Source organism: Desulfitobacterium metallireducens DSM 15288, from assembly GCF_000231405.2.
Lineage (GTDB): Bacteria > Bacillota > Desulfitobacteriia > Desulfitobacteriales > Desulfitobacteriaceae > Desulfitobacterium_A > Desulfitobacterium_A metallireducens.
On sequence record NZ_CP007032.1, the window covers coordinates 3,054,025 to 3,111,695 of the forward strand.

65 protein-coding genes (2 of these 65 only partly in view) are annotated in these 57,671 nt (G+C 43.6%); 3 read left to right on the forward strand and 62 right to left on the reverse strand.

Translation table 11 applies throughout. The features are described 5' to 3' along the window. On the reverse strand, positions 1–1,327 hold the 5' portion of the coding sequence (gene uvrB / locus DESME_RS14625; RefSeq protein WP_006716883.1) for an excinuclease ABC subunit UvrB. The gene continues 752 nt to the left of window position 1, outside the view; the window shows 1,327 of its 2,079 coding nt (coding positions 1–1,327); the start codon lies at positions 1,325–1,327; its stop codon lies beyond the left edge, outside the window. A gap of 133 nt (positions 1,328–1,460) precedes the next feature. Continuing rightward, positions 1,461–2,882 (reverse strand): sugar ABC transporter substrate-binding protein, encoded by a 1,422-nt coding sequence (locus tag DESME_RS14630; protein ID WP_006716882.1) that lies wholly within the window; start codon positions 2,880–2,882, stop codon positions 1,461–1,463. An 82-nt stretch (positions 2,883–2,964) separates the two neighbouring features. Between DESME_RS14630 and DESME_RS14635 the strand changes: the two genes are divergently transcribed. Continuing rightward, on the forward strand, positions 2,965–3,303 hold the full coding sequence (locus DESME_RS14635) for a phage holin family protein (RefSeq protein ID WP_006716880.1): 339 nt from the start codon (positions 2,965–2,967) through the stop codon (positions 3,301–3,303). Positions 3,304–3,354: 51 nt separating this feature from the next. Here DESME_RS14635 and DESME_RS14640 read toward each other — a convergent pair whose 3' ends face one another. The 25 genes from DESME_RS14640 to DESME_RS14755 form a co-directional block, all read right to left on the reverse strand. Continuing rightward, on the reverse strand, positions 3,355–4,278 hold the full coding sequence (locus DESME_RS14640; protein WP_006716878.1) for a diacylglycerol/lipid kinase family protein: 924 nt from the start codon (positions 4,276–4,278) through the stop codon (positions 3,355–3,357). A 97-nt stretch (positions 4,279–4,375) separates the two neighbouring features. Beyond that, positions 4,376–5,407, reverse strand: coding sequence for a hypothetical protein (locus DESME_RS14645; protein WP_006716875.1), 1,032 nt, complete (start codon positions 5,405–5,407; stop codon positions 4,376–4,378). 111 nt (positions 5,408–5,518) lie between these two features. Continuing rightward, on the reverse strand, positions 5,519–6,706 hold the full coding sequence (locus DESME_RS14650; protein WP_025248844.1) for a S41 family peptidase: 1,188 nt from the start codon (positions 6,704–6,706) through the stop codon (positions 5,519–5,521). 105 nt (positions 6,707–6,811) lie between these two features. After that, entirely contained in the window at positions 6,812–7,945 is a 1,134-nt protein-coding gene (locus tag DESME_RS14655; RefSeq protein WP_006716872.1) for a murein hydrolase activator EnvC family protein, read from the reverse strand. A 32-nt stretch (positions 7,946–7,977) separates the two neighbouring features. Next, a complete protein-coding gene (ftsX, locus tag DESME_RS14660) occupies positions 7,978–8,862 on the reverse strand; it encodes a permease-like cell division protein FtsX (protein WP_006716870.1) in 885 nt (294 codons plus the stop codon). Further along, entirely contained in the window at positions 8,852–9,538 is a 687-nt protein-coding gene (gene ftsE / locus DESME_RS14665; RefSeq protein ID WP_006716868.1) for a cell division ATP-binding protein FtsE, read from the reverse strand. Before ftsE ends, ftsX begins: the two co-directional genes overlap by 11 nt. A gap of 225 nt (positions 9,539–9,763) precedes the next feature. Further along, entirely contained in the window at positions 9,764–10,699 is a 936-nt protein-coding gene (locus DESME_RS14670) for a transketolase family protein (RefSeq protein WP_006716866.1), read from the reverse strand. Beyond that, positions 10,692–11,522 carry a transketolase gene (locus DESME_RS14675; protein WP_006716864.1) on the reverse strand — a complete coding sequence of 277 codons (831 nt, stop codon included), beginning with the start codon at positions 11,520–11,522 and terminating at the stop codon, positions 10,692–10,694. The genes DESME_RS14670 and DESME_RS14675 overlap by 8 nt, the downstream gene beginning before the upstream one ends. A gap of 110 nt (positions 11,523–11,632) precedes the next feature. After that, a protein-coding gene (gene prfB / locus DESME_RS14680; protein WP_156922820.1) for a peptide chain release factor 2 occupies positions 11,633–12,701 on the reverse strand; the annotation gives its coding sequence in 2 pieces (ribosomal slippage) (positions 11,633–12,670 and positions 12,672–12,701; 1,068 coding nt in all). Positions 12,702–12,895: 194 nt separating this feature from the next. Then, on the reverse strand, positions 12,896–15,397 hold the full coding sequence (secA, locus tag DESME_RS14685) for a preprotein translocase subunit SecA (protein ID WP_006716859.1): 2,502 nt from the start codon (positions 15,395–15,397) through the stop codon (positions 12,896–12,898). 186 nt (positions 15,398–15,583) lie between these two features. Beyond that, entirely contained in the window at positions 15,584–16,111 is a 528-nt protein-coding gene (gene hpf / locus DESME_RS14690; RefSeq protein ID WP_006716857.1) for a ribosome hibernation-promoting factor, HPF/YfiA family, read from the reverse strand. A 201-nt stretch (positions 16,112–16,312) separates the two neighbouring features. Continuing rightward, complete coding sequence (locus DESME_RS14695) at positions 16,313–16,519, reverse strand: cold-shock protein (protein WP_006716856.1); 207 nt, start codon at positions 16,517–16,519, stop codon at positions 16,313–16,315. Between the two features lie 186 nt (positions 16,520–16,705). Continuing rightward, on the reverse strand, positions 16,706–17,425 hold the full coding sequence (locus DESME_RS14700; RefSeq protein WP_006716855.1) for an amino acid ABC transporter ATP-binding protein: 720 nt from the start codon (positions 17,423–17,425) through the stop codon (positions 16,706–16,708). Further along, complete coding sequence (locus DESME_RS14705; RefSeq protein ID WP_041484315.1) at positions 17,412–18,065, reverse strand: amino acid ABC transporter permease; 654 nt, start codon at positions 18,063–18,065, stop codon at positions 17,412–17,414. The genes DESME_RS14700 and DESME_RS14705 overlap by 14 nt, the downstream gene beginning before the upstream one ends. Before the next feature lie 197 nt (positions 18,066–18,262). Beyond that, positions 18,263–18,400: a hypothetical protein gene (locus tag DESME_RS16145; RefSeq protein WP_167998851.1), complete on the reverse strand. Its 138-nt coding sequence runs from the start codon at positions 18,398–18,400 to the stop codon at positions 18,263–18,265. A 214-nt stretch (positions 18,401–18,614) separates the two neighbouring features. Beyond that, complete coding sequence (locus DESME_RS14710; RefSeq protein ID WP_006716852.1) at positions 18,615–19,418, reverse strand: basic amino acid ABC transporter substrate-binding protein; 804 nt, start codon at positions 19,416–19,418, stop codon at positions 18,615–18,617. 143 nt (positions 19,419–19,561) lie between these two features. Then, the gene (locus tag DESME_RS14715) at positions 19,562–20,365 is read right to left on the reverse strand and encodes a basic amino acid ABC transporter substrate-binding protein (RefSeq protein WP_006716850.1); all 804 of its coding nucleotides are present in this window, start codon (positions 20,363–20,365) and stop codon (positions 19,562–19,564) included. Positions 20,366–20,563: 198 nt separating this feature from the next. Beyond that, positions 20,564–20,857, reverse strand: a complete 294-nt coding sequence (locus tag DESME_RS14720) for a zinc-ribbon domain containing protein (protein ID WP_006716848.1) — start codon at positions 20,855–20,857, stop codon at positions 20,564–20,566. A 100-nt stretch (positions 20,858–20,957) separates the two neighbouring features. After that, entirely contained in the window at positions 20,958–21,707 is a 750-nt protein-coding gene (locus DESME_RS14725; RefSeq protein WP_006716846.1) for a ComFC family protein, read from the reverse strand. A gap of 15 nt (positions 21,708–21,722) precedes the next feature. Next, positions 21,723–23,399 (reverse strand): helicase-related protein, encoded by a 1,677-nt coding sequence (locus tag DESME_RS14730; RefSeq protein WP_006716843.1) that lies wholly within the window; start codon positions 23,397–23,399, stop codon positions 21,723–21,725. A gap of 12 nt (positions 23,400–23,411) precedes the next feature. Further along, positions 23,412–24,257 carry a VanW family protein gene (locus DESME_RS14735; RefSeq protein WP_006716842.1) on the reverse strand — a complete coding sequence of 282 codons (846 nt, stop codon included), beginning with the start codon at positions 24,255–24,257 and terminating at the stop codon, positions 23,412–23,414. A gap of 171 nt (positions 24,258–24,428) precedes the next feature. Further along, on the reverse strand, positions 24,429–25,478 hold the full coding sequence (locus DESME_RS14740) for a glycoside hydrolase family 113 (RefSeq protein WP_051414037.1): 1,050 nt from the start codon (positions 25,476–25,478) through the stop codon (positions 24,429–24,431). Positions 25,479–25,571: 93 nt separating this feature from the next. Continuing rightward, the gene (locus DESME_RS14745; RefSeq protein WP_006716838.1) at positions 25,572–26,534 is read right to left on the reverse strand and encodes an anti-sigma factor; all 963 of its coding nucleotides are present in this window, start codon (positions 26,532–26,534) and stop codon (positions 25,572–25,574) included. A 184-nt stretch (positions 26,535–26,718) separates the two neighbouring features. Then, positions 26,719–27,408, reverse strand: a complete 690-nt coding sequence (locus DESME_RS14750; RefSeq protein ID WP_006716835.1) for a DUF1287 domain-containing protein — start codon at positions 27,406–27,408, stop codon at positions 26,719–26,721. A 38-nt stretch (positions 27,409–27,446) separates the two neighbouring features. Continuing rightward, positions 27,447–27,734, reverse strand: a complete 288-nt coding sequence (locus tag DESME_RS14755) for a DUF5316 family protein (RefSeq protein ID WP_006716832.1) — start codon at positions 27,732–27,734, stop codon at positions 27,447–27,449. Positions 27,735–27,877: 143 nt separating this feature from the next. Here DESME_RS14755 and DESME_RS14760 point away from each other — a divergent pair, with 143 nt between their 5' ends. Beyond that, positions 27,878–28,234 (forward strand): DUF2680 domain-containing protein, encoded by a 357-nt coding sequence (locus tag DESME_RS14760; RefSeq protein WP_006716830.1) that lies wholly within the window; start codon positions 27,878–27,880, stop codon positions 28,232–28,234. 74 nt (positions 28,235–28,308) lie between these two features. Here the strand turns inward: DESME_RS14760 and DESME_RS15500 are convergent, their stop codons facing one another. From DESME_RS15500 to fabZ, 3 genes are read right to left on the reverse strand one after another with little or no spacing between them, the layout of a single operon-like run. Then, the gene (locus DESME_RS15500; protein WP_006716829.1) at positions 28,309–28,719 is read right to left on the reverse strand and encodes a hypothetical protein; all 411 of its coding nucleotides are present in this window, start codon (positions 28,717–28,719) and stop codon (positions 28,309–28,311) included. Between the two features lie 35 nt (positions 28,720–28,754). Further along, complete coding sequence (locus DESME_RS14770) at positions 28,755–30,581, reverse strand: O-antigen ligase family protein (RefSeq protein ID WP_006716827.1); 1,827 nt, start codon at positions 30,579–30,581, stop codon at positions 28,755–28,757. Then, entirely contained in the window at positions 30,578–31,018 is a 441-nt protein-coding gene (gene fabZ / locus DESME_RS14775; RefSeq protein WP_006716825.1) for a 3-hydroxyacyl-ACP dehydratase FabZ, read from the reverse strand. Before fabZ ends, DESME_RS14770 begins: the two co-directional genes overlap by 4 nt. Positions 31,019–31,162: 144 nt before the next feature. Between fabZ and DESME_RS14780 the strand changes: the two genes are divergently transcribed. Further along, complete coding sequence (locus DESME_RS14780) at positions 31,163–32,281, forward strand: glycosyltransferase (protein WP_006716823.1); 1,119 nt, start codon at positions 31,163–31,165, stop codon at positions 32,279–32,281. Positions 32,282–32,300: 19 nt separating this feature from the next. Here DESME_RS14780 and DESME_RS14785 read toward each other — a convergent pair whose 3' ends face one another. From DESME_RS14785 to DESME_RS14940, 32 genes are all read right to left on the reverse strand, one after another. Next, positions 32,301–33,479, reverse strand: a complete 1,179-nt coding sequence (locus DESME_RS14785) for an anti-sigma factor domain-containing protein (RefSeq protein ID WP_006716822.1) — start codon at positions 33,477–33,479, stop codon at positions 32,301–32,303. Between the two features lie 4 nt (positions 33,480–33,483). Further along, on the reverse strand, positions 33,484–34,188 hold the full coding sequence (gene sigI / locus DESME_RS14790) for an RNA polymerase sigma-I factor (protein ID WP_006716821.1): 705 nt from the start codon (positions 34,186–34,188) through the stop codon (positions 33,484–33,486). A gap of 110 nt (positions 34,189–34,298) precedes the next feature. Beyond that, complete coding sequence (locus DESME_RS14795) at positions 34,299–35,042, reverse strand: WecB/TagA/CpsF family glycosyltransferase (RefSeq protein WP_006716820.1); 744 nt, start codon at positions 35,040–35,042, stop codon at positions 34,299–34,301. 127 nt (positions 35,043–35,169) lie between these two features. Beyond that, positions 35,170–36,156, reverse strand: coding sequence for a rod shape-determining protein (gene mreB / locus DESME_RS14800; RefSeq protein WP_006716819.1), 987 nt, complete (start codon positions 36,154–36,156; stop codon positions 35,170–35,172). Between the two features lie 157 nt (positions 36,157–36,313). Next, the gene (gene spoIIID, locus DESME_RS14805; RefSeq protein ID WP_006716818.1) at positions 36,314–36,562 is read right to left on the reverse strand and encodes a sporulation transcriptional regulator SpoIIID; all 249 of its coding nucleotides are present in this window, start codon (positions 36,560–36,562) and stop codon (positions 36,314–36,316) included. A 114-nt stretch (positions 36,563–36,676) separates the two neighbouring features. Next, complete coding sequence (locus tag DESME_RS15505; RefSeq protein ID WP_006716816.1) at positions 36,677–37,291, reverse strand: murein hydrolase activator EnvC family protein; 615 nt, start codon at positions 37,289–37,291, stop codon at positions 36,677–36,679. Positions 37,292–37,393: 102 nt separating this feature from the next. Then, positions 37,394–38,344, reverse strand: coding sequence for a stage II sporulation protein D (gene spoIID / locus DESME_RS14815; protein ID WP_006716815.1), 951 nt, complete (start codon positions 38,342–38,344; stop codon positions 37,394–37,396). Positions 38,345–38,491: 147 nt separating this feature from the next. Further along, positions 38,492–39,742, reverse strand: coding sequence for a UDP-N-acetylglucosamine 1-carboxyvinyltransferase (gene murA / locus DESME_RS14820; protein WP_006716814.1), 1,251 nt, complete (start codon positions 39,740–39,742; stop codon positions 38,492–38,494). A 97-nt stretch (positions 39,743–39,839) separates the two neighbouring features. Continuing rightward, positions 39,840–40,508, reverse strand: a complete 669-nt coding sequence (locus DESME_RS14825) for a hypothetical protein (RefSeq protein WP_006716813.1) — start codon at positions 40,506–40,508, stop codon at positions 39,840–39,842. A gap of 204 nt (positions 40,509–40,712) precedes the next feature. Continuing rightward, entirely contained in the window at positions 40,713–41,123 is a 411-nt protein-coding gene (locus tag DESME_RS14830) for a F0F1 ATP synthase subunit epsilon (protein WP_006716812.1), read from the reverse strand. Positions 41,124–41,125: 2 nt separating this feature from the next. Beyond that, positions 41,126–42,523: a F0F1 ATP synthase subunit beta gene (atpD, locus tag DESME_RS14835; protein WP_006716811.1), complete on the reverse strand. Its 1,398-nt coding sequence runs from the start codon at positions 42,521–42,523 to the stop codon at positions 41,126–41,128. A gap of 35 nt (positions 42,524–42,558) precedes the next feature. Further along, complete coding sequence (atpG, locus tag DESME_RS14840) at positions 42,559–43,404, reverse strand: ATP synthase F1 subunit gamma (protein WP_006716810.1); 846 nt, start codon at positions 43,402–43,404, stop codon at positions 42,559–42,561. A 20-nt stretch (positions 43,405–43,424) separates the two neighbouring features. Continuing rightward, a complete protein-coding gene (gene atpA / locus DESME_RS14845) occupies positions 43,425–44,933 on the reverse strand; it encodes a F0F1 ATP synthase subunit alpha (protein WP_006716809.1) in 1,509 nt (502 codons plus the stop codon). Positions 44,934–44,979: 46 nt separating this feature from the next. Next, positions 44,980–45,516, reverse strand: a complete 537-nt coding sequence (locus DESME_RS14850) for a F0F1 ATP synthase subunit delta (RefSeq protein WP_006716808.1) — start codon at positions 45,514–45,516, stop codon at positions 44,980–44,982. Further along, positions 45,510–46,004 (reverse strand): F0F1 ATP synthase subunit B, encoded by a 495-nt coding sequence (atpF, locus tag DESME_RS14855; protein WP_006716807.1) that lies wholly within the window; start codon positions 46,002–46,004, stop codon positions 45,510–45,512. The genes DESME_RS14850 and atpF overlap by 7 nt, the downstream gene beginning before the upstream one ends. A gap of 118 nt (positions 46,005–46,122) precedes the next feature. Next, the gene (atpE, locus tag DESME_RS14860; RefSeq protein ID WP_006716806.1) at positions 46,123–46,353 is read right to left on the reverse strand and encodes a F0F1 ATP synthase subunit C; all 231 of its coding nucleotides are present in this window, start codon (positions 46,351–46,353) and stop codon (positions 46,123–46,125) included. A gap of 109 nt (positions 46,354–46,462) precedes the next feature. Further along, the gene (atpB, locus tag DESME_RS14865; protein WP_006716805.1) at positions 46,463–47,203 is read right to left on the reverse strand and encodes a F0F1 ATP synthase subunit A; all 741 of its coding nucleotides are present in this window, start codon (positions 47,201–47,203) and stop codon (positions 46,463–46,465) included. Between the two features lie 4 nt (positions 47,204–47,207). Further along, entirely contained in the window at positions 47,208–47,570 is a 363-nt protein-coding gene (locus DESME_RS14870; protein WP_006716804.1) for a hypothetical protein, read from the reverse strand. Then, positions 47,557–47,787 (reverse strand): AtpZ/AtpI family protein, encoded by a 231-nt coding sequence (locus DESME_RS14875; RefSeq protein ID WP_006716803.1) that lies wholly within the window; start codon positions 47,785–47,787, stop codon positions 47,557–47,559. The genes DESME_RS14870 and DESME_RS14875 overlap by 14 nt, the downstream gene beginning before the upstream one ends. A gap of 140 nt (positions 47,788–47,927) precedes the next feature. Next, positions 47,928–49,034: a non-hydrolyzing UDP-N-acetylglucosamine 2-epimerase gene (gene wecB / locus DESME_RS14880; RefSeq protein ID WP_041484320.1), complete on the reverse strand. Its 1,107-nt coding sequence runs from the start codon at positions 49,032–49,034 to the stop codon at positions 47,928–47,930. A 51-nt stretch (positions 49,035–49,085) separates the two neighbouring features. Then, positions 49,086–49,562, reverse strand: coding sequence for a deoxycytidylate deaminase (locus tag DESME_RS14885; protein ID WP_006716801.1), 477 nt, complete (start codon positions 49,560–49,562; stop codon positions 49,086–49,088). Beyond that, positions 49,562–50,191 carry a uracil phosphoribosyltransferase gene (upp, locus tag DESME_RS14890; protein WP_006716800.1) on the reverse strand — a complete coding sequence of 210 codons (630 nt, stop codon included), beginning with the start codon at positions 50,189–50,191 and terminating at the stop codon, positions 49,562–49,564. The genes DESME_RS14885 and upp overlap by 1 nt, the downstream gene beginning before the upstream one ends. A 15-nt stretch (positions 50,192–50,206) precedes the next feature. Beyond that, positions 50,207–51,460 (reverse strand): serine hydroxymethyltransferase, encoded by a 1,254-nt coding sequence (locus DESME_RS14895; RefSeq protein WP_006716799.1) that lies wholly within the window; start codon positions 51,458–51,460, stop codon positions 50,207–50,209. Between the two features lie 133 nt (positions 51,461–51,593). Beyond that, positions 51,594–52,145 (reverse strand): TIGR01440 family protein, encoded by a 552-nt coding sequence (locus DESME_RS14900; protein WP_006716798.1) that lies wholly within the window; start codon positions 52,143–52,145, stop codon positions 51,594–51,596. A 16-nt stretch (positions 52,146–52,161) separates the two neighbouring features. Further along, a complete protein-coding gene (gene rpiB / locus DESME_RS14905; protein WP_006716797.1) occupies positions 52,162–52,611 on the reverse strand; it encodes a ribose 5-phosphate isomerase B in 450 nt (149 codons plus the stop codon). Between the two features lie 149 nt (positions 52,612–52,760). Then, positions 52,761–53,216, reverse strand: a complete 456-nt coding sequence (locus tag DESME_RS14910) for a low molecular weight protein arginine phosphatase (RefSeq protein WP_006716796.1) — start codon at positions 53,214–53,216, stop codon at positions 52,761–52,763. A gap of 42 nt (positions 53,217–53,258) precedes the next feature. Then, complete coding sequence (locus tag DESME_RS14915) at positions 53,259–53,843, reverse strand: manganese efflux pump MntP (protein WP_006716795.1); 585 nt, start codon at positions 53,841–53,843, stop codon at positions 53,259–53,261. 118 nt (positions 53,844–53,961) lie between these two features. Further along, entirely contained in the window at positions 53,962–55,008 is a 1,047-nt protein-coding gene (locus DESME_RS15950) for an L-threonylcarbamoyladenylate synthase (protein ID WP_006716794.1), read from the reverse strand. Positions 55,009–55,017: 9 nt separating this feature from the next. Further along, a complete protein-coding gene (gene prmC, locus DESME_RS15955) occupies positions 55,018–55,863 on the reverse strand; it encodes a peptide chain release factor N(5)-glutamine methyltransferase (protein WP_006716793.1) in 846 nt (281 codons plus the stop codon). Continuing rightward, positions 55,860–56,930: a peptide chain release factor 1 gene (gene prfA / locus DESME_RS14930; RefSeq protein ID WP_006716792.1), complete on the reverse strand. Its 1,071-nt coding sequence runs from the start codon at positions 56,928–56,930 to the stop codon at positions 55,860–55,862. The genes prmC and prfA overlap by 4 nt, the downstream gene beginning before the upstream one ends. A 212-nt stretch (positions 56,931–57,142) precedes the next feature. Then, positions 57,143–57,340: a 50S ribosomal protein L31 gene (gene rpmE, locus DESME_RS14935; protein ID WP_006716791.1), complete on the reverse strand. Its 198-nt coding sequence runs from the start codon at positions 57,338–57,340 to the stop codon at positions 57,143–57,145. Between the two features lie 142 nt (positions 57,341–57,482). Further along, on the reverse strand, positions 57,483–57,671 hold the final stretch of the coding sequence (locus tag DESME_RS14940; protein ID WP_006716789.1) for a M23 family metallopeptidase. 540 nt of this gene lie beyond the right edge of the window; only the last 189 of its 729 coding nucleotides appear in the window; its start codon lies beyond the right edge, outside the window; the stop codon is at positions 57,483–57,485.

Here is a 57,671-nt window from a genome sequence, read left to right on the forward strand (position 1 = left end):
CACGGTCGATGCGCTGCTGAATCTCATTTAACAAATCATCGATCTGACCTTTCGAGGGGCGAACCGAGATTTCTGGATCAAGAAGTCCTGTCGGCCGAATGATCTGCTCGACAACTTCAGGACAATGCTCCTGTTCATAAGGTCCAGGAGTTGCACTGATATACAACCGTTGGGGAACCAAGTGTTCAAACTCATTAAACTTAAGCGGCCGGTTATCTAAGGCTGAAGGTAACCGAAAACCATAATCAATCAACGTTGTCTTACGAGAGCGGTCTCCTTCATACATACCTCGCACCTGAGGTAAGGTCACATGAGACTCGTCGATCATAAATAAAAAGTCCTTCGGGAAATAATGAATTAAAGTAAAAGGAGTTTCCCCTGGTTCTCGGAACGTAATATGGCGTGAGTAGTTCTCAATCCCGTTGCAGAAACCCATTTCACGGAGCATCTCAAGGTCATACCGAGTCCGTTGCTCCAAGCGTTGCGCTTCCAATAACTTATTTTCAGATTTTAAGAATTTAAGTCTTTCCTCAAGTTCTGCCTCAATATTTTCACAGGCCACCATCAATTTATCCCGCTCGGTAACATAGTGAGAATTCGGGAAAATGGAAACATGCTGACGTTCCCCGAGGATTTCTCCAGTTAAAACATTCACTTCATAAATATGCTCAATTTCATCGCCGAACATCTCCACACGAATCGCGCTTTCTGTGGACGCGGCAGGATAAATTTCGACGATATCGCCTCGCACTCGGAAGGTTCCGCGCTGAAATGCAATATCATTACGGTCATATTGGATAGAGATCAGTTTACGGAGTATATCATTACGATCGATTTCCTGTCCTTGCCGCAGTGACAAGATCAAATCATAATACTCATCCGGCGAGCCTAAGCCATAAATACAGGACACACTGGCGACTACGATAACATCCCGCCGTTCAAACAATGCAGCCGTCGCCGAGTGACGTAACTTTTCGATCTCATCATTAATCGAAGCGTCTTTTTCAATAAACGTATCACTCGAAGGAACATAGGCTTCAGGTTGATAATAATCGTAATAACTGACAAAATACTCAACGGCATTTTCCGGGAAAAATTCTTTAAACTCACTATAGAGTTGCGCGGCTAGCGTTTTATTATGAGCCAAAATAAGGGTTGGTCTCTGAACTTTTTCAATAATATTCGCCATCGTAAACGTCTTCCCGGAACCGGTTACCCCGAGTAGAGTTTGATGACGCTTTCCTTCTAATACCCCGGCGACCAGGGCTTCTATCGCCTGTGGCTGATCTCCGGCAGGTTGATAGGGAGCATGTAAGCGAAACTCCATGAACCTCTGATCTCCTTTCATTGGATTCATTCTAAATTAGATTATAACACTAATTCAAGGAAAACTTAAACGTACTTAAGAAACCTCGCATCATTTTCTTTTGGACAATGACACGAGGTTTACTTTTTGTAACTTAACTCTTTTTATCCTTAGAGCTATCTTTACTTTGCTGTCCCTGTTGTTCTTGCTTTCCTTGATCTTGTTGGCTCTTCTGTTGAGTTTCCTGTTGGATCATTTGGGGAGGAACGGTTCGATTCTGTTCACTTGAACTTTTTTCAGTCCCCAAAACCTTCCCTTGATCATCAAGGTACTCCCGCGTAATAGTTGTCTGCACCTTTTCCGTCACTTTAGTCGCACCTTGGGGAATATTCCCGCCTGTTCCAGTTCCCCCGCTTTGATTTTGTCCCTGCCCCGAGCTTCCCTTTTGGCCTTGACTGCTTGCTTGACTTCCTGAGTCTTTCTTGTCTTGACTCCCACTACTACTCGTAGAACCCTGCTTTTGTTGGTTCTGGCTTGATGTTTGCGCAGCCGTCTCAACCGCTTTGGCATAACTCTTCTGCACAACGGCTAAGTTCTCCGACGTGACTGATTTTACAGGGACGACTTTAGCCGGGACTTCTCCTTGCTCTCCTGTCACAGACTCACTGATATCCAACGTTTCTTTATTGACGATTCTTTGCGCCCACTGAAAAGCATTAACCCCTTGGATATATGGAGAGGTATCAACATCAGCCACTTGAGTACCGCCGGCCATTCGTTGTAAGGATTGTTGATTTGCCTGCCCCCCAACCAAGAGAACTTTTTTCTCCAACTGTTGGCTTTTTAACACCTCTGCTGCTTGAGCTGCCAGCTTTTCAGTTTGGGCAATCACCGCTGGAACCTTGTCCGGATTTTTTTGAAGTAAGTCCAGCAATCCCTGACGAGCTACAGCTTCTGACCCTGCTGGGCTCGCAATGACATGAACCGTTAATTTGGGATTCTTACTTAAGCTTTGCTTAATTACAGCTACGATTTCCTGAGAGGTACTATCGCTCGGATCCCCCTGCAACACAACAACCTGGCCCTCTGTTGCTTTGGTTAAAACGGGTTCTGCCATTAACTCTCCCGCTTTTTGGGGGTCAGGTAAAATGATTCCTGCAGGCTTAACACCAGCCGGTAATTCATTTAAAGCGACGACTGGGATTTTCTCTTCTTGAATGCTTTGCAGAAGTTCTGGGTTTCCGCCTTGATAAATGAGAACTTTTGCTCCTTTAAGTTGAGAAGCAGCGTCCTGGTTACTGCTCCCACCTGAGCTCTGTCCCTGACTGCTTTGACTCTTAGAGGAGGATATTACTTTGACCTCTATATTTTCCTTCTGAGCCATATCCTCAATGCCACGTTGAATTAAAGCTTTATTGGGATCCTGTTCATTTAAGGCTACTGCCATGACCATCTTCTGCTGACTTTGAGAAGTGCTTTGCGATTTTTGCTTTTTTCCAAGCAGGTCTTGTAGACTGCATCCCGTTATGGTTAAACTAAGACATAAAGGAAAAATAATCAGGAGTATTCTTTTCATGGGACACGCTCCTTCCCAGGCTCGAATCCTAACTTAGTTTTCCCCTGATTCTATGAAAAATGCGTATGAAAGGATGTCTTTAATGACTGGATTTTTAACAAGATTGTTGATCAACGCCCTAGCCTTTCTTATCACCCCATTTTTTATACCTGGTTTTTATCTTGAAGGTGTCTCAGCCGCAATCTTTGCCGCCTTGGTTTGGGGAATGATCAACACACTCATCCGACCCCTTTTCTCATTTTTTACATTTCCCTTGCAGATTTTATCGCTTGGCATTTTTACGTTAGTTATCAATGCTCTCATGCTCGTCCTAACCGCTACACTTGTGCCCGGATTTAGTATTCTCAGCTTTTCTTCGGCATTCTTTGGGGCCATCATTTTGAGTTTTGTAAGTATGGTTTTAACCCATTTATTTAAGTAAACTTTTAATATTTTTCCCTTTATTCTTTTTAATATCTATTCGCTATGAAATTTATGTCCAAATCCGGATTCCTCGGGGTATAAGCGAAAAATGCGCCGGGGTACATCCAGGCTGTTCTCCATCAACCTCAAGGAGCCCATCAGGATCTGACATAATCGTAATATTTCTCCCTCGATAAACAGAGACGCCAGGGACCTCAAGATGTTTACCTTGATAAATTTTGGGTAAATGTTGCAGAAGTTCTAGAGTGGTAAAGTCCCCCAGAGTGATGACATCAAAAAGTCCATCCGTAAAATCAGCGTTTGGAGCAATCATCATACCGCCGCCGAAAAAATGTCCATTGGCTATCATAATACTGTTGATCTGGTCGTTTACTACGTCTTTTCCATCAATAATACATTTCATGCGTTTGTTTTTATACGTTAAAATGCTCACTAGACTGCCTGCCATAAAGGATAACTTTCCACCGAAAAATTTGCTATGCCGGTTAACTCTCGCTACAGTCTCCCCACCTAAACCCACATCCGCGACATTGAGAAAATATCGGTGATGTTGAACCCCGAAAGAATCTTGATATTGAACGAGACCACAATCGATTGGGATAATTCGTTCGCGACGAAGGACATCAAGAAATGCTGCAAGTCCTCGTTCTTGATTTAGAGAACGAAGAAAGTCTCCTCCCGTTCCATGTGATAAAATTCCGAGACTTGCTTCTGCATTAATGGTTCGATTGTTTTCAAAGAAACCATTTACAACTTCGTTAAGTGTACCATCCCCACCGACAGATAGGATTTGAGAATAATCCTGTAAAGCTTGTCTCGTCAGTAAAGTGGCTTCTCCTGGATAAGTGGTTACGGCATAGTCTACGTTGATATTATTTTCTACTAGGGATTTATGGATTCTAGGCCACTCTTTCCTTGTTCGCCAGTTGGCAGATGCGGGATTTACGATAGCAAACCATGTCTTGTATTTCATGTTAATCTCCTTTATCTTTTCCAGTATAAAGGAAATTCTTAGAAAAATGAACAAGCACTGAGTGCTTAATCGCGCCCTGTGCTTGTTATATTCTTTGTTACTTAAGTCCTTCGAGATCTCTTAAGATCTGATTCAGCATTTCATCCCTTAGCTGATCCACTCGAGAGAAATCAATTTCATTCATATAAATGGATTTTAAACGTTCCCTTGCATTTTGAAACTGAACTAGGGCATTTTTGAGAGCACTACTAAAAGGACGATCAAGCCCTTGATCTTTTAATTCTTCGGGTCCACCCTGCCAAATCGCAAGATTTCTTTGGGGAAAAACAATACCGATGACCTTATCTGGGTAAAGAGGATGGAGTACCATATCTATAATCTGACCTAATTGCTCTGCTTCGCTAAGAATCCAATCCATCGCTTCTGAGGTTTCTTTTCCGTCCAAACGAATCTGATCAAAATCACTCAAATAATGAGGAGCAAGATTCAACCAACCTTCACAATCTAAACCATGGAGAAAAAAAGGAGTGACCTTACTTTTTTGAAGCTTGCGTAACGCGCCTTGCGCTTTACTCCAAGGCTCCTCCCTTCCTTCATTAAGATCTGAGGACGAATAGATGTTAAGTAACCAGGGGCGTTCCTGTTTTCCTTCAAAGGTAGGCGCCTTTGGCCGGATCTTTTCTCCAAATTCTTCAGCTAATCGGATTCCTATCTCTTTCTGAAGGCGTTTTTCTATATCTTCTAGCTCCAAAATCTGCAAACGATGCTGGTCAAGTTTACGTAGATCACATAGAGGCATGAAATCAACAAACTGCTCCACAATCCCAGGAGCACGCCACTTTAGGGGAGCCACTTCATAGAGGTCCAGCATGGCCAAATTACTCCGGCGAATACTAAAACCCGCCATTGAATCAGGATCTTGCGCAGAGCGCATGAAATCCACTTCATAACCCCGATCGAGTAGTTCCAGTCCAATCATTTTTATCATTGTCGATTTACCCGTTCCCGGACCGCCCATGAGGACATAAGTACGTTTCCATTCTGACATCATATCTGGCAAAAGCGATATGTAACCCCGACTCGTTACTCCTTCAGCGAAATAATGACGCACGCCCGGTTTTTGAACCATGTCCTTCCCCCCTGTTTGTTTTGCTCGTCGTAGTCTATGCAAACGGAAGGTGAAAGGTCACAGCTTTTGCATGAAAAATGCCGTCCTAAAACGTAGGACGGCATCATCGTTTTATTTTATTTTTTCTCGCAGGATCTGCACGGCTTGAGTTAATTGTGAATCATATTTTCTATCCGTCGGTGCAATAGTGGCTTCTTCACCTTTTTTTAACTCCACCTTAACATCAGGCTCGATTCCTTTTTTATGAATATCAATTTTATTCGGAGTTAAATATTTTGCAGTCGTCAGTTTAAGGCTTGTTCCCGTATCAAGTGGGAAAATGGTTTGAACAATCCCTTTACCAAAGGTCTTCACTCCGACAAGGGTTCCTGTTCCTCGGTCTTTAATCGCGCCCGCAACAATTTCTGATGCTGAAGCGCTTTCTTCATTGACAAGTACAACAAAGGGTTTTCCTAGAAAATTATCTTCAGCGGATTTTGTAAGCGTACGTCCTTCATTATCCACGATATATACCACTGGACCAGATTGCACAAAGCGACTGGCGACCCCAACTGCTGCATCGAGTTCACCGCCATGGTTGTACCGAAGATCTAACACAATTCCCTTGTATTTCGAAATATCCATTGTTTTTAATACACTAGCCAATTCATTTGCCGTATTCGTTGAGAATTGGGAAATGTCGATATAGGCAATGTCAGAATTACCGGGTAAGGCTTCTCCATCAACCGTGGGCACCGCAATCGCTTCCCGAGTTAAAGGTACTGACAACGTCTGTTTTGTGCTGTCACGATAGATCGTTAAATTAACTTTTGTACCGGGATCCCCACGCATCAACGCAACTGCTTTATCTTGTGGAATCGTTGTAGCGTCTTGATCATCAATCTTCGTAATAACATCACCCGGTTCAAGCCCGGCTTTAGCGGCTGGCGTATTTTTAATGGGACGCAAAACGACAAGTTTATCGGGATCTTTAAGGCTGATAATGATACCCACCCCGCCAAACTTCCCTTCAATCTGTTCCATTAACTGCGCATTTTCCTCAGCATCCATATAGACTGAATAAGGATCTCCCAATGAATCGACAATTCCACGTGTCGCTCCCTCAATGAGCTGATTACCGGAGGATTTTTCCAGATAGTCACTTTTTACAAGTTGTACTACACGAACCAATCTACCCATGTCCTGCAAATTCGCAACAACAAATCCAGCAACTGTTACGGTAAAGACAATACTCACAATACCTACGATCAACCCGACCTGCTTAAAAAAGTCTTTCCAATTTCTCTCTTGCAAAGTCATTAGCCCCTTCCCACCCTGCAACTCCTCAAAGTCATTAGCCCCTCTTGTCCCCATAGTTGAGACAAACCTTTGTGATATTATATGCTCATCCTATTGCACTCATACTTAATTAAAAAATTGCATGGGATCAGTAGGGTTCCCATTAACTCGAACTTCGAAATGCAAGTGGTTACCAGTACTCCAGCCTGTAGTACCTACATAGCCAATAACTTCTCCCGCTTTGACCTCATCTCCTACAGAAACTCCTAGTCGAGACTGGTGACCATAAAGCGAGGTATAGCCACCTCCATGATCGATAATTACAGCGTTACCGTAGGCTCCATACCAACCTGCCATGATAACCTTACCCGTTCCCGCAGCGAGGATCGCGGTTCCCCCTGGAGCGGGAAGATCTGTTCCCGTATGTAAACTTTTCTGGCCTGTCACAGGATGGATTCTCCAGCCGTAAGGACTGCTGACTTCATAATGCCCTGGCAGAGGATAAGTGCTTATTGTCCCTAACACTTTGCCCGATGAGGCCGCTGTTAATTGACGGATTTTCTGAGCCATCGCGGCAGAATCAGCCGCCAAGCGCACATTTTGTTCCGATAACTCATCTTGCGCTTTTTTATTCTGACTCAGGGCCTCTTGGTATTGTTGATTCTTCCCATCCAAATCCGCTTTCGCTTGCGCCGCCTGAGTTTGGAGTTGAGCCGCCTGATCACGGCGACCCTGCAATTCCTTCGTTTTCTGCTCAACAGCCACTTTCTCAGCTTGAATCTCCAACAAAATTTGTTGGTCATTTTCCACTAATTTTGTAAAATACTCGAGTCGGGTAATAAAATCCTCCAAGTCAGTCGATTGAAAAAGAACCTCCAAATAACTGAGTTGGCCTTCTTCATAAATTACCCGTACCCGTTTCTGTAAAACCACTCGACGATCGTCAAGCTCCTGCAGACGTTTCGCTAACTCCTTTTCAGAGAGACTAACATCCTTCTGGGCTTGATTATATGCCACTTGTTTTTTACTTAATTCTGTTTTGGCAGAGGTAATTTGCGTTGTTAGCGATTGAATTTGCGTTTTCAGCTTGTCCTCAGAATTGGTCAGTTGATTTAACTTTCCTGCGATTTGATTCTGCTCTTGTTCTAAATCTTTTTGTTGCTGAATCGCATCATTAAGTTCCCCCGCCTGGAGTGGGAGAACTATACTTCCGAGTAAAACGCCCGTTAATATAAGAGCTATTACTCCTCGTCTAGACATCTTTCCCCTCCTTTCTCATAACGTCCGCTGATTTATACTTTTAAAAATTTACGAAGCGAAATTACACTTCCGATTGCTCCTATTGCCATACCTATCAATAGGAGTAAGGACAGCACTTGGCCAATCAGATGATAATCTTGGACGACTGGCATAAACGTCAAATTAGAGCTGACATACCCTGCAAGCCATTGATAACCAAAACCAACAACAGGGATAGCCAACAATCCACCCATCATCCCAAGGAACATCCCTTCGATCAAAAAGGGCCCACGAATAAAACTATTGCTAGCCCCAACAAGCTTCATGATCTGAATCTCGCGGCGTCTTGAGAAAACATTCATCTTAATATTGAGAGAAATCAAAACTAAAGAAGCAACCGCAAAAGCGACAACAATACCAATCCCGATCCACCGTAACCAATGCGTAAAACTCAAAAGCTGTTCCATAATTCCTTGTCCATAACGGACTTTATCCACGCCCTTAAGCGCTTGAATCTGCTCTGCAATCGTTTTAACCTGTTGTGGGTCAGACACTTGCACCGTTAGTTTGTCAGGGAAAGGATTAGTCCCCCCTAAATCAGAAACTAACGTACTCGACTCCATGGATTGCGAAAATTCCTTTAAGGCCTGCTCTTTAGTCGTTAGGTCCACTGTAGTTACGCCGCTTAATCCTTTGACCTGGTTCTGTAATTCTTTAACTTCATCCAAATTCATCTTATCATTGGCAAATACGGCAATCTCGAGTTGAGATTCAAAATCCTTAGCCATGTTATTAGCATTAATCAAGAAGAAGACAGATGCCCCTAAAATCACAAGAGAAGCCATCACCGTGAAGACGGAAGCCAGACTTAGCCAGAAATTTCGACGTATGGATTTGAAAACAACTTGTAACATGTATTTTAGGGAGTTAATCGACATATCCGTATCCTCCCTGTTGATCATCTCGAGCGACTTTTCCATTTTCAATCGCTATGACCCGTTTCTGCATCTGATCGACTATATCGCGAGCATGAGTAGCCATAACGACAGTAGTACCCCGTTTATTAATGTTATAAAGCAAATCCATAATCCCCCATGCTGTCTCCGGATCAAGGTTACCTGTGGGCTCATCCGCGACGAGTAAGGCCGGATTATTCACGATAGCTCGCGCAACAGAAATCCGTTGTTGCTCTCCTCCTGAAAGCTCATTCGGAAAAACCTTTTCCTTAGAGGCTAAGCCCACAAGATCTAGGGCCTGCCTAGTTCTATCCCTTACTTCATTCTTCGACATCCCGATAACTTCTAAAGCAAAGGCCACATTTTCAAATACGGTTTTACTGGGTAATAGTCGAAAGTCCTGAAAAATAACCCCGATATTTCTTCGAAGTCGTGGAACGTCATGGTCCCTCATCCGCAGAAGGTTCTTCCCATTAATTATAACTTGCCCGCGGGTTGGAGTTTCCTCACGATAAAGCAAACGAATGAGTGTTGATTTTCCTGCACCACTTGGCCCGACTAAAAAGACGAATTCGCCATTTTCAATCGTTAGATTAATATCGACAAGGGCCCTGGCACCATTCGAATAAATCTTCGAAACATTTGTAAACTGGATCATTTTAGCCCTTTCCTCCCTCAATTAATGTGTCAGATCCCTTTTTTTCCCCTAACCTTATTTCAATTCGACACGAGGTAGTGATTTCCTGTAGGAAAAATAAAAAGCCCTTCATCTATTTTCACAGATTCAGGGCAAGATGACAAAGGATTTATTTACCAGAACGAAAGGAGTCCTGCAAGAATTAGGGTTTCATAAAATAACCCATAAATTTCGGCTATTTCCTCATTACTTTCTTTTTAGGACTTCATCAACTGCTTTAACAATGTCTGTCGGAGTTAGTCCATATTTCTCTAACAGCTCAAGGGGACGTCCGGATTGGCCGAAGCTATCTTTAAGCCCGACTCGAACCATGGGAGTAGGCGCGTTCTCAGCTAATACTTCGGCCACTGCACTCCCCAAGCCACCAATAATCGTGTGTTCTTCTGCTGTAACAACAGCGCCAGTAGCTTTAGCCATACGGGTGATTGTCTCTTCATCGAGCGGTTTAACGGAAGCTACATTGACAACTGCAGCCTGAACTCCGCGTCCTGCTAATTCTTCCGCTGCTTCTAATGCTGCAGCAACCATAACGCCATTCGCAAAAATAGTAACGTCAGAACCCTCACGAATAACGTTGGCCTTACCAATTTCAAACGTATAGTTTTCATCAAAGAGTATAGGAACATCAAGCCGTCCCATGCGGATATAAACAGGTCCCTTATATGCAGCTGCTGCGTCAATAGCTTGGCGTGTTTCTTCACCATCAGCAGGTACAAGAACTGTCATATTGGGAAGCGCGCGCATAATGGCCACATCTTCGATAGCTTGGTGAGAACCACCATCTTCACCCACGGTAACACCGGAATGAGTAGCCGCAATTTTAACATTAATTTTCGGGTAGGCAATTGAGTTGCGGATTTGTTCAAAAGCCCGTCCTGTTGCAAAGACAGCAAAGGTACTCGCAAAAGGAATCTTCCCGGCAGCAGCAAATCCAGCCGCTGTGCCCATCATATTCGCTTCTGCAATCCCCATATTGAAAAAGCGCTCTGGGTAATGCTTAGCAAAATCAGCAGTTTTTGTAGATTTTGATAAGTCCGCATCTAAAACCACGATGTTTGGGTTCTCGGCTCCTAAGGCGACTAAAGCCTTCCCATAAGCCTCCCGTGTTGATTGCTTAGCCAAGATGTGATGCCTCCTCTCTTAATTCAGCAAGCGCCTGTTCTGCTTGTTCTGCACTTGGAGCATTACCATGCCAGCCAACCTGGTTTTCCATGAAGGAAATCCCTTTACCTTTGATTGTCTTAGCTAATAAAAGAGTGGGTTTTCCCTTTGTCGCTTTTGCTTCCTCAAAAGCAGTGAATAACTGTTCAATATCATGACCGTCAACCTCGATCACATGCCAACCAAAGGCCTGCCATTTATCCAATAAAGGACTGGTCGACATCACCTGATCAGTGGTTCCATCAATCTGGAGTCCGTTGTAATCTAAGATGCCAGTGATGTTATCTAGTTTATAATGAGCTGCAGCCATCGCTGCCTCCCAAATTTGCCCTTCAGCCATCTCACCGTCACCCATCACTACGTAAACACGGTAATCTTTCTTATCCAGTTTCCCCGCCAAAGCCATACCATTGGCTGCGGATAAACCTTGACCCAAAGAACCTGTAGACATATCAACACCCGGTGTCTTTTTCATATCAGGATGCCCTTGAAGCATCCGTCCAGTTTGTCTTAAGCCTAAAAGCTCTTCCTTTGAGAAAAATCCTTTTTCAGCCAGAGCCGCATAAAGAACCGGTGCTGCATGGCCTTTTGATAGTACAAAGCGATCCCGATCTACCCAACTGGGGTCTTCGGGTTTAATCCGCATCTCGTGGAAATATAGCGTTGCCACGATGTCCGCAGCAGATAAGCTTCCTCCGGGATGACCTGATTTAGCTGGTAAAAGCTCAGTGATGATATCCTGACGAAGCTGGTTCGCCATGCGTTTCACTTCAAGAACTGACATGCTTAATCCCTCCTAATAACTGTTATTTCTCCTGTATTGGATTAAATTACTGAACTCATTATTCCCGAGGGATAATGAGTTCATCGTATCATCTATTAAGCTAATTCTTATTATTTTGCAGTTTTAGTGCTTTGCAAGTAGGCCGCAATGAATTCATCAATTTCGCCATCCATAACCGCAGCAACATTGGCAGTCTCCACATTGGTTCGATGGTCTTTAACCATATTATACGGATGGAACACATATGAACGAATTTGGCTACCCCAAGCGATTTCTTGTTGTTCCCCACGGATTTCAGAGATCTCATCTGCTTGTTGTTGGCGCTTAAGCTCTAACAGTTTGGCTTTAAGAACCCGCATCACATACGCACGGTTTTGAATTTGGGAGCGTTCACTCTGACACGCCACTACGATTCCTGTCGGTAAGTGAGTAATCCTCACTGCTGAGCTTGTTTTATTGATATGCTGACCACCCGCACCACTTGCTCGGTAAGTGTCAACTTTAAGCTCATCGGGATTGATCATGATTTCAGAATCATCCTCTTCCACTTCCGGTATAACATCTACTGAAGCAAAAGAGGTGTGCCTACGCCCAGCTGCATCAAAGGGCGAGATCCGTACGAGACGGTGAACCCCTTTCTCTGATTTGGCGTAACCATACGCATTCTCACCCGCGATTGAAATCGTAGCGCTCTTGATTCCAGCCTCATCGCCTGGAAGCAAGTCCATGGTTTCCACTTTATAGCCACGCCGTTCACCCCAGCGGACATACATCCGGTAGAGCATGGAAACCCAATCTTGGGCTTCTGTACCTCCTGCACCCGCGTGTAAAGTCAAAATAGTATTATTCTGATCATAAGGGTTACTGAGAAGGATCTCAAGTTCCAGTTTCTCAAAAATCCCCTGCAATTCCTTAACTTCTGTCTCAACTTCTGTCTCGAGAGAATTATCTTCCTCCTCCGTCGCCAGTTCGTAAAGCACAGTCAAGTCCTCAAACTTCGCATGAAGATCCTCATACATTTTAACTTTTGCTTGCTGAAAGCCGAGTTCTTGCATAACCTTCTGGGCAGAATCAGGATCGTCCCAAAAATCCGGGCGAGTCAAATCCAATTCTAAAATACTAATTTTATCCTTACGCTGAGCGACGTCAAAGAGAAACCCTCAAATCGGCTAAGCGCATTTCTAAACTTTCAAGCTCTCTTTTCCAGTCAGCTACTAACACTTATTTCATCCCTTTCAGTTGTATTGCGAGAGCATGTTCTGACAATGGCGCTTGCCTATCAAACTAGGGTTCAGTTTGATAACGGCTCGCTTAAAGTCTTCACCTGCTTCTCGCAATTCATTTAGTATTATTATAGTATTATTCTGTGGTCTTTACTCAGCTCCGTGGCAGTTCTTATACTTTTTCCCGCTTCCACAAGGGCAAAGGTCATTGCGTCCAATTTTAGGTCCCTCATTATGCACAGGGCGTGCTGGTTCCTCTTGATCCCGATTTGTATGGATGTGTTGAGGTTCTTCCGGAGCTTGCTCCCTCACCTGTGGTGCAACTCTCATCATATAGCGAACAATATCTTCCTCAATTGAATCAATCATGCCCTGGAACATATCATAAGCTTCATGTTTATACTCCACAAGAGGATTCTTTTGACCATAAGCACGCAGGCCAATTCCTTCACGCATCTGATCCATAGCATCTAAGTGATCCATCCATTTGCCGTCTACAACTTGTAGCATGACCGCACGTTCGATTTCGCGCATCAACTCAGAGCCAAAAGCATTCTCTCTCGCTTCATACAAAGCAATCGTTTTATCTAATAATAGCTCGACAACTTCTTCCTTGTTCATATTCACAACTTGATCAGCCGTAATATCGTGGTTGGGTAAGAAGTTAGTATCGATATACTCTACAAAGCTATCCAATTCCCATTCTTCCGGGTAGGAACTTTCTCTACTAAAGATATCAACCGTGTCATTAACGACCTTTTTGATATACTCCATAATATTTTCACGGAGATTTTCGCCCATCAGAACCATACGGCGTTGTGCATAAATGATTTCCCGTTGTTGATTCATGACATCATCATAGTCAAGTACATTTTTCCGAATCTCAAAGTTCCGGTTTTCAACGCGATGTTGGGCCGTTTCTATCGAACGGGTAATCATTTTCGACGTAATCGGAATGCTATCGTCCATGCCCAACTTATCCATAATCCCCATAATATTCTCGGCACCGAAAAGGCGCATCAAATCGTCCTCCAAAGAAATGAAGAACTGTGAAGAACCAGGATCTCCTTGCCGTCCGGCACGTCCCCGTAACTGATTATCAATCCGGCGCGATTCATGGCGTTCCGTACCGATGATATGCAAACCACCCAGTTCGGATACTCCCTCGCCCAAGATAATATCTGTCCCCCGGCCTGCCATATTCGTCGCAATGGTGACCATGTCACGCTGTCCAGCTCCAGCTACGATTTCAGCTTCTCTTTCATGATATTTAGCATTCAAGACTTGGTGCGGAACGCCTCGTCTCTCCAGCAAAGCGCTCAATCTTTCGGATTTATCAACAGAGACCGTACCAACTAGAATCGGTTGTCCCTTGGCATGACGCTCTACAATCTCATCGACAACAGCCTCAAACTTACCCTTTTCCGTTCGATAAACGACGTCGGGTATATCCTCACGTCGCGCGGGTTTATTCGTAGGTATGACGACAACATCAAGTTTATAAATTTTCTTAAATTCAGGTTCCTCAGTCAAGGCCGTACCTGTCATTCCGGCAAGTTTGTCATACATCCGGAAATAATTTTGGAAGGTAATCGTTGCTAACGTTTGCGATTCCTTCTCAATCTTCACGCCCTCTTTGGCTTCAATTGCCTGATGGAGCCCTTCACTATACCGCCGGCCGAACATCAAGCGTCCTGTAAATTCATCGACAATAATGACTTGTCCATCTTTTACAACATAATCACGATCCAGCTTGAAGAGAGCATGTGCTTTTAAGCCTTGATTCACATGATGCGTTAACTCGGTATGAACATCATCATACAGATTCTCAATACCGAGCATGGTTTCGACTCGGCTGACCCCTTTTTCTGTTAGGGTCACCACTTTGTCTTTTTCGTTCAAATTATAATCTTCTTCGGGTTTTAAACGAGGAATGATTTGAGCGACCCGATAATATAGCTCAGTAGGCTTATCCGCCTCACCCGAAATGATCAAAGGAGTCCGAGCTTCATCGATTAAAATTGAGTCTACTTCGTCCACAATTGAAAAATTCAAATCACGTTGTACCAGAGCTTCTGGACGTGTGACCATATTATCTCGTAAGTAGTCAAAACCAAATTCGTTATTCGTTCCGTATGTTATATCCGCAGCATAACTTTCGCGGCGTTCAGCATAATTTAAGCCATGCACAATCAGCCCTACAGATAACCCCAAAAATTGGTGAATCTGTCCCATCCATTCACTGTCACGACGAGCTAAATAGTCATTGACTGTAATAACATGAACTCCTCTGCCTGTCAAAGCATTAAGGTAAGAGGGTAGAGTCGCCACGAGGGTTTTCCCTTCCCCTGTACGCATCTCAGCAATACGGCCATCATGCAAAACCATACCGCCGACTAATTGCACATCATAATGCCGTTGCCCGATGACCCTGCGTGAAGCTTCACGAACGACAGCAAAGGCCTCCGGTAAAAGATCGTCAAGGCTTTCTCCATTTTCTAACCTTTGTTTAAATTCATCAGTCTTTCCTCGCAAATCTTCATCACTTAAAGCCTGTATCTCCGGTTCGAGCGCGTTAATGACCTGTACGCGTTTCTGGTACTTTTTCACTTCTCGCGCATTGTCATCTAGAAAGTTTTTTAAAAACCCCATTAACAGATCCACCTTTCAAATGTCCCAGCGTATCATCTCATTTTAGCATTACCCCACTTTAGGTGCAACTCTGATCGTATAAACAGCCGGAAAAATTTGGTTTAAGCATTTCAAATAAGGAACAGATAAAAGAGGCCGTACAAAACAGGCCTCTTTTCAGAGAATATTCATATTCAGATCTATAACCTATGCTTCCGGTTCTAACAAACCATAATCGCCATTATATCTGCGGTAAACCACATTCACAGCCTGACTATCCGAATTCGTAAATACGAAGAAGTTGTGCCCAATGAGATTCATCTGCATGATGGCTTCCTCTACGGACATCGGTTTCAAGGTGAACTTCTTATCCCGAACAACTTTTTCCTCTTCGTCTTCAATTTCCACCGGATGCGCGGGTTCATGGTCTTTCAAGACTTTTGAACGCATCCGTTTGTTAATCCGGGTCCGATATTTATCAATTTGACGTTCTAGCTTTTCAACCACGAGGTCAATGGAAGCATACATATCTGTGCTTTCTTCTTCTCCACGCAGGATAATTCCATGAATAGGGGCTGTGACTTCTACCCGGTGGCGTCCTTCTTCTACCAGCAAGGTCACTTTGACATCCATAAACTCATCTGAGTATTTTTCAAGTTTGCCGACGCGTTTCAACACATACTCTTTCAGGGCATCCGTAACTTCAATATGTTTGCCTCGAATCATGATGTTCATAGTTTGAACCCCCTTTTAATCAGCTTAATTGTAATATTCCCTATTTCACGAAAAAATCCTGCTGAATTTGAACTATAATTTTTCCTTCGTAAATAAAAAGAGAATCGTTGTACATTATTTCAACAATTCTCCTTTTCAATACCTGTAAAAGTTTATTATCTATAGTTCATAGAAAATTTTATACTTCGTGCCTCTGAGATCTTACTGAACACTTACACTTACAACATTCGAGGCTTGCTCTCCACGCGGCCCCTGAATGACATCAAATTCGACCCCCTGGCCTTCTTCCAAGGTGCGAAAACCATCACCCATGATGGAGGAAAAGTGCACAAAAATGTCCTGTCCGTTTTCACCCTCGATAAATCCATATCCTTTTTGCTTACTAAACCATTTGACTTTACCTAACACTGAAAAACTACCTCCTTGAATTTGGCCACTTGGAGGTTTTCAAAAAAGAAAACACTTGCCATAAGCCTTACTCCATGAGGATAACCAAAAAATGCCCATTTTAAACACGAAAGGTGGAGCCTACAACTCCACCTGCAATCAATCGATTCCTTGATTTACCTAATCGCCTAAGCTTTCTCCTTGCACTTAGAGAATTTTGCTTAAGAAGGATTGGGTCCTAGAATTCTGAGGATTTCCAAAAACCTCTTCCGGTTTCCCTTCTTCCATAATAATGCCCTCATCCATGAAAATGACTCGATCTCCAACCTCGCGTGCAAACCCCATTTCATGGGTCACGACAACCATCGTCATTCCTTCACGTGCCAAATCTTTCATAACCCCAAGAACCTCACCGACCATTTCTGGATCAAGTGCTGAAGTGGGCTCGTCAAAAAGCATAACTTTGGGTTTCATCGCTAAGGCTCTGGCAATCGCAACACGTTGTTGCTGCCCACCAGAAAGCCGGTCTGGATATTCGTGAGCCTTATCCACTAAGCCTACTTTTTTCAGAAGCTCCATCGCGTTTTCTTCCGCTTCCTTTTTTTCTGTTTTACGAACAACGCCCGGAGCCAACATAATATTCTGCAAAGCGGTCATATGCGGGAAAAGATTAAAACGCTGAAAGACCATGCCAACTTCGCGACGAATGGCATTGACATTCGTATCCGAATTGAGAGGAATATCATCGACTACAATCTCTCCACTAGTGGGCTCTTCAAGTTTATTTAAACATCGTAAAAATGTGCTTTTGCCTGAGCCACTGGGTCCAATGACAACGACGACTTCCTTTGCTTTGATATGGCAGTCTATTCCACGGAGAACTTCAAGTTTGCCGAACGATTTATGCAGATTTCTAACGATTATCACTCTTACCGAACCTCCTTTCGGTATAGCTGACCACGCGAGAAAGAACGAGGGTCATTGCTAGATAAATAAGTGCAACCTCAATGTAGATCGGGAACGGTTGGAAAGTCCGTCCGACAATAATTTTCCCGGCATACATTAAATCTTCCAAAGCGATAAAAGCAACCAATGATGAATCCTTGAGGAGAGCAATAAATTCATTGCCCAGCGGCGGAATAACGCGTTTAAAAGCTTGAGGGAGAACAACATACCACATTGCCTGAGCTTGAGTCATACCCAAAGAACGGGCAGCCTCTGATTGTCCCCGATCTATCGATTGGATTCCTGAGCGAAAGATCTCCGCAATATACGCTCCGGAGTTTAATCCCATTGCACAAATCGCTGCAATATCCCTATAATTATCTGGAGGAGTGAAGTTCAAAAGTTGCGGGAGTGCAAAATAAACTAGAATTATTTGGACTAGAAGGGGCGTTCCCCGAAAAAAGTCAATATAAGAAATAGCGATTCCTCTGAAAAGGCGCCTGCTGGATAACCTCATTAACGCCAAAAACAAACCAAGAATAATACCTATACCTACGGCTCCTGCTGTAAGTTCTAACGTTATCTGTGCCCCTCTAAGTAAGGGCTTAAAACTAGGGATCATTAGGTCCCAACGGATACCTCCCACCGGAATCCTCCTCTCAAAAACCTGATCATACCTTGGTCATTATACATTTTTGCACATAATTATTCAAGCTAAGAAATTAAGCTTCCTTGTTGTCGTAAAGCTTAAAGACAGTCGCAAAACTTATGGTCGTGTAGTTTCGCGCCTTCCGTTCACTCTGGCGCTCCGAAACTGGTTCACTTGGCCTTCGTAGCAGCTATCTTCAGCGGATAAGCACTCTTTGGAGATAGCCGCTTCGAGCGAAAGTGTCCACCGGACATTTTCGTGCCAAACCTCTGGGCAATAGCCAAGGTACGTCGCTCCTGTGCGTCCATGCACCCGCGACATCAGGCCTTCCTTGGCCAAGTCCTCTGGCTGCGCTACGCTACGAAAGCCTTGTTCATCTGCACGTCCCTCCGCGAATCGTTCACTTCTATGCGCGGAACTACGCTTTCGGGTCTTTTGCAATAGTCGATAATGATTTTGAACACCGAAAGAGGGGCTGTTTTGCGACAGCCCCTCTTTCTTTATCAGCGCTTTTCAATTCAATTATTTAATGGCTGGTGCATCTACATTAAACCACTTTTTATAGATATCATTATATTTACCGGAATCCTGGAGTTTTTTCAAAGAAGCGTTGATCTTATCTTTAAGCTCATTGTTTCCCTTTTTCACAGCAATACCATAGTATTCTTTGCTGAAGTCTCCATTAACATATTGAATATTAAAGTTTGGATTTTGTTTAATAAAATAGAGAACGACAGGTGAATCTGCAACCACGGCATCAACTCCACCGTTCAGTAAGTCATTCATTGCATCGGGGATCGCATCATATTTCATTGGAGTAATTCCCATTGCTTCAGCAACGGTTTGTCCGGTAGTACCACTTTGGACACCGACCTTTTTCCCTTTCAGGTCTGCAGCAGTCTTAATGGGAGAACCCTTTTTAACTGCAATAAATTGTTCAGCCATGAGATACTTTTCACTGAAATCCACACTCGCCTGACGGTCAGGTGTAATCGTCATAGCCGCAATAACAGCATCATAATTACCCGCTTGAAGAGAAGTCACTAGACCATCAAAAGCGGAATTTTCATATTGAACAGTGTATCCCATATCATCAGCAATAGCCTTCATCAGGTCAATATCAAAACCTGTGGTATTATTTTTATCATCCACAAACTCAAATGGAGCAAAGGTCGGATCGGTTCCCACTTTAAGTGCTTTAGCACTGTCAGTCTTTGCTGCTTGTTTTGAAGCATCAGGTGCAGTGCTTGTATTCCCACATCCTGCTAACCCTACGGATAAAATAACTAAAGAAGCTAAAGCTACTTTTAACCCTTTCTTAAACACGATTTATATCCCCTTTCAGATTTCATCAATATATGATTATACACAAGGCTACAAATTTATTCAATACTCGCCTAAAATGAAAAGGGCTGATGCACGAACTATAAGTTCATTGTGCAACACCCCTAATCGATAAGCAATATCGATTAAAGCTTTGGAGCCTCTCCATTAAACCATTTCTTATAAATTTCGCCGTATTTCCCATTATTCATTAGTTTTTTCAATGAAGTGTTGATTTTATCGGCTAATTCTTTATTATCTTGCTTAATGGCAATTCCATAATATTCTTTATCAAAGTTTCCTGAAATTGTAACAATATTTTTATCCGAATTTTGTTTAATAAAATAAGCAACAACGGGCGAATCAATGACAGCCGCCTCTACTCCGCCATTGATCAAGTCATTAAGCGCATCAGGTGCCGTATCATATTTTTGAGGGGTTATGCCCATTTTCTCAACAACTTCCTGGCCTGTCGTTCCAACTTGAACCGCAACTTTCTTTCCTTTAAGATCGGCTTCAGACTTAATAGGAGAACCTTGCTTTACTGCAATAGACTGAGTTGCTTGAAAATACTTGTCTGTAAACAATACCGTTTTAGCCCGTTCTTCTGTAATCGTCATCGCTGAAATTACGGCGTCATATTTTCCTGCATTAAGAGAGGGAATTAAGCCATCAAAAGTTGCCGTTTCAAAATTAACTTTATAGCCCATATCTTCCCCGATCGCATTCATTAAATCAACGTCAAAGCCTTCAGGTTTCTGTTGCTCATTCATATACTCCATCGGGGCATAAGCAATATCCGACCCGATTTTAAGAACTTTCTCACTTGAAGTACTACCCGAGTCCTTTTGTGCAGGTTCTTTAGCAGTTTGTGTTCCTCCACATCCTGCCAGCCCTAGCAAGCTTACAACTAAGACGCTAGCTATGCCTGCTTTAAATAACTTCTTCATTTTTCTTTTCCCCTTCCATCTCAACAAAAATTACCCTCTATTTTCTCCTAGGAAACATCTTGTTGTAATTATACACACTTATGTATTTTTATTCAACTGGCATTTGCACAAATTTCTGCTCTATTTATTAATATTTAATTAATAATAAAAGGCATTGGGCCTAGCCCAATGCCTTTCTATGTTCGCGTATATTACCGATTAACGAGCTACGCGATGGTTTTGGTAGCACTCACGGCAATAAACGGGACGATCAGATGTCGGTTGGAACGGTACTTGTGTTTCAACTCCACATTCTGCACAAACAACGGTATACATTTCACGTTGACGGCCTTCAGAATTGTTACGAGCAGCTTTACGCGTATTGCGGCATTCGCGGCAACGTTGAGGTTCGTTTTCGAATCCTTTTTCTGCGTAAAATTCTTGCTCACCAGCTGTGAAAATGAATGTAGCTCCGCAGTCTTTGCAAACAAGTTCTTTGTCTTGAAACTCCATGAAGAAAATCCCCTTACCTTAAAAAATGTAACAGACTCACGCCTATCCAATGCCATTATAGCATTTTATCGGCTTAAGTAAACACTATTTTTTTATTTTTTTAATTTTCAGACTCTTTCTGGAGCCCTGCTGCCAAAGTCAGTCCATAGACTTTCATTGCCCCCTGATCCCTCAAAACATGTGTACAGGATTCCAAAGTAGCCCCTGTAGTCACCACATCATCAATCAACCAAATCCGTCTCCCTTTGATCCCCCACTCTTTTCCTAGCCCCGAAAGTGCAAATACACCCGTTAAATTATGCAGGCGATCGCGACGGCTTAAACCGACTTGCGGTGTCGTCGGAGTCAACCGTTCCAATCCCTCAACAAGGGGTATCCCCAATTCCCAATGGAGAGCTGAAGCGAGCACTGAAGATTGATTAAACCCTCTTTCTGCTAAACGTTCAGGATGCATCGGGACAGGTATTAGGACATCCGGTGGCGGTAAATTTCGTATAGCCCAATCTGAAAATGGATGTACAATTTTCTTAAGAAGATAGGGTTGTGATTTGAATTTAACAGCATGAATAAAATCTCGCCAGGCACCGGTATAATGCCCCCAAGCCGCGACTCGTTCTAGTCCCTTAGGTCCCCGTCCTTCACTACAGTCTAAACAAAGAAGGTGTTCCTTCATGATTAATTTTCCACAATGTTGACATCGTCCACGTTCTGGATGAAAATACTCTGCTTCACAATTTGAACAGATTGGTCCGCCAACGTTTCCACACAAAAGACAATCTTCTTGCTTCTCATATAATAACGACTGGCAAAAGAGTTTAACCGTTTCCCAAGGTTCTTTTATTCTAATCATAGATATCCTCCTCTCTTAATCAATGAGTCCCTGTTCCAAAGCAAGATTATTCTGTTCCTGAATCCAATAGATTGCCTTTTCAACTGCTGGTGTTTTCTGTTTAGCTAAGAACAAGGCTCTTCCCTCCGGATTTTCACGGGTCCGGCCCACTCTCCCCGCCATTTGGACGAGTGCTCGCTCATCGAAGACTGCATGATCCGCTTCTAACACAATGACCTGAGCATTAGGAACGGTTACGCCGCGTTCCAGAATCGAAGTTGACACAAAAATTGAATATCTCCCCATTCTTAACCGCTCAATTTTTTCTCGCCGCCCCGGATCCGAACTATAGCTTCCCTCAATTGACCCTCCAGGAAACAGGACCTGGAGCTTTTTTACATATAAATTAACCCATGAGATTTTAGGAACGAAGATAAGTACAGGTCCAAATTCTTCAAGAGATTTTATGTGAGAATAAAGCTCCACATTATGATCTTGGCTTGTCGACATAATCCACTCAGGAACGGGTAAAGCCTTACGATGATGACGAGCAGGCAAACGTACAAGTTCCATTTCCTTACGCTGTACCCTAGCCCTATTTTCAGGAGAGGGGGTCGCCGTCAAATAAACAATCTTTCCCTCAGGTTTTAGGGCGTGTTGTAACCCCCAAGTTAAAGCTTCATTCCCATAGTAAGGAAAAGCATCTACTTCATCCATAAAAATTAAATCAAAGGCTTTTATAAAGCGTAAGACTTGGTGAGTTGTCGCCAGGACTAAAGAAGCTGAGGAAAACCGTTCTATACTTACTCCGGTCAGTACGCTTACGTTTAATCCCGGGAAGTCCCTTTCCAAGCGAGGAGCTACATCCAAAACGACATCCTGACGAGGTGCAGCAAAGAGAACCTTATACCCCCGCTCTAAGGCCCAGGCTGTAGCCGGAAAACAAACCTCTGTTTTTCCTGCCCCACATGCAGCCCAGAGTAGTAAGTTCTTACTCGTTTCATTCGAAACAAATGCTAAGACTTCCTGGCTTGCCCGTTCCTGCGCTATGCTTAAGGCCCAGTGTGGGGTGAAGGTAGGAAGTCTATTCAATTGCATTTCATCCGCTTTACAAGTTAAGCGCTTTCCCATACTTCGGTGCACTACCTGTAGTGAGCTAAGTGCTCCCAAGGAAGCACACGAAGGACATGTTCCAGCCAAACCGTAAATACTAGGCCATTCCTTTATTTCGGTCTCCCCACAACGCATACAACGCCATCCTTGTCCCTCCTTCTGCACAGCAGGGATCCATTCGGCTTGACCCTGAAGTACGGCCTCGTGACAAAGCCGTACAACTTCCTGGAGACTAAGCTCCATTTCATTCGCTAACCGCTGTAAATCAGCTTCTGAAAGTTGATGGCCTTGAATACGGGAAGTGAAGGAACGATTTTCAACCTCCGCCTTTTTCAGAGGTGCTGTATTCACCTCTTCGGATTGCATATTTCGCCAACGCCAATCCATACCCTGTAGTCCAGGATATTTCCGAAGGTATTTCAAAATTTCCTTTTTCCCATTTTTTATCTGTTTTGATTCAAGGACTTTGATCAGACTTAGCGCGAAACTAAACGGCAACCCCGGAGTGAGCATCTCGACTCTCATAAGAAGCTTGTCCGTTCGAACAATTGGAGAAAGCGAAAATTCTCCCTCTTCTGTTCTAATAATATAAAACAGCATTTTTTACATCCTTCACTCCGCATTCGCTGAAAGTAACGGTTCATACATCATAATGGCATGGTTCTCTGTTATCACTTCATCCGCTATTTCAGTAGCCTGCTCATCAAAAATCTTACGGCAAATAACGTTATGCCGCATATAACCGCCCCACCATTCATGGGTAATCTTATGCTCTCTTTCGTACACCTCATATTGGTAGGGACTCTTTTGTCCACATCGCCATTCCCCAAATAACTCATTATCTCCTACTTCCAGATAAAGCTGATACTCTTCTTCTGTATCATTGCGAATCTGCAGATCAACATAGTTATAAACGACCGTTGCCCCACTCGCAAAAGGCTGAGTCCGATTGGAATCAGGAAACACATCATGGGTGTGCCTCCACCTTTCCGTTACCGTTAAGGGAGTATGCAGAGTCATCCAATAAATTAAATTAGAAAGTTGGCAAAGTCCGCCTCCGACACCCGGATGAAAAGTCCCGTTCGATAAAACCATCCCCTCCAGATATCCCTTCGCTTTAGTCGGTTTTCCTACGAGCCGCCAAAAAGAAAAGGTTTCTCCCGGCCTTAGGATAATCCCATTCATTTTCGAACTTGCTAACTTTAAGTTTGTTACTTTATTTGTCTGTAACCCCATATCTACATTCTTTAATTGGCGAAATAACGGAGTCTGATGTTTGGTAATCAGAAAGGGCAGACTCTCTGTAGTAGGGCTAAATGTTCGAGCATATCGAATTGTTCGGCCGAAATGCCACAAGAAATAGCGGTGTAAGGTAAAATAAAGTTTTCCAAAATACAAGCGTACTTTTGAGCGCTCCTTCGGTCGTTCGGACAATCCTAACCTCTTTATCTTACGCAAACTTTTCACCCCCTTATATCTCTTCACGATTTCTCTAGCAACTTCCGATAGCCTAAAATAAAAAAGGCTTGCGAATCGAGCTTTTCCTAGATGCTTTTCCCGATGATGCAAACCCTTTTATTTAAGATTCTGACATTTACTTCCTGATCGTGTACCCTAATTCCTGCTTTTCTATTCTTCATACCAACTCTTTATGATCACTACACTCTGCTCACTTGGGTAATAATTTTTAAATTCATCTATTTTTCCAATTGCAAAAACAGAAAATCCTAAATTCCAGGTTTCCTTTTCAAATACTTCTTTATAGGCTTGAAACCCATTCGCTTGTTCTTGGTCATTAACAATCGTTGAAGGTATAGGATTCCAGGGATGGACCGCTGCCTTATTCCTCTTTGGAAAACCCAGTTCGCCAAAATACACAGGTTTATTCCATTGAGCAGATAAGTTCTTTAGTTCCTCATAGATATTCTGATGTCGGTCAAAGATTGGGGTTTTGTATATCGAGCTTACCAATTCCTCAACGGTATTGGTTTCTTTATCCGTTAATTCAAAATAAGCTGCGACTGAGATAAAATCAACTTTTTGAAGTATCGGATTATTTAACTTTAACGAATAGCTCCCTATTCGTTCGTTTTTTTGTTGATCCCACTCAGCGGTATACCACCAATTCGTCTTATACGTAATTCGTCCCTGATAATTTGTCCGGACAAAATCAGCCACATCAGTCCAGTAATCATATTGATTTTCAAACTGATCGAAGTTCGAACCTAAACATAAGGCATAGACCTTATAAGGTTTAGCAATATCCTTAATCAACGGGCTCAACACAACTTGTTTCCAATTCCAGAACCATTCATTGATATCGGACGGTTTTAATTGAGTTTCATAAAGCTCACCGTTTTGAATATATGGATAAGGTTCTAAGATCACATTGATCCCTTTATATCTCAACTTCTTAATCAATTGAATCGCTTTCGCTTTGCTCTCAAGATTTACAGTCATCGTGCTTGCTGTTAACGAAGAAATATCAATTTGCACAGGGACATTCACCGTATTGAGACCAAGCTGCTCAATATCGACCATAACCTGTTCAATCGAATAATCTACGGAAAGATTTGCTGATTTAATCTTCTCGCCATATGGAGTGACAATTCTTTTTTTCTCGTACTGCTGATCAACATAGACAACATCAATCAGGACTCCCTTAACGAGAATTACCATAATCAACAAGATAACCAGACTTAAAAATATCCGTTTTTTTCGATTTAGATAGCCCACCCGTTTTCTCCTTATCCCTTTGAATTTAAGTTGCATCTAATATTTATCCACAATAACCCCAAAGGTAGCGGCTTTAATATGAGGATTACCCAAGAGGGATTTGAGTTCATCCTTTGTACCATAGACGATAACCCCAAGAATTGGAACGTTAGCATAATTAGTATAGTTTTGGGTGATAAGTTCATCATAAACTTCATTATATCTTGGGTCTTTACTGTTCTTCAAACCATCAAGCAGAGCGCTATATCTTCCTGCAAAATCAGACTCTCTATTGAACGGGCTCACACTAACACCCAAGACCTGAAATTCATAAATAAAGGTCGCTTTCGCATCGTATTCACGAGCTTCCTTTTGATATTGCACAAGATCACTTTTTCTAAAGGCATTTATCCAATACCAAGACGTCTTGACATTGGGCAAGATTGTCGAAATCTCAGAGATTTCATAAGGTTTATCAAATGAAATCCCCACCTCAATCAGTTTATCGGCTGAGATTTGATCGAGCAGTTCCAAGTCATTTTTATATTCTTTATACGTTATTTCCGGGTGAAAGAAAATCATCTTTCGATAACCCTCTTCCCAATAATTAGTTGGCCATTCACCCGCTATTTGTCCCCCGCCACCACGTCCCCTATTAAGTATCAATTGAGGAACATAGCCGAAGGGCTGGACTCTATCTTCGAGAATCACGGGCTTATCTCCGACAAGTCGTGAAATCGTATAATTGCTTATTCCTCCCAAAAAGCCCATTGTATCTGAGGACTCACTGATATAACCGTTAGGTACAGTAAACTGAACATCGTATTCTAAATAAGAATTCATTTCATTACTCTTTTTTATCATAAGTGCTGCGTTACCAACAAGTAATATTGCGAAAACCAGTAAAGCAATAAGAACAGAAATAAGAATAATTTTTAGTGTCGACTTCTTTTTTCCCTTTTGCATAGCTGCTTGCAGCTTTTCGTCATCAAAGAAGTCATCGATTGGATGATCATCCATTCTTTTCCCTCCATAATCGTTTAAACTCATTTCTTGCCCGATAAAGGTAAGTCTATACAGTAGTTTCTCTCGATAACTCAATTCCAGCTCATACTTAAGAACTAATAGTTCCCTAAAACTTTCTTTTAGACTGTTGAGACAGTCCTCCTTTGTTCCAATCGTATTTCAGTCCTCATTCCAAACATCAAAACCGTGGAAAACGAAAGTGCCCAGTCATCGGTGAAGGCCAGCTCTCTAATTGATCTGACTCTGTGGGTATCGGCCCCGCATTATGGATAATGTAAGGAACTCCATCAGGCCGGCGTTTATCAGAAACAACAGCGATATGTTCATGAGGAGGAGCATAAGTAACAATATCACCCGGTTGCCAAAGCGTTAGATTCTCTATATCGCCTGGTTTAATCTCCATCGTTAATTCTTGACCATTTCGCCGACAAAAAGAGATGAGATTAGGCACTCTCCGAAAGTCAATGTTCGGATCGGGCTTACCTCCTACACGAGGATATTGATTCAAATTTAAGCGAATATCTTGATCGACTAAGCCTTTGAGATCATAACCTGCGTCACGAAAGGCTCGCCATACGACATCTGTACAGACGCCTTCATTCTCAGGTGGATACCCCTTTTGATAATAATTACTGCGATATTGCGGCTTTCTCTCTACCTCTGCTTTCGCCCCAGTAACAATATCTTTCAGGTCATCTAAGCCATCTCCATCTTGATCGGAGGGACAAACTGTAATTGGTATTTTTACGGAGGGCTGAAAAGGGATTGAATTTTTAAAATCAGATTTCCCAAAAATGAAAGCGACGCTTATCACTCCACCTAGCAGTAAAATAATAAAAGACAGCCGCATCGCCCGTTTCCTTCGCAAAGACACCCCTCCTTTTAAATACACTAAAACACCTATTCTCACTTCGCATTAAGATAATATATTGCCAAGAACGCTAGAAAACACGGTAAACCAAATAGGAAAAGTTGCAATGACCAATTCATACGTTCCCTAAAATCTTCTTCATCTGAATAGTTCGCTCTACCCCGATCTCCGCTGCTTAAAACCCCACTGAAAATCGCTGCAAGTAATAGCGCACCCAGTCCAAGGATTAAAAGTCCCTTCTCAACTAACCCCGGTTCTTTGAGAAAAAAAGAAACAAGGAACCCTAAGCTCCCACTTACAAGCCCTATAAGAAAAGCACGCATTTTTTACTCCTCCATTCAGCTCGTTAAAACTCCGACAATAAAATTTTATTCACAGAATCTTGACAGATTCCTGAAATCTTCTTCCTGTAAATTGGGCATTCTAAAAACGTTCCAGTTAAAAAAATTTACGAGGAGGAGTGCACATGTTGAAGAAGTTTGCCGTGAGTTTGCTAACATTAGCTTTTCTGACTTTAGGTGCTGGAACGTGCTTAGCCGCTCCAAATGCTACTCAGATTGATGAGCTTAAAGCGTTAAACCAGCAAATGTATACGCTGAAAAAGCAAATGGTGGACAAACAACTGGAAGCAGGGCTTATCGACAAGGAAAAGGCGGCTAACATTAAGACCTTTATCGACAAACGCCAAAAGCAGATGGAAGAGAATTTTGCTAATGGGCAGTACACGGGTTTTGGGAAGAAACACGGTCAGGGCTTTGATAAAAACTGCAAACACAAAGCTCAGGACGCTCCCCAAACGAGTTCTTCTCCAAGTAACTCTTAATCTAGTACGCTTACAGATTAATAACTGGAACTTGTCCCAATCCCCCAGCTTATAAGCTTGGGGGATTTAATTTATTAATCACACTCTGTCTGCCCTACCCAAGAGAGTTCGGGAAAACGACGGCTTAAGCAGGAAAAAAACTGCTGCCTAATCTCGGGAACGCAATTTGAAGAATCTCCCCCATCACACTCTGCTATATCCGCTACCAGCTCCGGTCCCTTCCACTCAATTTCTATGCTTACTAGAACCCCAAGCTCTCGTTGCAACTCCGATAATGATAATTTTAAAGACCAAGCAAACTGCTCTAAATCTTCAAGGGGACTAGTGCTTATTACCCTGATGATAGTCTGAGACCAATACCATTTTCTTTTCCACCCTACAATTTTTTCTTCAATACTTTTAGGAACCATCCACTCCCATTGTCCACTGATCCCCCAAATCGTTCCTGTTAAAATTATGCCTAAAATTGGCCAATATTCACGCATGTTAATCCCCCCTTAACCCTAGACTATGTCTAACGTTAAAAAAGGGTTAGTTGTCTATCCTTAGCCGTACTCTCTAAGAGCTTCATTAGCTCAGAAGGTTGAACGTTCGCTGAAGCTGGCCACAACCTGCCCTCAAAAGTGCTCACCGTTGCGATATCTTTTAGGCGAGAAGGCACGCTCTCACACCACTGATAAAGGATAAGTGCGTCACTCGGATCTGTAGTTCGTCGCTTTTCTGCTTCTTCAAGCACTCTCCCTTGGATCCATTCATAGGTTCGGAGATCGAACTTTTCCCATGCTAGAACATTTTCAGCAGCAGCTAAGCCCTTCGCTCCCTTTATCTCGAGCTCTATGTCAGCAATTTCTCGCCTTACTTTAAGCTGGGTTTGATCCTCGATTAAGCTCTTCTTAAGAATTTCAAGGGTGCGTTGCTTATTCCCAGTCACCTCAGCTAACTCTTGCGCTAAAGCCTTTGACGGATCAAGCCATTGAGGATAAACCCAGGCTCCCAAAAGAGCCAAAGCAGAAAATAAGAAGAGTAATCCTGCCAGAAGATTTTTTTTAAAAATCGATTTAAAAATAAGATGTCTTTTTAAATCATTTATTCTTGAACCTCTTACTCTATATGGCGGACTTATAACTTGGGCTTGTTGCGTAAGAAATATGCCCAATAAAATCGAAAATAATATTCCAAGCGTCCCGAATAAAAAATCCACATCAATCATCGAATGCAAGATTAAAAATAAAAGTGCGCTAAAAATCTCTTGGCGCCGATTACCACCCTCCTGTGTTAGCAATGAGGTATGCATATACCTATACTTTCTACCCATAGCCATCTTTTTAAAAATAAGGATTGTCCAAAGGATTATCGCCAATACTCCATAAACTCCCTGATTCAATAGGACTCGAATTAACGTAGAATGAGGATCGGTCGTCCAGTAAGGAATGTTTTGGGCGATAGGAAACGCTAGCCAGCCTCCTGCTTGTGGCATTCCCTGATGAGCCCATGCTAATCTTAGACCATCTCGAATATAAAGTAGCCTCTCTCCTATAGAGTTTTGAATTCCCCAATCGAAAAGATGGTGAAGAGCTCCCGGATTAAGTCCCCATGTTAAAAGCAAACCAGAAATAATGAGAATCCCTATAAATATCCCCTCGCGAACGCTCGAAAGAATTCCTCCGACTCGCCACCTTATTAACCCGCGAATACTCCACACCATCAGAAATAGAAATACTGCTGCTCGGGAACCCGTACTCAGTAACGATAAAAAAAGTAATGCTTGAATTATCTTAGAATGTGGGCGCAACAATAGCACTGTTGCCAGATAAACCCCCAACGCATTCGGATAGCCTAATAATGACGACAGCCGTTGTGTACCCGCAAGAAAAAGTCCTTGCCCTTGAACCCAAAGGCTAAGCGGTCTAATCCATGCTAAAATCGCCAGAAAAGCACCGATCCCTTCAATCCAGGAAAGCATTTTTTCCTGTTGTAATCCTTTGGGTATCTCCCGAGATTGATGATAAACCATCCATAAAATACCCCAGCGTATAGCATCCAACAATCCTTCACTGCGTTTAACCGGATGATATAAACCCAATAGGGAAAGACCGATAAGGATAAATAGCAAGCCATCGGTTATCGATAACGTGATTTGAATTTCTTTTAATTCGTGGAGTTCGGAAATTTCTACCCTCTTCCAGGCCTCCCACGATAGGACAAAAGCAAGGCCTGCTCCAAGCCATAACCACTCCTGAGGGAAAAAGATGCCATGCGCTAGGACACTAAATCCTAAGAAAAAAGCTAGGGAACGTACATTGTTGTCCCTGGCTTTGCTGCCTCGATCTAAAGTTTCACCCATCATTGGTTTTCTTGCTTTGGTCCCACGGCAAATTTCATAATGCCCTGCGCTGCGATTTTATCATCTACATAAGCTTTGCCTTCAGCAACCCCGATTCCATGTCTCATTTTCAGAAGCTCCACTTCTAAACGAAGTTGATCTCCGGGAATAACTTGCTGTTTAAACTTAACTTCGTCCAACCCAGCATAAAAGGCTAGATGACCCGCATATTCGGGCATTTTAAGGAGTACAACTGCGCCTACTTGAGCCAGTGCTTCCATAATCAGTACGCCAGGCATCACCGGATACCCTGGAAAATGTCCTTGAAAAAAGGGTTCATTCGCAGAAACATTTTTAATCCCTACGGCCCGTTTTCCTTCCTCTAACTCTACGATACGGTCCACTAATAAGAACGGATAACGATGCGGTATTATCGCTTGAATTTCTTTGCTGTCGAGCATTTGATTTCCTCCTAGACTTGCATATCAGAATACTATTCCCTATGATGAGAATACATACTTAATTTTGAACCTGCGAGTATTGTATTCATCTCTATAGATTGTCTTTAGTATATCGAAGTTTAAGCAAGAAGGGAAGGATTCGGGGTGGAAAACTACCATATTTTACAATTGATCGGGGGCGGAGAAATTGGAGGAGCTGAGCAACACGTTTTAACCCTTCTCCAAGAATTAGATTCAGCTCGTTTCAACCTCAGCTCTGGCTGTCTTATTGATGGACCCTTCGCCCGCCTAACAGAGGAGTTAGGAATTCCTACGCTTCGCTTTCCGATGAAACATGCCCTCGATCTTTCCCCTCTCCCGGGTCTCCTTGCTAAACTTCGTAAAGAGAAAATCGCCCTCATTCACACCCATGGTTCGCGAGCTAATCTTCTTGGACGTTTGGCTGGACGTAGAGCCAAAATTCCCGTAGTTAGTACCTATCACAGCTCCTTAAGCAAGGACTATCTCTCCCCTAAAGCCGCCCTTGTCGCTCTTGGACTGGATCGTCTCACCTTACCCCTTACTTCAGGGATAATCACCGTTTCTGAAGCCCTATCTTGTGAAGTAGCTTCTCGTGGAGGCAAAAACCTCCATACAATTTATAACGGTATTCAGCCGTTGCCTCAGCTGGGAAACAAAACCTATCGGCAAAATCAGCGAACCCTTTACCGTAAACAATGGGAGATCCCCGATAATGCGCTTGTTCTTGGGAGCATCGCACGCTTGCATCCGACCAAAGGACTTGAAACTTTAATCGATACTGCTGCTCAACTTCTCCCTCACTTTCCTAACCTCCATGTACTCCTTGTAGGTGAAGGTCCACTCCGCTCGACCCTTGAAGAGAAACTCAAAAATTCCGGTATTCCCTATACTCTTCCTGGCTTTATTCCTGATGGTTATCAAACGCTTCCCGCAATGGATCTCTTCATTTTACCTTCACTGAGTGAAGGAATGGGACTCGTTCTACTTGAGGCAATGCAAGCTCATCTCCCCATCGTAGCCACCCGTGTCGGCGGTATCCCCGAAGTCATCCGCGACGGTCAGGATGGTCTTCTCATTCCTCCTGCAGATTCCTGTGCTCTAGCAGAGGCATGTGAAACCCTGCTTACTCAGCCTTTGCTCGCTATGCAGCTCGTACAATCCAGCCTTAACCGTTGGCAATCATTTAATATTGACCATATGATTCAAAAAACAGAGAACTTCTATGAAGAAATTCTCTGTTAAAATAGGGGCAAGTCATACTTTACTGACTTTTAACTTCACTAATTATATTGGATTGAGGAGTCCCACTATTATCACTCTCTTCCTCGCTCTTTAACTCCTTCAACTTTTCTTGTTCCTCTTGTTTAGCCTGTTCTTCCAGTTTAGCTTGCTCTTCTAGTTTAGCCTGCTCTTCTAGTTTAGCCCGCTCTTCTAGTTTAGCCTGCTCTTCTAGTTTAGCCTGCTCTTCTAATTTAGCCTGAACTCCTGTCCCATTCTCCTCTGTTTTACCTTGCTCCTTTTTTCCACTTTCTTTTTGAGAAGAGTTCGAAGGATTGGCAGTGCTCTTTCCAGACTGAGACTGAGACTGAGCATGAGTATTAGGTTGGTTCTCTAGAGTATTGATCAATGGATTATTATCTTCCGTTGGAGTTTCTATATTATTGAAAATTTGTTTAATATGATTCTGTATAACCATCTGTTTCTGAACTTTTGGCTGTTCGAGAAGATTCACTCGTTCATTCGTACTCTTCACAGTACTGGCATCGACTTGAATTCCAGCGTCTTTAGCCGTGTTAATCAACGCATATTCACCTAAAGTTAATCCTTGCTCTTTGGCTTGTGTCTGTTCTTCTGCGCCCAGTTGATATACTGCAACCTTTGGGGCTATCCCTTCTGCCTGAGCTGCAATTTCAATTTTCTGAGCAATATCGTCTGGATTTATCCCCTTTGGGGCCGCCTCCCCCGCTTTTACGGGTGAATATCCAACTAATACCCAATCATGGTTTAGATTCAGATAGTTAAGCGTAACGGCTTGCCCGATAATATTTTCAAGAGCCTGATTCCAGGGTTCCCCCTTTAATTCTAGACCCGCCAATACTTGTTCAGCATCTGAATTAAGAGCCTCAGACTGAATTACACGGCCTTCCCGATTTAAAGTCAGTTGAAGTCTGGGGTTAATATCAACTGAAATCATAGCCACAGCAGTTGTTCCTTGATAGAAGTTCCAACTCATTGAGCCAATCCAAGTGATAAGGAAGATAGCTGCAACACTCGCCAGAACCCGCCACAACGGTTGCTGTTGCTGTATTTCTGCGATTTCAATTTCGGCTCCAACCTCAACCGGTTTCCGATAACGGACTTTCTGAAAAGATCCATCAGATGCCAAAACCGTAACCATTGGGCCCTTTTTGTCTAAGACGACAGCCTTCAGTTGCTTCATTCCTTCACCCCCTTTGACTTGGAAGTACATATTCACGCAAATAGATAAAATCATGTTGGTTTGCGATCAAAACCGCCACCGCTAAAATAAATTTTCTTCCCCGTTCTAAAACCTTGGGATGGACCTGGCTCTTCAAGGCTAAAGAACGCATTGGGATTTTTCTTCTTTTTACAACAAAGTCCCATAATTCCGAGTCATTAGCTAAAATTCTAGCCACTCGAAGTAGTGTCTCTCGAGTATCTCTATGCTTTGGGGAAACTTCTACTAAGTCGTTAAACTTTAAATCATACTGAGCAAGAGCCTTCGCAAATTCTTGAATCTCCATTGCCCGTTCCTGATTCTGCTCCCGTTCACGAAATTCATTCAAACCCAGATGAATCTCTACCGCTTGATTTACATCTTCCTGATCCAGTGGCAAGGCTTCCCGTGACTTTTTCCGTCGGTAATAGTCAATTAGTCGACGTTTAATAAGTAAGCGAGCATACGCTAAAAAGGGAACGCCTCGCTCTTCCTCATAATGATCAATGGCTTCATTAAAGGCGATCAGAGCTTCTGATAATTCTTCATCCCTGCCCCAATCCAAAATTCGATGACAGACCTGATTGGTGACATGACGAATAAAGGGTTGGGACTCTTGTAAGAAATCCTCCCTGACCAAAGGCTCATCTTTAATCTTTTGCCATGGCCATCCCAGTTCCCACTCAGGCATTTTTCATCCTCCTGTTTATCAATACGTTTCTAAGTTAGCTTTTTAAGTCGGTTTAAACTTAAAATTCATTTTTATTATTTTTTAGTTTATTTTTTTAGCTTTAGTCGGTTTTACCTCGATCGACGCGTATGCGACTTTCCTTCGTCCTTTCCTTGCTTAACCACTCGCCAGGCGAATTTAGGCAATACCATTTGCCTTCTCAACCGCTGCGGCTGTTTCAGTAGTCGATAAAACCACTCTAGATGAATATCTCGGATCCATTGAGGAGCGCGCTTATTCAGTCCAGCCAAAGCATCAAAGCTTCCGCCTACACCAATACTGACCGTCGCTAAATCCAGATGGGATGCGATCCAGAATTCCTGACGTGGTGCACCCAAGCCAACCAACAAAAGGTCGGGTTTAAATTCGCGAATTTTCTCAGTGATTTCCGGTTGCTCTTCGAGTTGAAAGTAACCATGTTGCGCTTGCCATACTACACCCGGATATTGTTCAGCCACTTTACGGGCTGCAAGCTCCGCCACCCCCGGTTTACTCCCTAGAAAGAAAATCCGCCATTTTTTTTCTGTAGCAATTGGAAATAGAGATTCGAGCAAATCTATCCCTGTTACCCGCTCAGGCACTGGATGACCTAGTCGATTCGCTGCCCATACCACCCCGACTCCATCCGGAGTCACGAGTTGCGCCCTATTAATCAATTGCTTTAGCCTGGCATCTGCCCCTGCCGCAAAAATAAGTTCTGGATTCGCTGTGACAACCCAGGTCTGCTCCTTTTTCTCGACGGCCTCCTGAATATGTATTACCGTTTCCTGCATTGAGTAATCGTCGATTTTTATTCCAAGGACTTCGACTCGCACTTTACTCTCTCCTTGTAAAAAAGAACCGAGGGCATCACTTCCTCTGAAAGATTACTTTAGAGGAAGCTCTTACCTCGGGTCTTTTCATTTTCTTTTTAGTCCATGTGCCTAAGCTCTAAACTGCTTCTTAAAAACTATGATCCAAAACCTTCCCTGTTCCTAACGCAACACAAGAAATGGGATCTTCAGCTAAACTAACAGGTAACCCCGTCTCTCTAGACAATCGAATATCAAATCCATAAACCATCGATCCCCCGCCAGTCATAACAATCCCTTTATTCAATATATCCGCTGAAAGTTCAGGCGGAGTATGCTCGAGAACCTCTTTTACTGCACTAACAATAGCTTCCACTGATTCTTCGAGGGCGGTGTAACATTCCTTGGAATTCACCGTAACTGTTTTGGGTAATCCTGTAACAAGGTCACGCCCACGCACATCTATTTCTGCATTTTCAGGACGGCCTTCAGGAATCGCAGTACCTACAGCAATTTTGACTTCTTCTGCCGTACGCTCTCCAATCATTAAATTATATTCACGACGAATATGACGAATGATCGCTTCATCGAATTTATCGCCGCCCACGCGAAGACTTCGTTTGGTTACTATTCCCCCTAAAGCGAGAACCGCAATATCGGATGTTCCTCCCCCAATATCAACAACCATGTTCCCCGCAGGTCCAGCAATATCCAGTCCTGCACCTAACGCTGCCGAATAAGGTTCTTCGATGACTTTGACCTGTCTTGCTCCTGCTTGATAAGCTGCTTGTTTAACTGCACGCTCCTCAACCTCAGTGACACCAGAAGGAATGCAAACCACCACACGTGTTTTAAAAAATGGAAATTTCCGTGCGCCTGCCTTTTCCAAAAAATACTTAAGCATAAGCTCCGTTGTAACATAATCCGCGATAACACCATCGCGCATTGGACGAACCGCGACAATATTACCAGGAGTCCGTCCCAACATCATCCGAGCATCTTCACCCACTGCGATTCGCTTATTTGTGTTCTTATCAATAGCTACCACCGAAGGCTCGTGTAAAACAATTCCTTTTCCTTTTACATAGACTAAAACACTTGCTGTTCCTAGGTCAATTCCTAAATCAATTCCGAACATTCTTGGCGGTACCCCTTTCTTCTTTTGCCCATATAAGTAAAAGTACAATCTCCCATAAAGGGAGATTATACATAATATACCACATTATCTTATTCGATGAAAATCTCCTAATTCCTTTAAGTAATAACCCATTTTTCTAAATTTCAACCATTAATTATTAATTCTCTTGATATTTCTTCCGTGTCGCTTCCCCGCCTCGTATATGACGCTCTGCTTTGTTACTTTCTAGAATCTGTTTAACCTCCATCGCCAACTTCTCGTTAATTAAAGGCAGCCTCTCTGTTACATCCTTATGTACGGTAGACTTCGAAACGCCGAAAACATCAGCGGTTTGCCTAACTGTGGCACTGGATTCCATAATGTAATTTCCAATGTCGAGTACCCGCTTGCGGATATATTCTTGCACGCTGAGCCCTCCTTCTGTACCCCGAATTTTATACATTTATATGCAGTGAAAATTAAAAAAGACATCCTTCACGGACGTCTTCCTCTGGTAAATCATGTATATGCAATTTTTATGCTATTCTGCCTGTGCCTGATCTCCATTCCAAACTTCATAATGAAGTTGGGTTCGATCATTTATTCCATCCGCTCCGGAATAATACCCAATTTGGCCCAAAACAGTGTTATTTTCAATTATTTCACCTTGTTGAACTCTTAAATTGTCTAGTCCTCCGTAGACCACACGCCAACCTTCGCCACAATCGATCTCGACTTTCTGACCTAAAATCGGGTCAGCTCCTGCAAAAGTCACTTTTCCTCCGTGAGTAGCCCTGATCACGGCTCCTTCGACCAGTGGATAATCTCTGCCTGCATGGAAAAGATAAGCATTTACATTTTCGGAAAAATAATTTTCTACCCCGCGAAGCGGTTCAACTCGAACAGGGCTTGGAAAATCCTCCAACGATATTTTAACTTGGCTCTTATTTCCTCCTTGATCCTCGGTTTTTACTGGATTGCCCAAATCGAGCTTCAATGATCCTTCTTTCGTCTGATCGTTACCCTGAGCCACTACTTCCTGCCCCTTTGGCATTAACTCTAATCTTGCTAATCCATACGTTAAAGCGGTCAAACCCAAAATCAATATCATAACGAAATAGGCGGCCCCCATTTTCCAACCCTTTGGCAACTTCATAAAAATACTCCCTTTCGCCACTCTATGAAAGCATATATAAGAACAATCGTTCTAAGAATATCCTTTCCTAATCTGCCTTCTTTTAGACGAACCGGAGTTAAATCAGGGGTTTTGATTCCCTTTGCTTAATGCGAGTATTTGTGTTCCGGGATAAAAATGACTAAGAATTTCTGAATAAGTACTTCCTGCCTTTCCTAAATCATTCGCTCCGTACTGGGACATTCCCACAGCATGTCCGTTTCCATAGGTTTTAAGCTGAATTTCCTCAGGCTGAATCGTAAATTCGATATCTGTGGATGCTAGTCCTAAGAGGGTTCGTAGTTGCGGGGCTGTAAAAACTTTACCTAAAACACGAACTTCCTTTGCTCGCCCGGCTGTGGTTTGACTTATAATTGCAAAGTCTGAGGCTTTAAAGTTTTGGGGCGTTTGAGAAATTCCGAGTTTTTGATAGAGTACGTTCGGAGTATACGTATAAGTTTTAACAAAACGGGTTTGATTCGTTTCTCCAGATTCCACATTCTGCAAATATAACCTTGAGGAGCTCCAGACTTCTTCCGCCCGTTCAGTTGGTTTGCGTCCACTGCTACTATGATAAAAGGCATCAATGTATTGACCATTAGCAACAAGAACTTGACCCTTTGTGCTTTCGACTGAGTCTAAAACTGGTTTATGATAACGCCAATAACCCCACCATCCCCACTTCACTTTCATTTGAGTATCCGTAAGCCAGGCTTGAGTCTGAACTGTCGTATCCACATCATAGCCTTGATCTGAATCTGATCTCCGGCTGATCTGTTTGGCAGCATAGGTTCGAGCCGCTACAGCTTGAGCTTTCAATGCTTCACTATCAAACTCTGCCGGCATTTCTGCTGCAACAACTCCAACCAAATATTCTTCTAAAGCAAGAGTTTCAACATTTCCACCTGGCATTTTCACTCGAATATTAAAGTCTCCTAAAGGAATCTCCTCCTTTTGCCAGCGCATAATTGACCAAGGAATTAAGAAGATAATAATCAATGAAAGCACTAGGATGGTTATCCCTTCTTTTTTCAAAGGTCTTCCTCCTCTCTGCAGTACAAGCTTTGCTAAACCTTATGCTTGCTGAAGAGGCAATATGACTGTCAATGAGGGGATAAAAATAAGGAGCACTCGTGTGCTCCCCTAAAAAAATCACATTTTAAAAGTTTTTATAATACCTCATTAGGCCATCCTGCGAATATTAGCTCCAATTCTGTTGAGCTTATTTTCTATATCTTCATATCCTCGGTCAATGTGTTCCACCCCAGAGATCTCAGTTTCTCCTTCTGCCGTCAATGCTGATAAAATCAAAGCCGCACCGGCTCGGAGATCTGTAGCCTTCACTGGTGCTCCAGTCAAGCGTTCAACTCCTTGCACGATTGCACTTCGGCCCTCGATTTTAATATCTGCACCCATGCGTTTAAGTTCATCAACATGCATAAAACGGTTTTCAAAAACAGTTTCTGTCACCATTCCTGTCCCTTGCGCTGTACAGAGAAGTGCTAAGAAAGGAGCTTGAAGGTCGGTTGGGAAACCGGGGTGGACCTGGGTTTTAATATCTACAGCGTGATAATGTCCATTTCCTCGAACTCGTATTCCATCATCTTCTTCTCGGAAGTCTATTCCTGCTTCACTCATCTTAGCAAGAAGAGGTTTATTATGATCTGCAATTACGTTTTGAACGAGGACATCCCCACCCGCCGCTGCAGCCATTAATAGGTAACTACCCGCTTCAATCCGATCAGGAATTACCGTATGATTTGCACCATGAAATTCTCGGACCCCCTCAATATGAATCACACTGGTCCCTGCGCCACGAACTTTCCCCCCCATTTGGTTAAGGAAATTCGCAAGGTCAACAATTTCAGGTTCTTGTGCTGCATTCTCAATGAGTGTTGTCCCTTCAGCTCCGGCCGCAGCCATCATGATATTCTCTGTGGCTCCTACGCTCGGAAAATCGAGATAAATTCGAGTGCCCTTTAAAACAGTGGCACTGACATCAAGAAAGCCGTGTTCCATCCGAACTTCTGCCCCTAAAGCTTCAAGTCCCTTTAAATGCCAATTAATAGGGCGTGATCCAATAGCACAACCACCCGGATGTGAAATCCGTACATGACCTGTCCTTGCAAGCAGAGGACCCATTGTTACGATCGAGGCTCGCATTTTTGAGACCAACTCATGTGGTGCTTGAATTTCTGTAATTTCAGACGTATTTATGAATAACTGCGATCCTACCCGCTTAACCTGAGATCCAAAAGAACTAATAACTTCGCACATCACATCAACATCCAATAGATGCGGAGCATCATCAATTCGCAAAGGCTCAGGTGACAGCAAGCTGGCCGCGATAATTGGCAGAACTGCATTTTTAGCTCCACTGACGGTAATCGTTCCTTCTAAAGAATTTCCGCCAGTAACAATTAGTCTACTCAAGTGTTGAAGCACCCCCTTTTCGATTTAACATACCTTGACTTGCATTTATTCTCCCTCTACACTCGTTTTTCCTGCTAATTATACAAAGTTTGCTACTTTAAAATTCTTCCAATAGGACGGGTACTGCTAAGACCGTCATCGCTCCTTGAGATGTACTTCGCGTGAGAAGTTGAATATTTACGGAGTCTTCTCCCGCTTTAACTTCCGGAAAGAAACCGTCTTGCCAACCTGCAATCGATGAAGTCGTCCCTGAAAAGGCCACTTGCTTAGGTTCAAAACTATTGCGACGGAGATAGGTCTCCCCATCTATTCCAGCTCGAACTCGTTCGTCAAAATAGGCTTTTCCACCTTCTAGCTCAACCTTTTTTGCCATAGTCTTAAACCAAGTCCATATCTCTGCTTCTTCTAATGCATTAAGATGACGATAACCTGAAACCGTGAGTGATTGTTTCGAATCTAAACCCTGCGTCCAGTTTGCTGCTTGAATCTCTACTCCATGAATTTCCCATCTCCATCCAGATTGAGATCGTATCTGCTCTTGGAGAAAGGAAGATGCTGAATCACTACGTTCCTCCCCGAACCAAAATACAACTTCGACTTCTGCTTCAGCGACTTCTACTAACCCTGAGTTGAGTAATAGGGGGGGAATGTTTTTCTGTTGCCTGCTAGCAATCACTCCGTTTGCTTCATAGCCCAAATCAATCAGAATTATTAAAACAATGAATATGAATCCCATAATATATAAACGAACGTTACGATTCGTCAAGTTAATTCTCCTCTCGCTCCATGGTATGTTGAAATCATTTCATATATATTAGCCTACAGAATTAGTGTTGCCAAAGCACGAAAAAGTTAACGTCTTACCATAGCGATAATTAATATTTTTATGGATACGTTTTTAATTGTAGAATGCATAAAAATAGCGCGATAAATCTCAAGTCGATTTATCGCGCTATTTGTTAATTTTTAGTTAGTCATTCTTACCATCTGCAGCATTAAGCCTTGTAATTGCTCGACGCAGTGCATATTCTGCACGCTTCATATCTGTATCATGGGCTTTTTGAAGCAAGCGTTTTTCAGCTCTTGCTTTAGCCTCTAGGGCACGTTGGACATCAATAGACTCTGCAAATTCTGCTGTATCGGCGAGCACTGTCGCCTTATTCTCAGAGACTTCCACAAATCCCCCAGAGATGGCTAACTTCTTTTTGTTGCCATTCACAGTGTAGTGAACCACTCCCGTATCTAATGCCGCAATCATTGGAGCATGGTTCGGCAAAATCCCGAGATCTCCATCTACCCCTGGTAACACAACAAATTCAATCTCTTCTTTAAGGACGTTACCTTCAGGAGAAACCACATGGAAAGTAAATGTACCAGCCATGTTTATGCCCCCAATACTTTGGCTTTTTCAATAGCTTCTTCAATTGTTCCGACCATATGGAAGGCTGCCTCAGGAAGATCATCATGTTTCCCTTCAACAATCTCCTTGAATCCTCGGATCGTCTCTTTAATCGGTACATATTTACCAGGAGATCCAGTGAAGATTTCGGCCACATGGAACGGTTGAGACAGGAAGCGCTCAATCCGACGAGCACGACCCACGATCAGTTTTTCATCTTCAGAAAGCTCATCCATCCCAAGAATAGCAATAATATCTTGCAATTCTTTATATTTTTGTAGGATTTGCTGGACATCCCGCGCTACATTATAATGTTCATCTCCAAGAATTAAGGGAGAAAGAATCCGTGATGTTGAATCAAGAGGGTCAACTGCCGGATAGATCCCTTTCTCGGAAATCGCCCGATTAAGAACCGTCGTCGCATCCAAGTGCGAGAAAGTCGTAGCCGGGGCTGGGTCAGTCAAGTCATCGGCTGGAACATAGATAGCCTGAACAGAAGTGATTGATCCATCTCGAGTCGATGTAATCCGCTCTTGCAAAGCACCCATTTCGGTAGCCAATGTCGGCTGATAGCCAACCGCTGAAGGCATCCGTCCTAGAAGAGCAGACACTTCAGATCCTGCTTGAGTGAACCGGAAAATGTTATCAATGAAAAGCAGAACGTCTTGATGCTGAATGTCACGGAAATATTCAGCCATAGTCAGTCCTGACAGACCCACCCGCAAACGTGCACCCGGGGGTTCATTCATCTGGCCGAAAACCATGGCCATTTTATCGATAACCCCGGACTCTTTCATTTCATTCCAAAGGTCATTTCCTTCACGGGTCCGTTCGCCAACGCCAGCAAAGACAGAAAGTCCGCCATGTTGCATCGCGATATTATTAATGAGCTCCTGAATCAGTACTGTTTTGCCTACGCCAGCACCGCCAAAAAGACCAATTTTACCGCCTCGGGCATAGGGAGCGAGCAAGTCAATAACCTTAATCCCCGTTTCCAACATTTGGGTCGAAGGATCTTGATCCACAAAGGAAGGTGCTGGGCGATGGATTGGATTGTTCGTTGCTGCATGGACTTCAGCGCCATTATCAATCGGTTTACCTAATACATTGAACATCCGTCCCAGAGTTTCTGGACCCACGGGAACAGTGATAGGTAAACCCGTATCTTTGACTTCCATACCCCTCTGCAAACCATCTGTTGAGGACATAGCTACGCAACGGACGATTTCATTTCCTAAATGCTGCTCCACCTCTAGGGTGATATCGATTTTCTTCTCAGGGTCCTGTATCAGTACTGCATTGTAGATTCTTGGCAGTTGATCGGGAGCAAATTCAACGTCAACTACCGCCCCCATGACTTGTACTATCTTACCGATATTCACAAGCGAGAGTCCTCCTTTTTGGGAATTTACAGCAGCTACTCAAGGGCAGCCGCTCCACCGACAATTTCGGTGATTTCTTTCGTAATCGCCGCTTGACGCGCACGGTTCATCTGGAGTGTCAAACTATCAATCAATTCTTTAGCATTATCAGATGCTGCACCCATCGCCGTCATTTTTGATCCCATTTCACTTGCTTTTCCTTCCAATAAAGTACGGAAAACTGCTGTTTCCACATACTTTGGAAGCAAGGTATTCAGAATCTCCTCTGACGAGGGTTCAAAAATATACTCTTTACCGCTCTGACCCTCAGGTTGTTCGATCGGTAAGATTTTGATTTGTTTGGGTTGCTGGTTGATTGCTGAGATAAATTCATTATAAACGAGGTAGACTTCATCAAAGACACCCTCGCTATAAGCGCGAATAACCTGTTGGGCAATCTCCTTGGCAAGGCCATATGAGGGAAAATCCCCTATACCTATAAATTCAGAAAGCATCTCAACTTTTCCATGCCGAAAAGTATCTCTTCCCTTACGTCCGACTACGATAAGTTTCGCCTCATGTTCTTCTTCGGCGAGCACATTTTTGGTCATCCGGATTATGTTCGCATTATAGCCACCGCAAAGTCCCCGATCAGAGGTAATGACCACATATCCCACTGTTTGCACGGTTCGTTTTTCCAAAAGAGGATGAGTAGCCTCCTCCTGATTTTGGGCTAGACGAGCTAATATTTCATGCATTTGACGGGTATAAGGTCGGGCAGCGACAACCCTTTCCTGGCATTTGCGCAACCGAGCAGCCGCCACCATTTTCATGGCTTTGGTGATCTTCTCCATATTGCTGATGCCTCGGATCCGGCGACGAATATCAAGTATACTTGCCACCTCGTTCACCTACCCCCCATTTAGATCAGAAATCCTTGCTTGAATTCGCTAATCGATTTGGCAATCTCAGCATCTAACTCATCCGATAGTTTCTTCTCAGTACGGATTTGCGTTAAGATGTCAGCTTTCACTGAGCGCATGAACCGAAGATACTCTTGTTCAAAGCGACCAATCTGATCGACAGCGATATCATCAATTAAGCCTTTAACGGCAGCATAAATGACAACGACTTCTTCTTCAACAGGCATGGTATGATATTGTGCTTGTTTCAGAATTTCCATCGTCCGTTCACCACGGCCTAAACGCATTTGCGTTACTTTATCTAAGTCAGAACCGAATTGAGAGAAAGCTGCCAACTCGCGGTATTGAGCAAGGTCGAGTCGTAATTGCCCAGCGACTTGCTTCATTGCTTTGATTTGTGCCGAACCACCAACACGGGATACAGAAATACCCACGTTAATAGCCGGACGGAAACCTGAGTTAAACAGATCCGTCTCCAAGAAGATCTGACCATCGGTAATCGAGATAACATTCGTAGGAATGTACGCTGAAACGTCACCCGCTTGAGTCTCAATAATCGGCAAAGCTGTCATCGAGCCACTGCCAAGTTCAGGAGAAAGTTTAGCGGAACGTTCCAAGAGACGGGAATGAAGATAGAAAACGTCTCCGGGATAAGCCTCACGTCCGGGTGGCCGTTTTAACAGCAGAGACAATTCACGATAAGCAGAAGCTTGTTTCGTAAGATCATCATAAATGATGAGAACATGCTTACCGTTATACATGAATTCCTCGCCGATAGCGCAGCCTGCATAAGGTGCAATATAAAGCATCGGTGCAGGTTCGGAGGCTGGTGCTGAAACAATAATGGAGTAATCCATCGCACCATGATCTTCAAGTGTTTTAAGAACTCCAGCTACTGTCGAGGACTTTTGGCCAATTGCGACATAAATGCAGATCACATCTTGTCCCTTTTGGTTAATGATCGCGTCAACAGCGACTGCCGTCTTTCCTGTCTGCCGGTCACCAATAATCAGTTCCCGCTGACCTCGACCAATCGGCACAATCGCATCGATCGATTTAATCCCTGTTTGCAGGGGTTCGTGGACTGATTTCCGATAAACAACACCTGGAGCTTGGGACTCAATCGGTCGGAATTTATCGGTCTTAATTTCCCCTTTTCCGTCAATCGGTTGACCCAAAGCGTTGACAACGCGGCCAATCATGGCATCGCCAACCGGAACTTCAACGATCCGTCCTGTACGTTTGACGGGGTCGCCTTCTTTAATATTGATAAACTGACCCAAAATAACGCAACCAATATTATCGGCTTCAAGGTTCATAGCCATTCCATAAACTCCGTTAGGGAATTCTAGGAGTTCACCAGCCATTGCCTTTTCCAATCCATAAACGCGGGCAATCCCGTCACCGACCTCGATAACAGTACCCACGTCCATAACATCAACCACATTATCATAACGTTCGATTTGCTGTTTGATAATTGAACTTATTTCTTCTGGACGTAATTTCATCCTGTCTTTTCACCCCTATTTTCTGAGGTCTTCAAAAACTCCCGGTTTAGGCTCGGCCTAAGCTTAGGCGAATCTGAGAAAGCTTGTAGGCCACCGTTCCATCCATGACCCGATCACCAATTTGAACGATTACGCCACCGATGAGTTCGGGACGGACTTCCTTGACCATGCGTACATTCTTTCCGGTAATCCGGACCAATTCCTTATGCAAACGTTCTTCTTGAGTTTTGCTCAAGGGCGCAGCACTCGATATCCTAGCTTCGATAATGTTTCGCGCTTTATCTGCAAGCAACTTAAATTCCCGTTGAATATCAGGAAGCAAGTTTTCTCTTCTCTTATCGATAAGTAAATAGAAAAAGCGGCGAACCGTGTCACTCAAGCTTCCAGAAAAGAGCTTGTCCATAATCTCTTTCTTCTCGGTCAAGGAAATATGCGGATGATAAAGGAGATGCGCAACCTCAGCATTCTCTTCTATTAAACCTATAAGCTGGTCAAGCTCGGTCTCTATTTGATTCAGATCTTGTTGTTCAGCTAATTCAAATAAGGCCTGAGCATACCGGCGGGCTAAAGCTCCCTTTAACATGGCAATTCCCCTACTTCTTGAATAAATTGCTCAATGAGATCTTCCTGACCTTTGACATCCAAGTTTTTGCGAATAATCTTTTCGGCGACAGCAACCGATAAATCGGCAACTTGAGCCTTTACTTGGGCAACAGCCAAGTCACGTTCGCGTTCAATGTCGGCGAGGGCCGATTTTTTGATCTTTTCAGCCTCTACATGAGCTTCTGCCAAGATCTCCGCAGACCGTTCTTCGCTCAATTTCGTCGCTTTCGCGATAACTTCTTGAGCTTCTTGACGTGCCTTACGCATTTCTTCCTGGTACTCACGTTTTATTTGTTCAGCCTGCTGGCGTTCTTTTTCTGCTTGAGCGATATTAGACTCAATGAAGTTACGACGTTCTTCCATCATATTCATGATTGGATTCCACGCGTACCGTCTAAGAATATATACAAGTAATAGGAAAGATATGATTTGGGCGACTAGCGTCCAATCAAACGATATGGGATTCACAGTTTACCCCCCTCTCAAGTCTAGTCCATCCATGAATGATTTTTACAAGGGGGAACGATCCGTTCCCCCTTGTTTTGACGGGCTGGGACTTAAGACTCAAGCCCAATTCAATTCAGACTTACTTCGTAAACATGAGAAGTAGAGCAAGAACCCATGTCAAAAGTGGCAAAGCCTCGACGAGACCTACACCAATAAACATAGTGGATTGTAATGCACCTTTAGCCTCAGGCTGGCGAGCAATTCCTTCTATTGTTTTTGTAATCAAGCTTCCGTTACCAAGTGAAGCTCCGAGGGCTGCTAATCCAGCAGCAATCCCTGCACCAAGTGCAGCTGCAGCAGAAACGTCCACAGAGTTTCCTCCTTTCTTATTACCCTATAAATTATTTCGTAATATTTTCTCAGTAGGCACATGCTCCACTGAAATCTAACAATAACTAAAACGAACTGAACAATCCCGATTACTCCTCACCCACTGCTTGGGCAACATAGGCCGTTGTCAGAACTGTAAAAACATAGGATTGGATTGCTCCAATAAAGATACTAAACGCAAGCCAAATCGTATCTGGCAAAATACCGCCAAATACCCAAACACCTGGGAGCATTAAAATAACACTAATAAGAATTTCACCTGCATAAATATTACCAAATAAACGGAAGGCCAGTGTCATCGGCTTGGAAATCATATCGATTCCATGGATGAGTACAAAAACCGGATGCGGCTCTAGGAAATGTTTGAAATAATGACTTCCTTGGTACTTAATCCCCATCCTTACAACCAAGACCATCGTTAGCAACGCTAACGCCACAGTCGTATTGATATCTGCTGTTGGAGACATCCAGGAGGCCCCTTCAAAGATTTTATTCAGCTGCGCAAACTCAACATTATGAAAGAGATTAAGTGTAAAATTTGGAAGCAGTCCAAACATATTAGAAACAAAGACAAACAATATCAACGTCAATAAATAGCCAAGTAACGGACGTGCCTTTTCTAAGTCCATGTTATCAGAGACGAGTTTGCGTACGAAGTCAATCATCCATTCTAAGACATTCTGCATTTTACCCGGCTTGCCGCTCGTTAAATTCCGCACCCCTAAAAGCACAAAAAGCAAGATAACGACCATAACCATCCATGTCATGACAAGCGTCTTTGCGTGGAAGGTCATACTACCTAAATGCCACAATATAGTTTCCTCATGCATATATTCATAACTCACCCCTTTCTGCCTTCATATATTCTATTATCCCTACAATAAGAGAAACCACAAGTCCTAACGCAAATCCCAGGGCTAAACTAAAAAGCCACTCTTTCTGATAGCGACCGACTGCCGCTACAACTAAAGTCACAAACCCAAGGCGCGCAAAAAAGCTTCGACGCATTTGTCGAATAGCCATGGAAATTTCTAATTCAACATTTCTTTGCGTATTTTTATAAAGCCATTGCGTATACAAAAAACTAGTCCAATATCCCACAATGGCTCCAAGTAAGCCCTCGTTATGGGTCATCCCCATCGCAAGGAATAATCCGGAAGTGCCTAAAAGTAAATAGACAAGTTTACTTTTTGTCATCGGTCATCCCAAGCTTTCTTAAACTTACTACTACATAACTTCCTCCGAAGACTAACCCAACTAAAATAAACAGAAGTTGAAACCACGGTTGGGTTTCCCATCGCTGATCGAGATATTTACCCAGCAGATAGCCACCCCCAACTAAAATCGCGAGTGTGGTAGCAATACTTGTACCCAGCGCCATAGCTTTAACCACGTTCAGACGGTTATCGCCCATATACGACTACCTCACCCTATCACGAATAATCGATAGTTATATCTTATTCGCGATGGCATTTTTAAAATCCTGCTTCATTTGAAAGAAAAGCAGTTTTTTTCTATACTCCCTTATTATTCTATAAAATTCTGTTTTTTATTCTATTGTATCTTTTGTTTCTGGATAATATTTACAATACGGTCAGCTGCTTTACCATCACCATAAGGATTAATGGCATGAGCCATCGCATGAAAGTGTTCCTCATCCCTTAAAAGTCGATTTAAGCTCTCGACAACTCGCTCGTAAGAAGTACCCACTAAGGAAACGGTTCCTGCTTCGACCGCCTCTGGGCGCTCCGTAGTATCCCTTACAACTAAGACAGGTTTCCCTAAAGATGGAGCCTCTTCTTGAATTCCGCCTGAGTCTGTCAAAATGATATGCGCTTTAGACATCAAATTGACAAAAGGCTCATAATCCATCGGTTCAATCAAGTAGACTCGTTCATGTTGACCTAAAACCTCATCAACGACTTTCCGTACAGAGGGATTTTTATGGACAGGAAATACAATATAGGTATTCGGATTATTGTCGAGCACATTCGCTAGCGCTCGATAGATTTGACGCATCGGTTCCCCAAGGTTTTCCCGGCGGTGCGTGGTTACCAAAATCATGCGTCGATTCTGTTCCCGCTCCAGTATTGAATCTAATTCCCGATCATTGAAACGATAATCTGTATCAACCGTATGTAGCAAAGCATCGATAACCGTATTTCCTGTTACAAAAATCTTCTCCAGCGGCACACCTTCTCGAAGTAGATTTTGCTTTGCCGTATTTGTTGGTGCAAAATGCAAATCCGTAATCGCACCTGTTAGTTTACGGTTCATCTCTTCCGGAAAAGGGGAGTACTTATTACCGGTACGTAGGCCTGCTTCCACATGGCCCACTGGAATATGCGTATAAAACGCAGCAAGTGCCGCGACGAAAGTCGTTGTCGTGTCTCCATGGACTAAGATTAAATCTGGTTTTGCTTTTGCAAAGACCTCAACGAGCCCATTGAGGGCTCGTGTTGTAATTTCAACGAGAGTCTGCCCTGCTTTCATCAAATTCAAGTCGTAATCTGGACGAATCTTAAAAAGTTCCAACACTTGGTCGAGCATTTCTCGGTGTTGAGCTGTCACAGCGACCTGACATGGAACCGATTCTTTTTGAAGGGCTTTAACGACTGGGGCCATTTTGATCGCTTCAGGACGTGTCCCAAAAACCACCATGACCTTAGGTTGTTGTTTCACCGTTCGTTACTCTCCTTTGAATATTTCAGTTTACTGTCCACATTCTTCTTTCCAAGATAGATGAATAAGCTTAAGCTCGGCCTCTTCTGCGAGTTGTTGTGCTAGAGCATCCGGATAGGGATTGGCATAGATCACGCGTTTAATTCCTGCGTTAATGATCATCTTGGTACAGAGGACACAGGGTTGTGTGGTTGTATAGAGAATCGCTCCATCAATTTCCACCCCGTGCTTAGCCGCCTGTACGAGTGCATTCTGCTCCGCATGAACCGCCCTGCAGATCTCTGTCCGTTCACCGGAAGGAATCTGCAGTTTTTGCCTTAAACACCCAACTTCAGCACAATGTTTTAACCCTGTAGGGCTTCCATTATATCCCGTACTTAGAATCTGCTTATCCTTGACAATCACTGCCCCAACTTGACGACGCAGACAGGTGGAGCGTTCTGAAACCACCTGCGCCATCTTCATGAAATAATCATCCCAACTTGGGCGCTTCTTTGGTGTGTCCATTATTTCGTTCCAAAGAGCCGATCTCCGGCATCCCCTAAGCCTGGTACAATATAACCATGGTAATTGAGCTTTTCATCCACCGCAGCTACGAAGATTTCCACATCATTATGTGCGGATCTTACTGCCTCGATTCCTTCTGGTGCAGCGATGAGACACATTAACTTAATGTTGCGAACTCCTCGCTCCTTCAAAAATGTAATTGCTGCTGATGCCGAACCCCCTGTTGCGAGCATTGGGTCAATTACAATCAGCTCTCGCTCCTCAATATCAGTTGGCAGTTTGCAATAATATTCTACAGGTTTGAGTGTTTCCGGATCGCGATATAAGCCAATATGACCTACTTTCGCTGTCGGGATAAGTTTAAGCATGCCATCAACCATGCCTAATCCTGCACGTAGAATGGGAACCAGTCCAACCTTTCGTCCCGCAATCACTTTCGTTTTCGTCGTGGCAACTGGAGTCTTCACCTCAATCTCTTCCAGCGGGAAGTCTCGAGTTACTTCATATGCCATAAGCATTGCAACTTCTTCAACAAGTTCGCGGAAGTCTTTCGATCCGGTTTCCTCATCTCGTATTAATGAAAGCTTATGTTGAATCAAGGGGTGATCAAGAACGTGTACTTGTGCCATGAAATACGTCAACTCCTAATCTAAATTCGTGTAAAGTGGGAACTCCTTACAAAGACTTGCTACAATTTCTCTTGCTTTTGCATAGCTCGTCTCATCCTGATTGGTCAGTACGAGATCAATAGCCTCTGCAATCCGCTGCATCGCTTGAGGATTCATTCCCCGGCTAGTTACAGCAGGTGTGCCAATACGAATACCACTCGTAACAAACGGACTCGCAGGATCATAGGGGATTGTATTTTTATTAACCGTAATTCCCACCTCATCAAGGATATGCTCTGCATCCTTTCCCGTCAATCCTTTTGTCCGCACATCTACGAGCATTACATGGTTATCTGTGCCCCCGGAAACCAAGCGGAAACCTTTTTCACTCAGACTGCTCGCCAACATCTTTGCATTTTCCACGATATGCTCTTGGTAAAGTTTAAACTCCGGTTGAAGAGCTTCCCCGAAAGCGACCGCCTTTGCAGCAATTACGTGCATAAGTGGGCCACCCTGAATTCCAGGGAAAATTGCTTTGTCAATCGCCTTAGCATATTCTTCTTTGCAAAGAATGAGTCCCCCTCTCGGACCGCGCAACGTTTTATGAGTCGTTGAGGTCACGAAGTGAGCATACGGGACTGGGCTTGGATGAATCCCCGCTGCAACTAATCCGGCAATATGTGCCATATCCACCATGAGAAGGCAACCTGCCTCATCCGCAATTTCACGAAGCTTAGGAAAGTCAATAATTCGAGAATATGCACTTGCACCTGCAACAATCAACTTCGGATGGTGTTCAAGTGCTAACGCTCGAACTTTTTCATAATCAATAACTTCTGTGTCAGGTTCAACTCCATAAGCCACAAAGTTAAAATACATTCCAGAGAGGTTTACTGAGCTACCATGAGTCAAATGTCCACCATGTGCAAGATTCATGCCGAGAACCGTGTCTCCTGGTTTAAGTATGGCAAAGTAAACCGCCGTATTCGCTTGAGCACCGGAATGAGGTTGAACATTGGCATGATCAGCTCCAAAAAGCTTTTTAACCCGTTCCCGCGCTAGGTCTTCAACGACATCAACGTATTCACAGCCTCCATAGTAACGATGAGCTGGATATCCTTCTGCATACTTATTGGTAAGCACTGAGCCTTGCGCCGCCATGACTGCACGGCTAACAAAATTTTCCGAAGCGATAAGTTCGATTTTATTGCGTTGCCGCCCTTCTTCTTGAGCAATCGCTTCCGCAACTTCGGGGTCTTGTGGAAGAATCCATTCTTTAATATAATCCATTTTACTCCTACTCCTTTAAAAATCTGTTCTATTAACGCTTAAGAACATACTCTTTTTAGAAGGTTCCCCAAATTTTATCCTATTGGACCTAAATTACAATAAAAGCACCTGCTTTTCAAGACTTTCCTTTAAATTATTCAGGATAAACCGCTCGCGGTCCGCCAATAAGCCGAGGACGAGTACGAGCCATTGTTAAATGGGCTTCCCCAATCTCCTTAACTTTAAGCCGAATTGGAACGACCACCGGACGCAGATGCATCCCAATAAACGTATCTCCAATATCAATTCCTGCATGTCCTTTAATGCTCTCAACCATTAAAGGAGCCTTAAAGCTTTTCCATGCTTTAACTGACATCGCTCCGCCTGCTTTCAACCCTGGAAGAACAGTTACAGGGTCTAGCCCATAACGTTCCACACATTCTTCTTCAACCACCAGAGCACGATTAATATGCTCACACCCTTGGACCGCTAGAAAAATCCCCTGTTCTCTTACTTTTTTCAGCAAAGGGGGTAAGAGAATATCAGCGACCTCAACGCTGCTTCCTTTCCCAATATGCTGTCCGAGCACTTCACTCGTGCTGCAACCCAAGACTAGAATTTGACCCGAGCGTAAATTTGCTTGTATAAAAAAATCATCGAGAACACTCTGCCAAGTCTCTGCAATCCCTTCTAGCTTCTCTGGCAAGTTCGACTGCGCCTCCTTAAAACTCTTCCCCAGTTTCAATCGACGTCAATAAATCCACACGTCGCGCATGGCGTCCTCCGGCAAAAGGAGTTTTAATAAAAATATCAACAATATCTAAAGCCAAGCCTACTCCCGTTACCCGCCCCCCTAGGGCAAGTACATTAGCATTATTATGTTCACGAGACATCCGCGCTGAATAGGTCTCTGAGCATAACGCGGCTCGAATACCCGGGACTTTATTGGCCGCCATTGAAATTCCTAGTCCTGTCCCACAAATAACAACTCCGAGGTCTGCCTCGCCGTTAAGAATTGCCTTCCCAACCTTATAACCGAACCTCGGATAATCGACAGATTCCTTCGAGTTCGTTCCTAAGTCTAATATCTCTATGCCTTGACCTTCCAAATGCACGCGAATCTCATTCTTAAGTTCAAAACCACCATGATCCGCTCCTAATGCAATCTTCACTTTATCTACCTCCGCTAGCTCATCTAACTTTGTTCTTCTGATGAAAATTCTACACTTTAGCAAGTAATCCCTGCCAAAGTCGTCAAATATTGAAGAAGTATGCAAAATCATAAAGAAAGCTTGGCCGTGCCAAGCTGTTTATCCCTATTTTAATCGTTTCTTGTTAATTTATCCAGCTCATTCTTCAATTCATAGATTAAGCGTTCAATCTGCTCCGCACATTGCTGATAAATCTTAAGCGATCCTCCAAAAGGATCTAAAATATCCTTGCCCGATTCTCCCCATACACCTAGTCGACGTATCTTACCCGTATACTCTGGATAAAGCGAACGCAATCGCATTTCCTGTTCCATCGTCATCGGAATAATCCAATCTGCTTCTTGAAGAAATAACCGATTAACTCGCCGAGAGTGGTGAGAAGAAAGTTCAATACTCCGCGCTTTCATCACGGTCAAGGCTTGATCACTTGCGGGTTGTCCTTCCCAAGCGCCCATTCCAGCCGAGCTCACCTCCACCCCTGGCCCAAAAATCTTTTTAGCTAACCCTTCGGCCATGGGACTACGGCATGTATTGCCTGTGCAGATGAATAAAAGCTTCATGATCATGAGCACCCCTCTTCTGAAAAATCATAAGCATATCTTATTGAACTATAACAGCATCTTCACCCCGATGAGAACGAGAACTACTCCGCCTAAAACCTCTGCCCGCTGCCCAAGCCGCGATCCGACAAACCTTCCCAGAAGAAGACCACTACCCATCATAGCTCCCGCTACAATTCCCATCACGACGACTGTAAGCATGATAGGACTCTCCACTGTTCCGAGAGAAAACCCGACGCTTAATGCATCTAGACTGACACTCACCGCTAAGAAGTAAACTCCCCTTCCTCGTAACGAGATACCTGCGGGAAGTTGGGTACGTCTCAAGGCTTGACGAGCCTCCGAAAGCCGATAAAATTCCGGATCAGGACGCCAAACATGGAAGAGCATTCTTCCCCCTAGCCAGAGCAAAACTGCTGCGCCAATTCCTTTAGCCAATTGCCCCAGTACCATTCCCATTGCCTGACCCATCAAGAGTCCCGCCAAAGGCATAAGGACATGGAAAACCGCAACAATAAGAGAAAGTTTTAAGGTCATCCGCTTTCCAACACCCACGAGTCCAATCGCTAAAGCTAACGAGAACGCATCCGCTCCCAAAGCAACAGAAAGAGCCAACACCCAGACTAAATTCAAGCTTTACACCCCCAATCAAAAGCCAGAGGTTAGAATGGAGAATTCTAACCTCTTCTGTATCTTATGCGTGGGGGCAAGCGCAAATGCTTTTACACCAATTTTCGTATCTTTAAGCTCTCTACACGTACCAAATCTTCTGACCCGAGGCCTTCTCTAAACGGTTCATAATTGCAAAACCTATACCATTTTTTGAAACCCCTTCGGCAAGGATGATATCAATGCCTTGTTCATCACAAAGTCTTAAACCCTCATAAAGGCTAGCAGCAACTTCATCAGGACGTTCCTCCGAACCAAGAACGAAGAGGAGTTCGGGTAATTGACTATGCAGATCTGAAGCACTCTCCAGTGTACAGATGATCCCGACCTTTTTAAGCCGAGTATGGGCATTTTGAATTTCATCTGTGATACGAGTTAAAATCTTTTCCCGTTCACCGATCAGGAGATAGAGATCGCCTTTTGGTGCATAATGCCTGTACTTCATCCCTGGTGCTTTGGGAGGCTGATTCTCCGAAGGATGATCAACCGAAACCTTGCCCAGCACTTCTTCTAGTCTTTCTCTCGTTATCCCGCCGGGCCGTAAAATGCAGGGAATTTCACCCGTTAGATCAAGAACAGTAGATTCGACCCCTACATCACAGGCTCCTCCATCCAAAATGAGAGGAATTCGACCTTGTAGATCCTTCCAAACATGAATTCCATTCGTAGGACTGGGTTTTCCTGAGAGATTTGCACTCGGGGCCGCAATGGGAACCCCTGCCTTTTCAATCAGGGCTAAAGCTACAGGATGGTTCGGCATCCGGATCCCCACAGAGTTCAACCCTGCTGACACCGTTTCCGGAATAATAGGTGTCTTTGGTAAAACGAGTGTGAGCGGGCCTGGCCAAAAGGCGCGTGCACAGCGCTCTGCCAGCTCACCCCAACCTGTAACAAGCGATTTCACCATTTCAAAATTGGACACATGTACGATCAAAGGGTTATCCTGCGGGCGTCCCTTGACCTTGAAAATCTCGGCACAGGCCTGAGCATCTAATGCATTTGCTCCTAAACCGTAGACTGTTTCAGTTGGGAAAGCAACCAGTTGTCCCTTCCTAATGAGCTCTGCCGCTTCTTCAATATACTCCGACTCCGGAGCTTGGCTATCTATATATACTCGTTTTGTCTCCATACTCTATTTTCACCTCATACTGAACTCGGCATAAACAACTCGGTCTCGTCCTCCATAATCCCGAAAGACCTGAGTCCTAAATCCTTGTTTTTGAAAAAGTTCCTGGACTGCTTGTCCCTGGTCCCAGCCAATCTCCATTAAGATTCTACCCTCAGGTTTTAGTAACGATGCGGCCTCTTCAGCCAAACGTCGATAAAAAATCAGACCGTTCTCTGCTCCAACAAGGGCCATTTCTGGTTCTTTAAAAATTTCCGGGGCAAGCAAGCGATGTTCTTTTTCAGGTATATAGGGTGGATTGGTAACAATCCAATCCCAGCGTTCCCCTCGAATCGGTTCAAAAAAGTCCCCTTCACGCCATTCCACTTGAGCCTTGTTCTGCTGAGCATTGTACCGAGCAACCTCAAGAGCGGCCGATGACAAATCTGTACCGATGACAAAGGCTTCTGTCCAAAAATGAGCAATCGCTACAGCGAGTGCTCCACTCCCTGTACACAAATCCGCAATACGGATTTCTGCCTTTGCGGATGACTTCCTAAATTCAAGTAACTTTTCGATCAGAATCTCACTATCGGCCCTAGGAATAAGCACTCGCTCATCAACATAAAAACTGAGTCCCATGAATTCCTGATTTCTAAGGATATATTGCAATGGTTCACGGGCAGAACGACGTGCAATCAACGATTGGTAATGTTTCCACTGTTCGTCAGAAAGCACCGTTTCCCGCTCAAGATAGAGTTGTTCGCGACGCCATCCTAGATCAAAACTCAAAAGGAGATCCGCATCCCAGCGTGAATTCTCAACTTCTGCTTCTTTTAATCTTCGCTCTCCCCATTGCAGCACCTCAAAGATCTTCATTCTGCCTCCGTTTTTAACCGTTCTGCTTGATCTGTGGTAATCAATGTCTCGATAATCTCATCTAAATCTCCCAGAAGAATACTATCAATTCGGTGCAACGTGAGCCCAATGCGGTGATCCGTAACCCGTCCCTGCGGGAAATTATATGTCCGAATCCGTTCGCTTCGATCTCCCGTTCCAACTTGGCTTTTTCGCGCTGAAGCCATCTCTCCATGAGCTTCCTCCTGCGCCTTTTCCAAGAGACGCGCCCTTAAAACGCGCATAGCCTTGTCTTTATTTTTCAACTGAGATTTTTCATCCTGACATGATACCACAGTTCCTGTCGGAAGATGCGTAATTCGGACGGCAGATTGGGTCGTATTGACACACTGTCCTCCCGGACCGCTGGCACAGAAAAGGTCAATCCGTATATCATTGGGTTTAATATCAACCTCAACTTCTTCTGCCTCCGGCAACACCGCAACTGTTGTTGTTGACGTATGAATTCTTCCCCCAGATTCTGTAGCAGGAATCCGTTGAACACGGTGTACTCCGCTCTCGAACTTAAGTTTACTATAGGCTCCCTGTCCTTCGACTAGGAAGACAATTTCTTTAAACCCACCAATGTCCGTGTAACTAGCGTTCATGAGCTCTGTTCGCCAGCCCTGGCGTTCTGCATATTTAGTATACATTTTATACAAATCGCCAGCAAAGAGGGCCGCTTCTTCCCCGCCGGCTCCAGCCCTAATCTCCATAATGACATTTTTATCATCATTTGGATCCTTAGGCAAGAGAAGGACTTTCATGCGTGCTTCTAATTCCTCGCGTTTAGAAGCCAGTTCTTCACGCTCTAACTCAGCCATTTCTTTAAATTCCGGATCCAACTTTTCACTGAGAAGACTTTCCGTATCCTCCAGACCCTTCAGTACCCCTTGATATTCGCGGAAGGCCTCAACAATCCCCGTCATTCCCGCTTGAGCCTTGGCATGCTTTTGCCACTCTTCCTGATTGGAAATCACCTCAGGATCACTCAGAAGCTGGGTTAATTCATCATAACGCTGTTCAATTTCCGTTAATTTTTCGAGCATATTTACACCTCAATAATTTTGACAATCCTCAAACCGTCTCGTCAAGTCAATATATTATATTAAAAAAGTTCCTAGCCTGATTCTAGGAATCCTCTTTCTTGCCTATAGTTCAATTCGTTGAATATTTGAACGCTCAGTAAACAAATTCAAAAAAGCAGAGCATGCGCTCTGCTTTTTCTCCAGCAACGACCGCAGGCCGTTGTTCTTTGTCTCTACATACCGTATTTCTTTTTAAACTTATCAACCCGTCCGCCAGCATCAACAAAACGTTGGACACCGGTATAGAAGGGATGACACTTCGAACAAATTTCCACCTTGATATCCTTCCTTGTGCTACCGGTATGAATCACTTCACCGCAAGCGCAAGTAATTGTGGTTTGCTCATATTTCGGGTGTGTGTTTTCTTTCATATCGTCACCTTCTTTCTACCGAATATTCAACGGATTGTTCGTCAGTTCTAACGAGTCTGAGAATTTCCGTACTGTAAACCGGTCAACTTGTAAAAGTATAGCACAAAGAAAGCTAACAGGTCAAGATTATAAATTTTATTGTTTATTCTCTCACTACGTTATACTGAGGCAAAAAGTCGGAAGGGTCCACCGCCTTACCATTTTTTCGAATTTCAAAATGAAGGTGCGGCCCGGTCGTGTTGCCCGTATTTCCAGATATAGCAATCTGCTCTTCCATCTCGACCTGCTCCCCTACTTTTACCGACAATTCATCATTGTGCCCATATAATGT

Bases quoted from the DNA above. Each gene is read 5' to 3' on its own strand.
- DESME_RS14630 (WP_006716882.1), bottom strand. From the start codon at position 2,882: ATGAAAAGAATACTCCTGATTATTTTTCCTTTATGTCTTAGTTTAACC.
- DESME_RS14635 (WP_006716880.1), top strand. From the start codon at position 2,965: ATGACTGGATTTTTAACAAGATTGTTGATCAACGCCCTAGCCTTTCTT.
- DESME_RS14640 (WP_006716878.1), bottom strand. From the start codon at position 4,278: ATGAAATACAAGACATGGTTTGCTATCGTAAATCCCGCATCTGCCAAC.
- DESME_RS14645 (WP_006716875.1), bottom strand. From the start codon at position 5,407: ATGGTTCAAAAACCGGGCGTGCGTCATTATTTCGCTGAAGGAGTAACG.
- DESME_RS14650 (WP_025248844.1), bottom strand. From the start codon at position 6,706: ATGACTTTGCAAGAGAGAAATTGGAAAGACTTTTTTAAGCAGGTCGGG.
- DESME_RS14655 (WP_006716872.1), bottom strand. From the start codon at position 7,945: ATGTCTAGACGAGGAGTAATAGCTCTTATATTAACGGGCGTTTTACTC.
- ftsX (WP_006716870.1), bottom strand. From the start codon at position 8,862: ATGTCGATTAACTCCCTAAAATACATGTTACAAGTTGTTTTCAAATCC.
- ftsE (WP_006716868.1), bottom strand. From the start codon at position 9,538: ATGATCCAGTTTACAAATGTTTCGAAGATTTATTCGAATGGTGCCAGG.
- DESME_RS14675 (WP_006716864.1), bottom strand. From the start codon at position 11,522: ATGTCAGTTCTTGAAGTGAAACGCATGGCGAACCAGCTTCGTCAGGAT.
- secA (WP_006716859.1), bottom strand. From the start codon at position 15,397: ATGGGGTTTTTAAAAAACTTTCTAGATGACAATGCGCGAGAAGTGAAA.
- hpf (WP_006716857.1), bottom strand. From the start codon at position 16,111: ATGAACATCATGATTCGAGGCAAACATATTGAAGTTACGGATGCCCTG.
- DESME_RS14705 (WP_041484315.1), bottom strand. From the start codon at position 18,065: ATGATCCCTAGTTTTAAGCCCTTACTTAGAGGGGCACAGATAACGTTA.
- DESME_RS16145 (WP_167998851.1), bottom strand. From the start codon at position 18,400: ATGGACGCACAGGAGCGACGTACCTTGGCTATTGCCCAGAGGTTTGGC.
- DESME_RS14715 (WP_006716850.1), bottom strand. From the start codon at position 20,365: ATGAAGAAGTTATTTAAAGCAGGCATAGCTAGCGTCTTAGTTGTAAGC.
- DESME_RS14720 (WP_006716848.1), bottom strand. From the start codon at position 20,857: ATGGAGTTTCAAGACAAAGAACTTGTTTGCAAAGACTGCGGAGCTACA.
- DESME_RS14725 (WP_006716846.1), bottom strand. From the start codon at position 21,707: ATGATTAGAATAAAAGAACCTTGGGAAACGGTTAAACTCTTTTGCCAG.
- DESME_RS14730 (WP_006716843.1), bottom strand. From the start codon at position 23,399: ATGCTGTTTTATATTATTAGAACAGAAGAGGGAGAATTTTCGCTTTCT.
- DESME_RS14740 (WP_051414037.1), bottom strand. From the start codon at position 25,478: ATGGTAATTCTCGTTAAGGGAGTCCTGATTGATGTTGTCTATGTTGAT.
- DESME_RS14745 (WP_006716838.1), bottom strand. From the start codon at position 26,534: ATGGATGATCATCCAATCGATGACTTCTTTGATGACGAAAAGCTGCAA.
- DESME_RS14755 (WP_006716832.1), bottom strand. From the start codon at position 27,734: ATGCGTGCTTTTCTTATAGGGCTTGTAAGTGGGAGCTTAGGGTTCCTT.
- DESME_RS14760 (WP_006716830.1), top strand. From the start codon at position 27,878: ATGTTGAAGAAGTTTGCCGTGAGTTTGCTAACATTAGCTTTTCTGACT.
- DESME_RS15500 (WP_006716829.1), bottom strand. From the start codon at position 28,719: ATGCGTGAATATTGGCCAATTTTAGGCATAATTTTAACAGGAACGATT.
- DESME_RS14770 (WP_006716827.1), bottom strand. From the start codon at position 30,581: ATGATGGGTGAAACTTTAGATCGAGGCAGCAAAGCCAGGGACAACAAT.
- fabZ (WP_006716825.1), bottom strand. From the start codon at position 31,018: ATGCTCGACAGCAAAGAAATTCAAGCGATAATACCGCATCGTTATCCG.
- DESME_RS14785 (WP_006716822.1), bottom strand. From the start codon at position 33,479: ATGAAGCAACTGAAGGCTGTCGTCTTAGACAAAAAGGGCCCAATGGTT.
- sigI (WP_006716821.1), bottom strand. From the start codon at position 34,188: ATGCCTGAGTGGGAACTGGGATGGCCATGGCAAAAGATTAAAGATGAG.
- mreB (WP_006716819.1), bottom strand. From the start codon at position 36,156: ATGTTCGGAATTGATTTAGGAATTGACCTAGGAACAGCAAGTGTTTTA.
- DESME_RS15505 (WP_006716816.1), bottom strand. From the start codon at position 37,291: ATGAAGTTGCCAAAGGGTTGGAAAATGGGGGCCGCCTATTTCGTTATG.
- DESME_RS14830 (WP_006716812.1), bottom strand. From the start codon at position 41,123: ATGGCTGGTACATTTACTTTCCATGTGGTTTCTCCTGAAGGTAACGTC.
- atpA (WP_006716809.1), bottom strand. From the start codon at position 44,933: ATGAAATTACGTCCAGAAGAAATAAGTTCAATTATCAAACAGCAAATC.
- DESME_RS14850 (WP_006716808.1), bottom strand. From the start codon at position 45,516: ATGTTAAAGGGAGCTTTAGCCCGCCGGTATGCTCAGGCCTTATTTGAA.
- atpB (WP_006716805.1), bottom strand. From the start codon at position 47,203: ATGCATGAGGAAACTATATTGTGGCATTTAGGTAGTATGACCTTCCAC.
- DESME_RS14870 (WP_006716804.1), bottom strand. From the start codon at position 47,570: ATGACAAAAAGTAAACTTGTCTATTTACTTTTAGGCACTTCCGGATTA.
- DESME_RS14875 (WP_006716803.1), bottom strand. From the start codon at position 47,787: ATGGGCGATAACCGTCTGAACGTGGTTAAAGCTATGGCGCTGGGTACA.
- wecB (WP_041484320.1), bottom strand. From the start codon at position 49,034: ATGGTGGTTTTTGGGACACGTCCTGAAGCGATCAAAATGGCCCCAGTC.
- DESME_RS14885 (WP_006716801.1), bottom strand. From the start codon at position 49,562: ATGGACACACCAAAGAAGCGCCCAAGTTGGGATGATTATTTCATGAAG.
- upp (WP_006716800.1), bottom strand. From the start codon at position 50,191: ATGGCACAAGTACACGTTCTTGATCACCCCTTGATTCAACATAAGCTT.
- DESME_RS14895 (WP_006716799.1), bottom strand. From the start codon at position 51,460: ATGGATTATATTAAAGAATGGATTCTTCCACAAGACCCCGAAGTTGCG.
- DESME_RS14910 (WP_006716796.1), bottom strand. From the start codon at position 53,216: ATGATCATGAAGCTTTTATTCATCTGCACAGGCAATACATGCCGTAGT.
- DESME_RS15950 (WP_006716794.1), bottom strand. From the start codon at position 55,008: ATGGAGACAAAACGAGTATATATAGATAGCCAAGCTCCGGAGTCGGAG.
- prmC (WP_006716793.1), bottom strand. From the start codon at position 55,863: ATGAAGATCTTTGAGGTGCTGCAATGGGGAGAGCGAAGATTAAAAGAA.
- prfA (WP_006716792.1), bottom strand. From the start codon at position 56,930: ATGCTCGAAAAATTAACGGAAATTGAACAGCGTTATGATGAATTAACC.
- rpmE (WP_006716791.1), bottom strand. From the start codon at position 57,340: ATGAAAGAAAACACACACCCGAAATATGAGCAAACCACAATTACTTGC.